This window comes from Rhodococcus sp. NPDC003383, from assembly GCF_053589115.1.
The window spans coordinates 1-57,671 of sequence record NZ_JBSFRG010000011.1 but is presented as its reverse complement, the minus strand read 5'-3'; the positions used below and the strand labels follow the sequence as shown (position 1 = coordinate 57,671).

The 57,671-nt window shown below is 69.3% G+C and carries 50 protein-coding genes, 6 tRNA genes and 1 pseudogene (1 of these 57 running past the window's edge); 38 read left to right on the top strand and 19 right to left on the bottom strand.

Annotated features, from left to right (window positions below):
* Positions 1–337, top strand: partial view of a cell division protein ZapE gene (gene zapE / locus ACWDTS_RS12215; RefSeq protein ID WP_248675144.1) — the 3' portion only. The gene continues 677 nt to the left of window position 1, outside the view; the window shows 337 of its 1,014 coding nt (coding positions 678–1,014); its start codon lies off the left edge, out of view; the stop codon is at positions 335–337.
* A gap of 35 nt (positions 338–372) precedes the next feature.
* Here zapE and ACWDTS_RS12210 read toward each other — a convergent pair whose 3' ends face one another.
* On the bottom strand, positions 373–927 hold the full coding sequence (locus tag ACWDTS_RS12210; protein WP_450109154.1) for a GNAT family N-acetyltransferase: 555 nt from the start codon (positions 925–927) through the stop codon (positions 373–375).
* Between the two features lie 358 nt (positions 928–1,285).
* Here ACWDTS_RS12210 and ACWDTS_RS12205 point away from each other — a divergent pair, with 358 nt between their 5' ends.
* A complete protein-coding gene (locus ACWDTS_RS12205) occupies positions 1,286–1,819 on the top strand; it encodes a 2-isopropylmalate synthase (RefSeq protein WP_450109155.1) in 534 nt (177 codons plus the stop codon).
* 177 nt (positions 1,820–1,996) lie between these two features.
* Here ACWDTS_RS12205 and ACWDTS_RS12200 read toward each other — a convergent pair.
* The 5 genes from ACWDTS_RS12200 to ACWDTS_RS12180 all read right to left on the bottom strand — a co-directional run bounded on the left by ACWDTS_RS12200 (position 1,997) and on the right by ACWDTS_RS12180 (position 2,457).
* Positions 1,997–2,071: transfer RNA gene (locus tag ACWDTS_RS12200), tRNA-Val, on the bottom strand.
* Positions 2,072–2,090: 19 nt separating this feature from the next.
* Positions 2,091–2,166: transfer RNA gene (locus tag ACWDTS_RS12195), tRNA-Gly, on the bottom strand.
* A 46-nt stretch (positions 2,167–2,212) separates the two neighbouring features.
* Positions 2,213–2,287, bottom strand: a tRNA-Val gene (locus tag ACWDTS_RS12190).
* 1 nt (position 2,288) lies between these two features.
* A tRNA-Cys gene (locus ACWDTS_RS12185) sits at positions 2,289–2,359 on the bottom strand.
* 25 nt (positions 2,360–2,384) lie between these two features.
* Positions 2,385–2,457, bottom strand: a tRNA-Gly gene (locus tag ACWDTS_RS12180).
* 421 nt (positions 2,458–2,878) lie between these two features.
* On the opposite strand from ACWDTS_RS12180, the gene ACWDTS_RS12175 reads away from it, so the two are divergent.
* The 21 genes from ACWDTS_RS12175 to ACWDTS_RS12075 all read left to right on the top strand — a co-directional run bounded on the left by ACWDTS_RS12175 (position 2,879) and on the right by ACWDTS_RS12075 (position 24,442).
* Positions 2,879–2,950: transfer RNA gene (locus tag ACWDTS_RS12175), tRNA-Val, on the top strand.
* A 328-nt stretch (positions 2,951–3,278) separates the two neighbouring features.
* On the top strand, positions 3,279–3,749 hold the full coding sequence (locus ACWDTS_RS12170; protein ID WP_450109157.1) for a DUF742 domain-containing protein: 471 nt from the start codon (positions 3,279–3,281) through the stop codon (positions 3,747–3,749).
* Between the two features lie 183 nt (positions 3,750–3,932).
* Entirely contained in the window at positions 3,933–5,999 is a 2,067-nt protein-coding gene (gene thrS / locus ACWDTS_RS12165) for a threonine--tRNA ligase (RefSeq protein WP_197252522.1), read from the top strand.
* Entirely contained in the window at positions 5,996–6,559 is a 564-nt protein-coding gene (locus ACWDTS_RS12160) for an HIT family protein (RefSeq protein WP_248676667.1), read from the top strand. Before thrS ends, ACWDTS_RS12160 begins: the two co-directional genes overlap by 4 nt.
* A gap of 121 nt (positions 6,560–6,680) precedes the next feature.
* On the top strand, positions 6,681–7,340 hold the full coding sequence (gene pgsA / locus ACWDTS_RS12155; protein WP_450118261.1) for a phosphatidylinositol phosphate synthase: 660 nt from the start codon (positions 6,681–6,683) through the stop codon (positions 7,338–7,340).
* Positions 7,337–8,239 carry a phosphatidylinositol mannoside acyltransferase gene (locus ACWDTS_RS12150; protein ID WP_197252519.1) on the top strand — a complete coding sequence of 301 codons (903 nt, stop codon included), beginning with the start codon at positions 7,337–7,339 and terminating at the stop codon, positions 8,237–8,239. Before pgsA ends, ACWDTS_RS12150 begins: the two co-directional genes overlap by 4 nt.
* A complete protein-coding gene (locus ACWDTS_RS12145) occupies positions 8,240–9,367 on the top strand; it encodes a glycosyltransferase family 4 protein (protein WP_248676670.1) in 1,128 nt (375 codons plus the stop codon). It abuts the gene before it with no gap.
* A complete protein-coding gene (locus ACWDTS_RS12140) occupies positions 9,364–10,383 on the top strand; it encodes an NUDIX hydrolase (RefSeq protein ID WP_450118260.1) in 1,020 nt (339 codons plus the stop codon). Before ACWDTS_RS12145 ends, ACWDTS_RS12140 begins: the two co-directional genes overlap by 4 nt.
* Before the next feature lie 168 nt (positions 10,384–10,551).
* Positions 10,552–11,454 (top strand): pyridoxal 5'-phosphate synthase lyase subunit PdxS, encoded by a 903-nt coding sequence (gene pdxS, locus ACWDTS_RS12135; RefSeq protein WP_197252517.1) that lies wholly within the window; start codon positions 10,552–10,554, stop codon positions 11,452–11,454.
* 91 nt (positions 11,455–11,545) lie between these two features.
* Positions 11,546–12,367 (top strand): acyl-CoA thioesterase, encoded by an 822-nt coding sequence (locus ACWDTS_RS12130; RefSeq protein ID WP_197252516.1) that lies wholly within the window; start codon positions 11,546–11,548, stop codon positions 12,365–12,367.
* Between the two features lie 53 nt (positions 12,368–12,420).
* Positions 12,421–13,029, top strand: a complete 609-nt coding sequence (pdxT, locus tag ACWDTS_RS12125; RefSeq protein ID WP_197252515.1) for a pyridoxal 5'-phosphate synthase glutaminase subunit PdxT — start codon at positions 12,421–12,423, stop codon at positions 13,027–13,029.
* A gap of 73 nt (positions 13,030–13,102) precedes the next feature.
* Positions 13,103–13,855, top strand: a complete 753-nt coding sequence (locus ACWDTS_RS12120; RefSeq protein ID WP_197252514.1) for a YebC/PmpR family DNA-binding transcriptional regulator — start codon at positions 13,103–13,105, stop codon at positions 13,853–13,855.
* Positions 13,856–13,957: 102 nt separating this feature from the next.
* The gene (ruvC, locus tag ACWDTS_RS12115; protein ID WP_248676529.1) at positions 13,958–14,536 is read left to right on the top strand and encodes a crossover junction endodeoxyribonuclease RuvC; all 579 of its coding nucleotides are present in this window, start codon (positions 13,958–13,960) and stop codon (positions 14,534–14,536) included.
* Positions 14,533–15,129, top strand: a complete 597-nt coding sequence (gene ruvA / locus ACWDTS_RS12110) for a Holliday junction branch migration protein RuvA (RefSeq protein WP_197252512.1) — start codon at positions 14,533–14,535, stop codon at positions 15,127–15,129. Before ruvC ends, ruvA begins: the two co-directional genes overlap by 4 nt.
* A complete protein-coding gene (ruvB, locus tag ACWDTS_RS12105) occupies positions 15,126–16,238 on the top strand; it encodes a Holliday junction branch migration DNA helicase RuvB (protein ID WP_197252511.1) in 1,113 nt (370 codons plus the stop codon). The genes ruvA and ruvB overlap by 4 nt, the downstream gene beginning before the upstream one ends.
* A 114-nt stretch (positions 16,239–16,352) precedes the next feature.
* Positions 16,353–16,700 carry a preprotein translocase subunit YajC gene (gene yajC, locus ACWDTS_RS12100; protein WP_197252510.1) on the top strand — a complete coding sequence of 116 codons (348 nt, stop codon included), beginning with the start codon at positions 16,353–16,355 and terminating at the stop codon, positions 16,698–16,700.
* A 106-nt stretch (positions 16,701–16,806) separates the two neighbouring features.
* Positions 16,807–18,555: a protein translocase subunit SecD gene (secD, locus tag ACWDTS_RS12095; RefSeq protein ID WP_197252509.1), complete on the top strand. Its 1,749-nt coding sequence runs from the start codon at positions 16,807–16,809 to the stop codon at positions 18,553–18,555.
* Between the two features lie 2 nt (positions 18,556–18,557).
* Positions 18,558–19,739 carry a protein translocase subunit SecF gene (secF, locus tag ACWDTS_RS12090; protein ID WP_248676528.1) on the top strand — a complete coding sequence of 394 codons (1,182 nt, stop codon included), beginning with the start codon at positions 18,558–18,560 and terminating at the stop codon, positions 19,737–19,739.
* Between the two features lies 1 nt (position 19,740).
* Positions 19,741–21,495, top strand: coding sequence for an ABC transporter substrate-binding protein (locus ACWDTS_RS12085; protein ID WP_450109166.1), 1,755 nt, complete (start codon positions 19,741–19,743; stop codon positions 21,493–21,495).
* Positions 21,492–22,049: an adenine phosphoribosyltransferase gene (locus ACWDTS_RS12080; RefSeq protein WP_450109167.1), complete on the top strand. Its 558-nt coding sequence runs from the start codon at positions 21,492–21,494 to the stop codon at positions 22,047–22,049. The genes ACWDTS_RS12085 and ACWDTS_RS12080 overlap by 4 nt, the downstream gene beginning before the upstream one ends.
* 86 nt (positions 22,050–22,135) lie before the next feature.
* Complete coding sequence (locus ACWDTS_RS12075) at positions 22,136–24,442, top strand: RelA/SpoT family protein (protein ID WP_450109168.1); 2,307 nt, start codon at positions 22,136–22,138, stop codon at positions 24,440–24,442.
* A gap of 21 nt (positions 24,443–24,463) precedes the next feature.
* On the opposite strand, the gene ACWDTS_RS12070 is transcribed toward ACWDTS_RS12075, so the two are convergent.
* The 4 genes from ACWDTS_RS12070 to ACWDTS_RS12055 all read right to left on the bottom strand — a co-directional run bounded on the left by ACWDTS_RS12070 (position 24,464) and on the right by ACWDTS_RS12055 (position 28,008).
* On the bottom strand, positions 24,464–25,267 hold the full coding sequence (locus tag ACWDTS_RS12070; protein ID WP_450109169.1) for a peptidylprolyl isomerase: 804 nt from the start codon (positions 25,265–25,267) through the stop codon (positions 24,464–24,466).
* Positions 25,268–25,336: 69 nt separating this feature from the next.
* A complete protein-coding gene (locus tag ACWDTS_RS12065) occupies positions 25,337–26,176 on the bottom strand; it encodes a peptidylprolyl isomerase (protein WP_450118259.1) in 840 nt (279 codons plus the stop codon).
* A 177-nt stretch (positions 26,177–26,353) separates the two neighbouring features.
* Positions 26,354–27,136 (bottom strand): peptidylprolyl isomerase, encoded by a 783-nt coding sequence (locus ACWDTS_RS12060; RefSeq protein WP_248675024.1) that lies wholly within the window; start codon positions 27,134–27,136, stop codon positions 26,354–26,356.
* Positions 27,136–28,008: a peptidylprolyl isomerase gene (locus ACWDTS_RS12055; protein WP_450109171.1), complete on the bottom strand. Its 873-nt coding sequence runs from the start codon at positions 28,006–28,008 to the stop codon at positions 27,136–27,138. The genes ACWDTS_RS12060 and ACWDTS_RS12055 overlap by 1 nt, the downstream gene beginning before the upstream one ends.
* 152 nt (positions 28,009–28,160) lie before the next feature.
* Between ACWDTS_RS12055 and ACWDTS_RS12050 the strand changes: the two genes are divergently transcribed.
* The 3 genes from ACWDTS_RS12050 to ACWDTS_RS12040 are packed head-to-tail and all read left to right on the top strand — an operon-like array spanning position 28,161 to position 30,796.
* Positions 28,161–28,844 carry an MBL fold metallo-hydrolase gene (locus ACWDTS_RS12050; protein WP_197256325.1) on the top strand — a complete coding sequence of 228 codons (684 nt, stop codon included), beginning with the start codon at positions 28,161–28,163 and terminating at the stop codon, positions 28,842–28,844.
* Positions 28,845–28,890: 46 nt separating this feature from the next.
* Positions 28,891–30,165, top strand: coding sequence for a histidine--tRNA ligase (hisS, locus tag ACWDTS_RS12045; RefSeq protein WP_450109172.1), 1,275 nt, complete (start codon positions 28,891–28,893; stop codon positions 30,163–30,165).
* Positions 30,125–30,796, top strand: a complete 672-nt coding sequence (locus ACWDTS_RS12040; RefSeq protein ID WP_248675023.1) for a hypothetical protein — start codon at positions 30,125–30,127, stop codon at positions 30,794–30,796. The genes hisS and ACWDTS_RS12040 overlap by 41 nt, the downstream gene beginning before the upstream one ends.
* A 48-nt stretch (positions 30,797–30,844) precedes the next feature.
* On the opposite strand, the gene ACWDTS_RS12035 is transcribed toward ACWDTS_RS12040, so the two are convergent.
* The 7 genes from ACWDTS_RS12035 to ACWDTS_RS12005 all read right to left on the bottom strand — a co-directional run bounded on the left by ACWDTS_RS12035 (position 30,845) and on the right by ACWDTS_RS12005 (position 40,398).
* Positions 30,845–31,975, bottom strand: coding sequence for an amidohydrolase (locus ACWDTS_RS12035; protein WP_450118258.1), 1,131 nt, complete (start codon positions 31,973–31,975; stop codon positions 30,845–30,847).
* Entirely contained in the window at positions 31,972–33,840 is a 1,869-nt protein-coding gene (locus tag ACWDTS_RS12030; RefSeq protein WP_450118257.1) for an alpha/beta hydrolase family protein, read from the bottom strand. Before ACWDTS_RS12030 ends, ACWDTS_RS12035 begins: the two co-directional genes overlap by 4 nt.
* Positions 33,841–33,846: 6 nt before the next feature.
* Entirely contained in the window at positions 33,847–35,673 is a 1,827-nt protein-coding gene (locus ACWDTS_RS12025) for an N-acetylglutaminylglutamine amidotransferase (RefSeq protein ID WP_450109176.1), read from the bottom strand.
* 1 nt (position 35,674) lies between these two features.
* The gene (locus ACWDTS_RS12020) at positions 35,675–38,287 is read right to left on the bottom strand and encodes a glutamate--cysteine ligase (protein WP_450109177.1); all 2,613 of its coding nucleotides are present in this window, start codon (positions 38,285–38,287) and stop codon (positions 35,675–35,677) included.
* A 56-nt stretch (positions 38,288–38,343) separates the two neighbouring features.
* Entirely contained in the window at positions 38,344–39,546 is a 1,203-nt protein-coding gene (locus ACWDTS_RS12015) for a hypothetical protein (RefSeq protein ID WP_450118256.1), read from the bottom strand.
* Positions 39,543–39,899 carry a type VII secretion target gene (locus tag ACWDTS_RS12010; protein ID WP_450109179.1) on the bottom strand — a complete coding sequence of 119 codons (357 nt, stop codon included), beginning with the start codon at positions 39,897–39,899 and terminating at the stop codon, positions 39,543–39,545. Before ACWDTS_RS12010 ends, ACWDTS_RS12015 begins: the two co-directional genes overlap by 4 nt.
* A 136-nt stretch (positions 39,900–40,035) precedes the next feature.
* Entirely contained in the window at positions 40,036–40,398 is a 363-nt protein-coding gene (locus tag ACWDTS_RS12005; protein ID WP_197250464.1) for a RidA family protein, read from the bottom strand.
* An 86-nt stretch (positions 40,399–40,484) separates the two neighbouring features.
* Between ACWDTS_RS12005 and ACWDTS_RS12000 the strand changes: the two genes are divergently transcribed.
* From ACWDTS_RS12000 to ACWDTS_RS11990, 3 genes are all read left to right on the top strand, one after another.
* A complete protein-coding gene (locus tag ACWDTS_RS12000) occupies positions 40,485–41,504 on the top strand; it encodes an Rv2578c family radical SAM protein (protein ID WP_197250463.1) in 1,020 nt (339 codons plus the stop codon).
* A gap of 109 nt (positions 41,505–41,613) precedes the next feature.
* Positions 41,614–41,940: a hypothetical protein gene (locus ACWDTS_RS11995; protein WP_197250462.1), complete on the top strand. Its 327-nt coding sequence runs from the start codon at positions 41,614–41,616 to the stop codon at positions 41,938–41,940.
* A 154-nt stretch (positions 41,941–42,094) separates the two neighbouring features.
* Positions 42,095–43,483, top strand: coding sequence for an oxygenase MpaB family protein (locus ACWDTS_RS11990; protein ID WP_197250461.1), 1,389 nt, complete (start codon positions 42,095–42,097; stop codon positions 43,481–43,483).
* 143 nt (positions 43,484–43,626) lie between these two features.
* Here the strand turns inward: ACWDTS_RS11990 and ACWDTS_RS11985 are convergent, their stop codons facing one another.
* Positions 43,627–44,319, bottom strand: a complete 693-nt coding sequence (locus ACWDTS_RS11985) for an SDR family NAD(P)-dependent oxidoreductase (RefSeq protein WP_197250460.1) — start codon at positions 44,317–44,319, stop codon at positions 43,627–43,629.
* 145 nt (positions 44,320–44,464) lie between these two features.
* Between ACWDTS_RS11985 and ACWDTS_RS11980 the strand changes: the two genes are divergently transcribed.
* The 8 genes from ACWDTS_RS11980 to ACWDTS_RS11945 all read left to right on the top strand — a co-directional run bounded on the left by ACWDTS_RS11980 (position 44,465) and on the right by ACWDTS_RS11945 (position 54,274).
* Positions 44,465–45,358 (top strand): LysR substrate-binding domain-containing protein, encoded by an 894-nt coding sequence (locus ACWDTS_RS11980; protein ID WP_197250459.1) that lies wholly within the window; start codon positions 44,465–44,467, stop codon positions 45,356–45,358.
* Positions 45,359–45,505: 147 nt separating this feature from the next.
* A complete protein-coding gene (locus tag ACWDTS_RS11975) occupies positions 45,506–46,870 on the top strand; it encodes an MFS transporter (RefSeq protein WP_248675017.1) in 1,365 nt (454 codons plus the stop codon).
* A gap of 47 nt (positions 46,871–46,917) precedes the next feature.
* On the top strand, positions 46,918–47,859 hold the full coding sequence (locus ACWDTS_RS11970; RefSeq protein WP_450109180.1) for a shikimate dehydrogenase: 942 nt from the start codon (positions 46,918–46,920) through the stop codon (positions 47,857–47,859).
* Complete coding sequence (locus ACWDTS_RS11965; RefSeq protein WP_248675016.1) at positions 47,856–49,805, top strand: FAD-dependent oxidoreductase; 1,950 nt, start codon at positions 47,856–47,858, stop codon at positions 49,803–49,805. Before ACWDTS_RS11970 ends, ACWDTS_RS11965 begins: the two co-directional genes overlap by 4 nt.
* Entirely contained in the window at positions 49,802–50,647 is an 846-nt protein-coding gene (locus ACWDTS_RS11960; RefSeq protein ID WP_450109181.1) for an aldo/keto reductase, read from the top strand. Before ACWDTS_RS11965 ends, ACWDTS_RS11960 begins: the two co-directional genes overlap by 4 nt.
* Positions 50,647–51,735 (top strand): Gfo/Idh/MocA family protein, encoded by a 1,089-nt coding sequence (locus ACWDTS_RS11955; RefSeq protein WP_450118255.1) that lies wholly within the window; start codon positions 50,647–50,649, stop codon positions 51,733–51,735. Before ACWDTS_RS11960 ends, ACWDTS_RS11955 begins: the two co-directional genes overlap by 1 nt.
* Positions 51,732–53,459, top strand: coding sequence for an FAD-dependent oxidoreductase (locus ACWDTS_RS11950; RefSeq protein ID WP_450118254.1), 1,728 nt, complete (start codon positions 51,732–51,734; stop codon positions 53,457–53,459). The genes ACWDTS_RS11955 and ACWDTS_RS11950 overlap by 4 nt, the downstream gene beginning before the upstream one ends.
* Complete coding sequence (locus ACWDTS_RS11945; RefSeq protein WP_450118253.1) at positions 53,456–54,274, top strand: sugar phosphate isomerase/epimerase family protein; 819 nt, start codon at positions 53,456–53,458, stop codon at positions 54,272–54,274. Before ACWDTS_RS11950 ends, ACWDTS_RS11945 begins: the two co-directional genes overlap by 4 nt.
* A gap of 186 nt (positions 54,275–54,460) precedes the next feature.
* Here ACWDTS_RS11945 and ACWDTS_RS11940 read toward each other — a convergent pair whose 3' ends face one another.
* Positions 54,461–55,720: a GAF domain-containing protein gene (locus tag ACWDTS_RS11940; protein WP_450109183.1), complete on the bottom strand. Its 1,260-nt coding sequence runs from the start codon at positions 55,718–55,720 to the stop codon at positions 54,461–54,463.
* A gap of 160 nt (positions 55,721–55,880) precedes the next feature.
* Between ACWDTS_RS11940 and ACWDTS_RS11935 the strand changes: the two are divergent.
* A pseudogene (locus ACWDTS_RS11935) lies at positions 55,881–57,575 on the top strand (NAD(P)-binding domain-containing protein); the annotation flags it as partial.
* Between the last annotated feature and the right edge of the window lie 96 nt (positions 57,576–57,671).

The window sequence follows — 57,671 nt, the reverse complement described above, 5'->3', positions numbered from 1 at the left end:
ACGCGCCGAGCAGATCCCCGGCTCCACGCTCGACGACTTCGACGAGCTGTGCGCGCACCTGAGCACGCTGCATCCGTCGCGTTACGGCAAGCTCATCGAGGGCGTGTCGGCCGTCTTCCTCAACGGGGTGCACCCGGCCGAGGACCAGTCCGTCGCACTGCGTCTGGTGGTGCTCGCCGACCGGCTGTACGACGCGAGCATCCCGGTGACCGTGGCCGGTGCCAAGCTCGACGAGATCTTCACGCCGGAGATGCTGGCCGGCGGCTACCGCAAGAAGTACCTTCGCGCGACCTCGCGTCTGCTGGCGCTGTCGCGCTTCGAGGTCGCCGCCAGCTGAGGGGTATGCCTCAGGGGGTATGCCTCAGGCGCCTCTCACAGTTCGCGCTGCATGACGTAGTCCTGGTGGGTCTGCGAACCCACCAGGAACGTGCGCGTGCCCACCGTCCGGAAGCCCTGCTTGAGGTAGAAGGCCTGGGCGCGTTCGTTCTCCTGGTTCACCCCGAGCCACAGTCCCGCACGCCCGGCCGCCGCGGCGCGCTCCACGATCGCGGCCATGAGCGCCGCCGACACGCCGGTGCCGTGACGGCCCGGCAGCACGTACAGCTTGCTGATCTCCACGGCCGGGGTCGCCGTGATCATCGCCGCGATGTCGGGGTCGGCCGGCGGTGCGTCGATCGCCATCAGGTAACCGACGATCTCGCCGCCGATGCTCGCCTTCAGCACGATCCGGGTCGGATCGGTCAGGTACTCGCCGAACCGTTCCGCCGAGAGGGTCTGGGCGATGAACTCGTCGATGTCGTCCCGGTTCGATCCGGGAGGGCACGCGAGCGGAAACGTGGTGGCGGCGACGTCGGCGAGCGTTTCGGTGTCCCAGATCCCGGCCTGTGCGACGGAGACGGCGGACTCTTCGACTGAAGGCGTGGACATAGGTTCCAGTAGACCACCCGGCCCACGCGCAGGTGGGCGGGGCATCGAGCCTGCCCCCGGAAATGGCTGAACCCCAGCCTTGGATGGGGGGTCATGGCTGGGGTTCATCTACCATCGGGGGGGATGGCACCACTGACGATACATGAGGGGTTCCTCAGGTTCCACTTTCCGCGGTCACGTTTCGATCACGTATCGACGGTGCAAAGGTTGCCTTTCGGACTTTCACCCTTTACTGTGGCCTGTCATGAAGCGCGTACTCGTAGTTCACCGCCGTAGCGGGGTCTGATTCGGACCGACCCCTCGCTGCGGGTCGTTGAGCTACCTGTCGGTCCTCCCTTCTCGTGGAAGACCTCCTCCGATGAACGCCTTCACCTCCTTCGCTCCCGATCGTCGTATCGCCGCTGCGCGTCCCTTCGCCTCCTGCACCGAGACCGATCGGCTCACCTCGCTCGACCCGTTCGCCGCCCGCTACGGCCGTGCCCTGCCGCTCGCGCTCCGCGCCGAAGCCGCCGGCATGTCCTGGACCGAATTCGCGGCGAACTACGCCCCGCAGGGCGGGCCGCTGGAACTTCGCGCCTGGAACACCACCGTGTTGACCGGGGGACTGTGCGCCTACGAGGCGACCTTCGAGCTCGACGGGACGGAGCGCAGCACCGCCTCCGTCGCGACCGGCCCGGTGTCCGCGATGACCGGCATGATCCACGAGCTCGGTTTCCGCCTCGAAATCCGTTCGTTCCACCGCCAGGACATGGGGGACACCCACGCGACGTTCCTGCTGTGCGAGTCCGACGACGAGAGCAGCTGCTGGGTGATGGGACTGGGCGGCACGGCCGCGGAGTCGACGCTGCGGGCGATGATCGCGGGAATCAACCGGCTGTACGGCACGCGCTGATCCACCGAAGCTCGATCCATCGAAGCCGGGACGGCCTCGCACGAGCGATCGTGCGAGGCCGTTCGGCGCTCGGCATCTGAATGCCGCTCCCGGGAACGGAACGACCCGACGCAGACCGACGAACGGACACAGAACGAGGAAGACCCCCTTCGGATGAAGGGGGTCTTCCTCGTATTCTGGTGCGCGATACTGGGATTGAACCAGTGACCTCTTCCGTGTCAGGGAAGCGCTCTCCCGCTGAGCTAATCGCGCCGGCTCGAAACGCCGGTTGTGGAGCGGATGACGGGATTCGAACCCGCGACCCTCACCTTGGCAAGGTGATGCGCTACCAGCTGCGCTACATCCGCATTGCACGTGATTTTCGAACCGATCGACCCACGTGCAGGTCGATCGTGGTGCGCGATACTGGGATTGAACCAGTGACCTCTTCCGTGTCAGGGAAGCGCTCTCCCGCTGAGCTAATCGCGCGAGGTGGAGACGGGAATCGAACCCGTGTGCACGGCTTTGCAGGCCGTTGCCTCACCACTCGGCCACTCCACCGTAAAAGGTCGAGTCCAACCTCTCGAGCGGATGACGGGATTCGAACCCGCGACCCTCACCTTGGCAAGGTGATGCGCTACCAGCTGCGCTACATCCGCATTCGCACCGTTCGGCGTTGTGCTCTCCGTGGTGCGGTTGAGAACATTAGCCGACCATCGACGAAACACACAAATCCGCAGGTGAACCGGCATATATGACTCGGTGAACCGGTGCCCTCGCCGCATCGGTGGACCGTCCGTCGGCGGTGGGCGGGCCGGAACGGGTCGAGACGGGCCGAGGAGCCGGGCCGGAACGGACCGCGGACGGTGTGCCGGGCGCCGGCCCTCGGTGCCCGTCGCCGGCGAAGGGGACGAGCACGCACGCGCGCACGTGTGCGGGACCGTTTCCGGGTGTCGGCCGGGCCCGGGGCTCCCATCGGGGTCGTGTCTTCCCTTCGGAATCGCGTCTGACCTGGCGATTCGTCTTCATCCGGTAGTCGTGTTAGTGTTCCATCTCGTTCGAGCCGCTGCGAAGCGGCGCGGTCCCGTGGCTCAGTGGAAGAGCGTCCCGTTCACACCGGGGAGGTCGCTGGTTCGATCCCAGCCGGGACCACAACAATCGCCCGATCACGAGAGCACCCCGATGGGGTGCTCTTTTCGTATGCGCCCCGCCCCGTGCATGCCCTCGACGGCCGTTGTCCGGACGGGTTCGATGGGAACGGCGGGGCTGTCGTGGCAGGTGTGACCTGCGCAACCTCACCAGATGGTGTGACTGATGGCAGGATCGATCTCACCGCAAGGAGGATGGGGCTGAGATGAGTGTCGCCGACAATCAATGGCCGGCCGTGGGGATGACGGGCGCCCGATTCGGCACTGCCGCGCGGCGGCGGAGGTACATTCCGAAACACGCCGCCACAACTGCCTCGGAGATGGATGACGACGTGTCATACATCGACGAGGATCCGGTAGCGGACGCCGCCGCCGGAAGGCATCCTGTGGACGCGGTGGGGGCAGTGCAGCCCAGGATGTCCGAGACTTTCGTGGGGGACAAGAACATGGATCAGGAAGCGCCGTCGTTCGTGCGCCCGTTCGTGCGCAGCCAGGGGCGCACCCGGGCCGAAGTGGATCTTCCGCTCGAAGCGCTGGTTTCGACATCCGCGATGGTGGCGACGTCCGAGAACACCGGGGTGATGCCGAGTCTCGACGAGCACCGCATCGTGCTGGGACTCTGCTCGCAGCCACGCTCGATCATGGAGGTCGCCGCGCTCGCCGGGATTCCCCTCGGTGTCGCGCGGGTGCTCGTCGGCGATCTGGCGGCCTCGGGGGAACTCACCGTGCACCGGACGGTCGACCGGGTCGGTCCCGGCGCGGAACTCCTCCGGCGGGTCCTGAGCGGACTGAACGAGCTCTGACCCGGCCGTCGCGATCGCGATCGGTCCTCGATCCGGCACAACGGGGCGGCGACGGCGCGACCGCGCCGTGCCGATAGCGGCGGGACCGGGGCGTGCCGATAGCATGGGGAGGTTGCCGACGCGCGCCTCTGCGCGGCCGGCCACCGTCCATCGTCAGGCATCGAGCCGGAGGAGTTCACCACAGTGACCACGCCCGCATCCGCGAAACCAGCCACGCTCGTCCGGGTGCCCGCGGGAACCACTGCCGGTGCCGCCGTGCGTGACGCCGGGCTGCCCGTCAAGGGACCCGAGACGATCGTCGTCGTCCGCGACCCGGAGGGTGCCCTCCGCGACCTGGCGTGGACGCCCGAGGAGGACGTCGAGGTCGAGGCGGTCGCCGCCGACACCGAGGACGGACGCAGCGTCATCCGGCACTCCGCCGCGCACGTGCTGGCCCAGGCCGTGCAGCAGGAGTTCCCCGAGGCCAAGCTCGGCATCGGCCCGCCCATCAAGGACGGCTTCTACTACGACTTCCAGGTCGAGCGCCCCTTCACCCCGGAGGACCTCGCGAAGCTCGAGAAGCGCATGAAGAAGATCGTCAAGGACGCGCAGCGCTTCTCCCGCCGGGTCGTCGAGAACCTCGAGGACGCCCGCGAGGAGCTGAAGAACGAGCCGTTCAAGCTCGAGCTGATCGACGACAAGTCGGGCATCGACGACCCCGAGATCATGGAGGTCGGCGGCAAAGAGCTGACCATCTACGACAACCTCAACCCGCGCACCGGCGAGCTCGTGTGGAAGGACCTGTGCCGCGGACCGCACGTCCCGACCACCAAGTTCATCCCCGCGTTCAAGCTGACCCGCAGCTCCGCCGCGTACTGGCGCGGTGACCAGGACAACGCCGGTCTGCAGCGTGTCTACGGCACCGCGTGGGAGTCCGCCGAGGCGCTGGACAAGCACCTCGAGCTCCTCGCCGAGGCCGAACGTCGGGACCACCGCAAGCTCGGCAACGAACTCGACCTGTTCTCGTTCCCCGACGAGCTCGGTTCCGGCCTGCCCGTGTTTCATCCCAAGGGCGGCATCATTCGTCAGGAGATGGAGAACTACTCGCGCCGGCGGCACGTCGAAGCCGGTTACGAGTTCGTGTACTCGCCGCACATCACCAAGGGCCACCTCTACGAGGTGTCCGGTCACCTCGACTGGTACCGCGACGGCATGTTCCCCGCGATGCACATCGACGAGGAACTGAACGAGGACGGGACCGTCCGCAAGCCGGGGCAGGACTACTACCTCAAGCCCATGAACTGCCCGATGCACGACCTGATCTTCCGGTCGCGCGGGCGTTCCTACCGCGAACTGCCGTTGCGCATGTTCGAGTTCGGTTCCGTCTACCGCTACGAGAAGTCCGGCGTCGTCCACGGACTGACCCGCGTGCGCGGCATGACGCAGGACGACGCGCACATCTTCTGCACCCCGGAGCAGATGCGCGACGAGCTCACCAGCGTCCTCAACTTCATCCTGGACCTGCTCAAGGACTACGGTCTCGACGACTACTACCTGGAGCTGTCCACGAAGAACCCGAAGAAGTTCGTCGGCAGCGACGAACTGTGGGAGACGGCCACCGAGACACTGCGTGAGGTCGCCGAAGCCTCCGGTCTGCATCTCGTGCCGGACCCGGGCGGCGCCGCGTTCTACGGTCCGAAGATCTCCGTCCAGGTCAACGACGCCCTCGGGCGCAACTGGCAGATGTCGACGATCCAGCTCGACTTCAACCTGCCCGAGCGGTTCGAGCTCGAGTACACAGGCCAGGACGGCGCCAAGCACCGCCCGGTGATGATCCACCGCGCGCTGTTCGGTTCGATCGAGCGGTTCTTCGGTGTGCTCACCGAGCACTACGCGGGCGCGTTCCCGGCCTGGCTGTCGCCGGTGCAGGTCGTCGGCATCCCGGTCGCCGAGAACTTCGCCGATCACCTGCTCGACGTCGCGCAGCAGCTGAAGGCCGAAGGCATCCGCGCCGAGGTCGACCTCAGCGACGACCGCATGCAGAAGAAGATCCGCAACCACACCACCCAGAAGGTCCCGTTCATGCTGCTCGCCGGCGAGCGGGACGTCGAGGCCGGTGCGGTGAGCTTCCGCTTCCGCGACGGCACCCAGGTCAACGGCGTGCCGGTGGCCGAGGCCGTGCGCATCGTCGCCGACTGGGTCCGGCGCCGCGAGAACGCCTCCCCGACCGCCGCGCTCATCGCGCCCGAGGGCGCGGAGCTCGGGTCGTGACCGGCGACCGGGGCTGCGGCCCCGCCGAGACCGAAGCCCTCGTCGACCGGGGTGTCGGCGAAGCCGACCATCTGCAGCGGTTGTGGTCGCCGCACCGCATGTCGTACATCACCGAGTCCCCGCGGGCGGAGGACGGCCCGTACGAGCCGTTCACCGACATCCCGAAGATGACGGACGAGGAGGGACTCGTCGTCGCGCGCGGAGAGTTCGTCTACGCGGTGCTCAACCTGTACCCGTACAACCCGGGCCATCTGATGGTGGTGCCGTACCGGCGGGTGGCGAACCTCGAGGACCTGACCTTCGAGGAGAGCACCGAACTGATGGCGTTCGCGCAGCGCGCGGTGAGGGTCATCAAGCGGGTGTCGCGGCCCCACGGCTTCAATGTCGGTCTCAATCTCGGTGCGGCAGCAGGAGGTTCGCTTTCGGAGCACCTGCACCTGCACGTGGTTCCGCGGTGGGGCGGCGACGCCAACTTCATCACGGTCCTGGGAGGATCGAAGGTGATGGTGCAGTTGCTGCGCGACACGCGGGCACTGCTGGCATCCGCATGGGACGAGTGACACCGTCCACTCCTGAACACGACCCGTACGGGTTCGCCGTGCGCAGCGGACGAAGGTCGGACGGTCGTGGCAGGATCGTGTCCCGAACAGGACGAATCGAGCCGGAAACGGGGGTCGCGAGATGCTGAGCTTCTTCGGGCGGGCATCGGTGTCGAAGGTCACCGCGCCGCTCGGCAGGGCATTGATCCGCACCGGCCTGACTCCCGACGCGGTGACGCTGATCGGCACGGTCGCGACGATCGCCGCCGCCCTCACGCTGTTTCCGATGGGGCAGCTGTTCTGGGGCACGATGGTCATCTGGCTGTTCGTGATGTTCGACATGCTCGACGGGGCCATGGCCCGGGCGCGTGGCGGTGGCACCCGGTTCGGCGCGGTTCTCGACGCCACCTGCGACCGAGTCGCGGACGGCGCGATCTTCGCGGGCCTGGCCTGGTGGGCGGTCTACGACGAACAGAGCCGTCCGCTGCTCGTCGCCACGCTGATCTGCCTCGTGTCGTCCCAGGTCATCTCGTATGCGAAGGCGCGGGCGGAGGCGAGCGGGCTGTCCGCCGACGGCGGCCTGATCGAGCGCCCGGACCGGTTGATCATCGTGCTCGTCGGCGCCGGCTTCACCGGTCTCGGGATCGACTGGGCCATCCACGTCGCGATGTGGCTGCTCGCGGCCGGCTCGGTGATCACCGTCTTCCAGCGGGTCATCGCCGTGCGTCGTTCGCCCGGCGCCCGGGAACTGCTGCCGATAACCCCGGCACCGGCCACCGGCACCGACGGAGAAGCCGCATGACGTCCGCCGAGCGCCTGACCGATCTCGGATACGGCGCCGGATGGCGGCTGGTGCGCGCGCTCCCTGACCGGGTCGCGCGCGTCCTGTTCGACACCGGCGCCGACATCGCCGCCCGGCGGAACGGCGGCCCGCAGCAGTTGCGCCGCAATCTCGCCCGCGTGCTCGGCGTCGCCCCGGAACACGTGCCGGACGACCTGATCCGCCGGTCGATGCGTTCCTACGCGCGGTACTGGCGCGAGGCGTTCCGGTTGCCGTCGATGGACCTCGACGCGACCGCCGCGGCCATCGACTCGTCGATCGAGGGCCGCGAGCACATCGAGGCGGCCCTGACCGCCGGGCGCGGCGCGATCCTGGCCCTGCCGCACAGCGGCAACTGGGACATGGCCGGGGTGTGGTGTGCCCGCACCTACGGGCAGTTCTCGACGGTCGCCGAGCGCTTGCGCCCGGAGTCGCTGTACCAGCGTTTCGTCGACTACCGCGAACATCTCGGGTTCGAGGTGTTCCCGCTCTCGGGTGGCGAGAGCCCGCCTTTCGTCGAATTGTCCGCACGCCTGCGTGACAATCGGATCGTGGCTCTGCTCGGGGAACGCGACCTGGCTCGCAAGGGTGTGCCGGTGACGTTCTTCGGCGAACCCACCCGGATGCCCGCCGGTCCCGCGAAGCTCGCCGTCGAGACCGGTGCCGCGCTGCTGCCGGTGCACTGCTGGTTCACCATCGACGGCTGGGGGTTCCGGGTGCACCCGGAGATCGACGTGACCGGCGGGCTGGAGGCGGCCACCCAGGCCCTCGCGGATCGGTTCGCCGCCGACATCGCCGAACACCCAGCAGACTGGCACATGCTGCAGCCGCTGTGGCTCGACGACCTGTCGGCCGAGCGGCGCGCCCGGATGGAGGCGTAGTTGAGGATCGGCATGGTCTGCCCGTATTCGTTCGACGTACCGGGCGGAGTACAGGCACACGTCGTGGATCTGGCCCAGGTGCTGATCGAACGCGGCCACAAGGTCAGCGTGCTCGCGCCGGCCTCGGAGGACACGGTGCTGCCGCCGTTCGTGGTCTCGGCCGGACGGGCCGTCGCCATCCCGTACAACGGGTCGGTGGCGCGGCTGAGCTTCGGACCGGTGTCCTACGCCCGGGTGCGGCGCTGGATCAACGACAACGACTTCGACGTCCTGCACATCCACGAACCGAACGCGCCGAGCCTGTCGATGCTGGCCCTGAAGGTGGCCGAGGGCCCGATCGTCGCGACCTTCCACACCTCCACGACGAAATCGCTGGTGCTCAGCACGTTCCAGGGTGTCCTGCAGCCGTATCTGGAGAAGATCAGCGGCCGCATCGCGGTGTCGGAACTGGCCCGCCGCTGGCAGGTGACCTCGCTCGGCGGGGATGCCGTGGAGATCCCCAACGGCGTCGACGTGCCGTTCTTCGCGCACGCCCCGCTGCTGCCCGGCTATCCCCGGGCCGGCCGGACGGTGCTGTTCCTGGGCCGCTACGACGAACCCCGCAAGGGCATGGCCGTGCTGCTCGGCGCGCTGCCGACGCTCGTCGGGAAGTATCCCGACCTCGAGGTGCTCGTTGTCGGCCGCGGCGACGAGGACAAGCTCCGCAAGGAAGCCGGACGTCTCGCGAAGCACCTGCGGCTGCTCGGGCAGGTCAGCGACGCCGAGAAGGCGTCGGCGATGCGCAGTGCCGATGTGTACTGCGCCCCGAACCTCGGCGGCGAGAGCTTCGGGATCGTGCTGGTGGAGGCGATGGCGGCCGGGACCGCGGTCGTCGCCAGTGAACTCGACGCGTTCCGCCGGGTGCTGCGCGACGGTCGTGCGGGTGTGCTGGTGCCGGTCGGGGACTCCGACGCGCTCGCCGAGGGCATCCTCGAGGTTCTCGCCGACGACGCCCGCCGCGCCGACCTGGTCGCCGAGGGATCCTCGGTGGTCGGAACCTACGACTGGCCCGTGGTGGCCGAGCAGATCCTGCGGGTCTACGAGACGGTGACGGTCGGGGCCGGACGGGTACGGGAGGTCCGCTCGTGACACTCAGTGCGGTGACGATTCTCGTCCTCTCCGTGATCGCGGCAGTGGTCGTCGGCCTGGGACTGTGGGCGTACACGACCGCGAACCGGCTCGACCGGCTGCACGTGCGGTCGGATCTGTCGTGGCAGGCGCTCGACGCGGCGCTGGCCCGCCGGGCGGTGGTGGTGCGCAGCATCGCCGCGTCGGTCCCGGCCGCGGACGGCAAACGTCTCGCCGCCCTCGCCGATCGTGCCGAACGCGCGGACCGGGAGCACCGAGAGACCGCCGAGAACGCGCTGTCGTCCATGCTCACGACGATCGACAGCGAACGGTTGCGACCCCAGCTGGTCGCCGAGCTGGCCGACGCCGAGGCCCGCGTCATGATCGCCCGGCGCTTCCACAACGACGCGGTCCGTGACACCCTCGCGCTGCGCACCCGCCGCCCGGTGCGGTGGCTGCATCTCGGTGGTACCGCACCGCTCCCGACGTTCTTCGAGATCGCCGAACGCTCCGGCGCCTCCGCCCGGACCTCCCGCATGCCGGACGAGACCCGCACCTCGGCGCGGGTCGTCCTCTTCGACGACGAGGGTCGGGTGCTGCTGCTGCGCGGAAACGATCCGACCACCCCGGACGTGCACTTCTGGTTCACCGTCGGCGGAGCCGTCGAGGTGGGGGAGTCGCTGCGCGAGGCGGCGGTGCGGGAGCTGAAGGAGGAAACGGGGCTGGTGACCGACCCGGATCGGCTCGCCGGTCCGATGTGGCGTCGGGTCGCGGTGTTCCCGTTCAACGGTGAGGTGATCCGCTCGGAGGAGTTGTTCTTCGCGTTGCAGGCACCGGTGTTCGTGGCCGGGGACGCGGGTTTCACCGACCTCGAGCGGGCGATGGGGCTCGAGCCCCGCTGGTTCACCGCCGACGAGATCCACGGACTGCAGCAGCGCGGTGAACCGGTGTACCCGCAGGACCTGGCGGATCTGCTCGGGGAGGCCCGGGACGTGGCCGTGCGGCGCACCGAACCCGAGGTGCGCGCGATCCGGTGACCGGCCCCTCGGGGACGCGGTGACCGGGAGCACAAGGCCAGGTCTCCGCGACTGGCTATCGGTGGGGCGCCGGGTGCGGTCATAGGCTCCTTCTGGCCACGGAACCCGTCCAGGACCACGGTGTTCCGGCGGCTGCCGACCGACAGACCACACGTGTAGGAGTTCGCTGTGAGCACCCCCGAATCCGCCCCCGCCACCGGCACCGCCCGCGTCAAGCGCGGCATGGCCGAGATGCTCAAGGGCGGCGTGATCATGGACGTCGTCACTCCCGAGCAGGCAAAGATCGCCGAGGACGCGGGCGCCGTCGCGGTCATGGCGCTCGAGCGGGTGCCGGCCGACATTCGTGCCCAGGGCGGCGTCTCCCGGATGAGCGACCCGGACATGATCGACGGCATCATCTCGGCCGTGTCGATCCCGGTGATGGCCAAGGCCCGCATCGGTCACTTCGTCGAGGCACAGATCCTGCAGTCCCTCGGTGTGGACTACATCGACGAGTCGGAGGTGCTGACGCCGGCCGACTACGAGAACCACATCGACAAGTTCGCCTTCACGGTGCCGTTCGTGTGTGGCGCCACGAACCTCGGGGAGGCGCTGCGCCGCATCAACGAAGGTGCGGCGATGATCCGTTCGAAGGGCGAGGCCGGTACCGGCGACGTCTCGAACGCCACCACCCACATGCGCAGGATCCGGCAGGAGATCCGCCGGCTCACGTCGCTGCCGGAGGACGAACTGTACGTCGCGGCGAAGGAACTGCAGGCCCCGTACGACCTGGTCGTCGAGGTCGCCAAGGCAGGCAAGCTGCCCGTCACGCTGTTCACCGCCGGTGGTATCGCGACTCCCGCCGATGCCGCGATGATGATGCAGCTCGGCGCCGAGGGTGTCTTCGTCGGCTCAGGCATCTTCAAGTCCGGCAACCCGGCCCAGCGCGCAGCCGCGATCGTCAAGGCCACCACCTTCTTCGACGACCCGGACGTGCTCGCGAAGGTTTCCCGCGGTCTCGGCGAGGCGATGGTCGGCATCAACGTCGACGAGATCCCGCAGCCGCACCGGCTCGCCGAGCGCGGCTGGTGATCGCCCACCCGTGAGCGCACGGTGACGGTTCCCGTCACCGTGCGGTGAGGGAGGCGATATAGCCTTGGACCGCACAGTGGAAGGGGCGGGCATGGCGAAGATCGAAGAGATCCTGGCGCTCGAACAGATCGAGAAGGACATCTTCCGGGGCATCGCGACGGAGACGTTGCTGCCGCGGACGTTCGGCGGGCAGGTCGCGGGTCAGGCGCTGGTTTCCGCGGTGCGGACCGTCGATCCCGCGTTCGAAGTGCATTCGCTGCACGGCTACTTCCTACGGCCCGGCAACCCGACGATGCAGATCGTCTATCTCGTCGATCGCATCCGCGACGGACGGTCGTTCTGCACCCGCCGGGTGACCGCGGTGCAGGACGGCAAGGCGATCTTCACGATGTCGGCGTCGTTCCACGTGGACGAGCGGGGAATCGAGCATCAGGACACCATGCCGCGGGTCCCGATGCCCGAGGATCTGCCCGACCCGGACCTGGTCGACGACCCGACGGTGCACTGGGCGCGGATCGAATGGGCCGAATGGGAGTTCCGGTTCGTTCCGCGGGAGCAGATGGACACCTCGAGCCGCTGGGCGTCCCAGCAGCAGGTGTGGTTCCGCTCCCGCGAGGCACTGCCGGACGACCCCGTCTTCCACGTGTGCACCCTCGCGTACATGAGCGACATGACGCTGCTGGGATCGGCCAGTGTCGCCCATCCCGACGAGAAGACGCAGGGCGCCTCGCTCGACCACGCGATGTGGTTCATGCGTCCGTTCCGCGCCGACGACTGGCTGCTCTACGACCAGACGTCCCCGTCCGCCGGGTTCGGGCGCGCGCTGACGCAGGGCCGGATCTTCGACCGGAACGGCAACATGGTCGCCGCGGTCGTGCAGGAAGGATTGACCCGCTACCTGCGCGAATCGTGAACACATCCCGCCGGGGAGACCCGGCGGCACAACGAACAGGCAGGTAGTTTTCCGTGGGTACGACACCGACCATCGGCGTGCTGGCGTTGCAGGGCGACGTCCGTGAACACCGGGCCGCACTCGACGCGGCCGGCGCGCACACGATCGCGTTGCGCCGCGCGAGCGAACTCGACAGCGTCGACGGCGTGGTGATCCCCGGCGGCGAATCGACGACGATGAGCCGCCTGCTGCAGGTGTTCGATCTGCTCGAGCCGTTGCGGGCGCGGCTGCGGGACGGACTGCCCGCATTCGGTTCGTGTGCGGGCATGATCCTGCTCGCCTCGGAGGTCCTCGATACCCGGCCCGACGCCGAGCATCTCGACGCGCTCGACATCACGGTGCGCCGCAACGCGTTCGGCCGCCAGGTCGACTCGTTCGAGACGGATCTCGAGGTGCTCGGTATCGACGACGGTCCGGTGCGTGCGGTGTTCATCCGCGCACCCTGGGTCGAAAAGGTCGGTGCCGGTGTGGAAGTGCTCGCGGCGGTGCCCGACGGGCCGGCGGCGGGGCGGGTCGTCGCGGTGCGGCAGGGAGTGGTGATGGCGACGTCCTTCCACCCCGAGGTCACCGGGGACCTGCGGGTGCACCGCATGTTCGTGGACGCGGTCCGGAAAGCCCGGTAGCCCCGGAGTAGAATCTCTGTTCCGACCTGTCGGTGCATGCCGACTTCACCTCGCCGGAAGGGGCTCGAAGCGAATGAGCGGCCACTCCAAATGGGCCACCACCAAGCACAAGAAGGCGGTCATCGACGCCAAGCGCGGCAAGATGTTCGCGAAGCTGATCAAGAACATCGAGGTGGCGGCCCGCACGGGTGGTAGTGACCCCGCCGGCAACCCGACGTTGTTCGACGCGATCCAGAAGGCGAAGAAGAGCTCGGTCCCCAACGACAACATCGAACGCGCCCGCAAGCGCGGCGGTGGCGAAGAGGCCGGCGGTGCCGACTGGCAGACCATCACCTACGAGGGCTACGGCCCCAACGGTGTCGCCATCCTCATCGAGTGCCTGACCGACAACCGCAACCGCGCGGCCGGTGAGGTGCGCACCGCGATGACCCGCAACGGCGGCAACATGGCGGACCCGGGTTCGGTGTCGTACCTGTTCACCCGCAAGGGCGTCGTCGTGCTGGAGAAGAACGGCCGCACCGAGGACGAGATCCTCGAGGTCGTCCTCGAAGCCGGCGCCGAGGAGATCAACGACCTGGGCGACAGCTTCGAGATCGTCTCCGAGGCCTCCGACCTGATTCCGGTGCGGACGGCGCTGGTCGAGGCCGGAATCGACTACGACTCGGCCGACCCGGACTTCCGGGCGTCGGTCGAGGTGCCCGTCGACGCCGAGGGCGCCCGCAAGGTGTTCAAGCTGGTCGACGCGCTCGAGGACTGCGACGACGTGCAGAACGTCTACACCAATGTCGACGTCTCGGACGAGGTGCTGGCCGAGCTCGACGCCTGAGCCACGGTCTTCGTCCCGCCGGGGCTGCGTGTCGCACTGCCGACGCGCAGCCCCGACGACTATGCTCTCGAACAGATGTTCGTGGCGGTGAGAGGTGGTCGGGTGCGTGTCATGGGTGTCGATCCCGGCCTGACCCGCTGCGGACTCGGCGTGGTGGACACCGGACGCGGCCGCGAGGTCCATCCGGTGGCCGTCGGGGTCGTGCGGACCCCCACCGACCTCGATCTCGCGCAGCGTCTGCTGCGGATCTCCGAATCCGCCGAGGAGTGGATGGACCGCTACCGGCCCGACGTGGTCGCCGTGGAACGGGTGTTCTCGCAGCACAACGTGCGCACCGCGATGGGAACCGCGCAAGCGGGTGGTGTCGTGGCCCTCGCCGCGGCCCGCCGGTCGATCCCCGTCATGTTCCACACCCCGAGCGAGGTCAAGGCTGCCGTGACGGGCAACGGCAGCGCCGACAAGAAGCAGGTGACCGCCATGATCACCCGCATCCTCGAGCTCGACTCGGCACCCAAACCGGCGGATGCCGCGGACGCGCTGGCGCTGGCGGTCGCGCACTGCTGGCGCGCACCGATGCTCGCGCGCCTCGCGGCGGCCGAGGCCATGGCGGCCGCTCAGAAACGACGATACGAAGAGCGGCTGCGTGAGCAGGCGGCCGCGCGGAAGGCAGGTGGCCAGTGATCGGGTCGGTGCGCGGCGAGGTACTGGACATCGCCCTCGACCATGTCGTCATCGAGGCCGGCGGCATCGGCTACCGGATCAACGCGACACCGGCGACCCTCGGCACGCTGCGCCGGGGCGACGAGACCCGGCTGGTCACCGCGATGATCGTGCGCGAGGACTCGATGACGCTCTACGGGTTCGCGAACACCGAGGCGCGCGAGCTGTTCGGGCTGCTGCAGACCGTGTCCGGGGTCGGCCCGCGGCTGGCGATGGCCACCCTCGCGGTTCTGGAACCCGACGCGTTGCGCGCCGCGCTCGCCGAGGGCAACACGACCGCCCTCACTCGTGTCCCGGGCATCGGCAAACGCGGCGCCGAACGCATGATCGTCGAACTGCGCGACAAGGTCGCGGCGTTCGCGGGTGCCGGCGAGACGACGACGGCGGCCTCGGCGTCGCCGATCCGCGACCAGATCGTCGAGGCGCTGGTGGGGCTCGGATTCACCGCGAAGCAGGCCGAACCGGCCACCGACACCGTGCTCGCGGAGGATCCGGGCGCGGAGGTGTCCACGGCGCTGCGTGCCGCGCTCAAGCTGCTCGGTAGGTCGCGATGACCGACGAATACCGCGAATTCGACCGCGCCCACTCCACCGACCGGGACGAACCGTCGCCGGTGACCGCGCGGCACCTGCCGTCCGACAGCGACATCGAGACGAGCCTGCGGCCGAAGAGCCTCGACGACTTCATCGGCCAGCCGCGGGTGCGGGAACAGCTGCAGCTCGTGCTGCGGGCGGCCAAGCTTCGGGGCGGAACCCCCGACCACATCCTGCTGTCGGGACCGCCCGGCCTCGGCAAGACCTCCATGGCGATGATCATCGCCGCCGAGCTCGGCACGTCGCTGCGGCTCACGTCCGGCCCGGCGCTCGAACGTGCGGGCGACCTCGCTGCGATGCTCTCCAACCTCGCGGAGGGCGACGTGCTGTTCATCGACGAGATCCACCGCATCGCCCGGCCCGCCGAGGAGATGCTGTACCTCGCGATGGAGGACTTCCGGGTCGACGTCGTCGTCGGCAAGGGACCCGGAGCCACGTCGATCCCGCTCGAGGTCGCCCCCTTCACGCTGGTCGGCGCGACCACCCGTTCCGGTTCGCTGACCGGCCCCCTGCGCGACCGCTTCGGGTTCACCGCGCACATGGACTTCTACGAACCCGCCGAACTGCAGCAGATCCTGCATCGTTCGGCCCGGCTGCTGGGCATCGACCTGCGCGAGGATGCCGGTGCCGAGATCGCCGGCCGGTCCCGCGGCACTCCCCGTATCGCGAACCGGTTGCTGCGGCGCGTCCGGGACTACGCCGACGTGCGTTCCGACGGGGTCGTCACCCGCGAGATCGCCCAGGCGGCGCTGGCGGTCTACGACGTCGATCCGATCGGCCTGGACCGGCTGGACCGCGCCGTGCTCGGAGCCCTGGTGCGCAGCTTCGGCGGGGGACCGGTCGGGGTGTCCACCCTCGCGGTCGCGGTCGGTGAGGAACCGGCCACGGTCGAGGAGGTGTGCGAACCGTTCCTGGTGCGCGCGGGGATGATCGCCCGCACGCCGCGCGGGCGGGTCGCGACGCAGGCCGCATGGCTGCAGCTCGGTCTGACACCTCCGCCCGAGGCCGCAACCGGCGGCATCGAGGTGCGTGCGCGCGAACCGCAACTCGACCTGTTCGACGGGGACTGACCGCGCGGCCCGGGTGACGGGCCCACCATCCGCTCGGCGGGTGATGGCACACTGGTCTATTGCGTCGGCACGCGGAGGCCGCTCGTCAATCGATACCGAGGACTGACTTCAACGATGGAACTGCTCTTCCCGCTCTTGATCCTTGCACTGCTGGTGCCCACGTTCCTCGGAATCCGGCGTCAGAAGAAGGAAATGCAGAAGGTCACGGAGCTGCAGGATTCGCTGCGCATCGGTGACCGGGTGGCGACGACGGCGGGCCTGCACGCGACGGTCGTGGCGCTGTCCGACACCACCGTCGATCTCGAGATCGCGCCCGGCGTCGTCACCACGTGGGCACGCATGGTGGTCCGGGAGAAGCTCGAGGACACCACCGGTACCACCGGTAACACCGATACCGGTACGGTCTCGTTCGGCAAGGACGACGACACCGATCCGCCGGCGGGTCGTCCCACCGAATACTGATCTTCATCGGGCGGCGGCACCGGAGTGGTCTCGGGTGGCGTCGCGCAGCGGTCACTGCGACCGCCACCACCGAACCACTCACTCGTTACGAGGAGACTGACTGACCGTGGCACCTTCCAACGGATCGGTGCATCCAGCGCGTTCCCTCGCCCTGTTCGGGGCGATCCTGGTGGCGCTGTATGCACTGGTCTTCTTCACCGGGGACAAGTCGCCGACACCGAAACTCGGTATCGACCTCCAGGGCGGCACCCGCGTCACGCTCACCGCCCGCACACCGGACGGCAGCAGCCCGAGCCAGGACAGCCTCCGGCAGGCGCAGCAGATCATCGAGACCCGCGTCAACGGCCTCGGCGTGTCCGGGTCCGAGGTCGTCGTCGACGGCGACAACCTGGTCATCACGGTGCCCGGCGACGACAGCGCGCAGGCCAAGACCCTCGGCCAGACCGCGCGGCTCTACATCCGGCCGGTCCTCGGTGGCCCGATCGCCAGCGCGAACACCAGGGGGGAGAACCCCGAGGCGCAGAACCCGGAGACCCAGAACCCGACCCAGTCCCCGGCGGAGCCGGCCCCGGTCGAGCCCGCACCGGAGAATCAGGCGCCCGAGAATCCGGCACCGGAGAACCCCGAGCCGCAGGGCCGGCCGTTCCCGGCCCAGGAGCCGACCGACACGCCGGTCGCACCGGAACCCACCGCCACCCCCGCACCCGCTCCGGAGGCACCGGCCGGCGGTGAGCTCGACCCGCAGGCGCAGGCCGCCGCGGACATCGCCGCCGCGAAGGCGCTGCGGCAGAGCGAGGATCCCGCGACCCAGCAGCAGGCCGCGATGTCCCTGGACTGCTCGGTCGCCGATCCGCTCGCCGGCAACGACGATCCGGCCCTGCCGCTCGTCGCGTGCTCGACCGACGGCACCTCCGTCTACCTGCTCGGCCCCAGCATCATCGACGGTCAGCAGATCACCGACGCCACGGCCGGTTTCAACAGCCAGCAGTCCCGCTACGAGGTCAGCCTGACCTTCGACAGCGAGGGCAGCAACACGTGGGCGCAGTTCACCGCCGCGAACATCGGCCAGCAGGCCGCGTTCACGCTCGACTCGAAGGTCGTCAGCGCACCCGTCATCCAGGGCGCGACGCCCGCCGGCAGCGCCACGTCGATCACCGGCAACTTCACCAACACCCAGGCCACCGAACTGGCGAACACCCTCAAGTACGGTTCGCTGCCGCTCTCGTTCGTGGCCTCCGAAGCCGAAACCGTCTCCGCGACGCTCGGATTCGCGTCGTTGCAGGCCGGCCTGATCGCCGGTGCGGTCGGTCTCGTGCTGGTGCTGCTGTACTGCCTCGCGTACTACCGCATGCTCGGACTGCTCACCGCGCTGTCGCTGGTGCTCTCCGGCCTGGCCGTGTACGCGATCATGGTGCTGCTCGGCCGCTACATCGGCTACACGCTCGACCTGGCCGGTATCGCCGGCCTCATCATCGGTATCGGCATGACGGCCGACTCGTTTGTGGTGTTCTTCGAACGCATCAAGGACGAGATCCGCGAGGGCCGCAGCTTCCGATCCGCGGTACCGCGCGGTTGGGCGCGTGCCCGCCGGACGATCCTGTCCGGAAACGCGGTCAGCTTCATCGCCGCGGCGGTGCTGTACTTCCTCGCCGTCGGGCAGGTGCGCGGGTTCGCCTTCACTCTCGGCCTGACCACCATCCTCGACGTGGTCGTCGTGTTCCTGGTGACCTGGCCCCTGGTGCATCTGGCATCGACCTCGAAGTTCTGGTCCAAGCCGAGTGTCAACGGACTCGGCGCCATCCAGCAGGTGGCGCGTGAGCGTCAGCTCGCAGCGGCCTCGGCGAAGGAGGCGTGACGATGACCGACACGACGACGGCACCGCACCACAGTGGACTGTCCCGCCTCTACACCGGCACCGGTGGTTTCGACATCGTCGGACGCCGCAAGTTCTACTACGTGCTCACCGGCGCGATCGTGCTCGTCGCGCTGCTGAGCATGCTCATCCGAGGCTTCTCCTGGGGTATCGACTTCGAGGGCGGCACGCGAATCCAGATGCCCGCGGTCGAGGGCGTGACCACCGAACAGGTCGAGACGGTCTACAGCGACACGCTCGGCACGGAGCCGGTGGCGGTGCAGACCGTCGGTTCGGGTGCCGGCGCGACCATCCAGATCCGCTCCGAGGCGCTCGATCTCGTGCAGGTCAACGCCCTGCAGTCGGCATTGTTCGAGGAGTTCCAGCCGACCGACAGCGACGGCGTCCCCTCCCGCAACACCATCAGCGTCGCCGACGTGAGCGAGACGTGGGGCGGGCAGATCACCAAGAAGGCGCTGATCGCGCTCGTGGTGTTCCTCGTGATCGTCAGCGTCTACATCGCCGTGCGCTACGAGCGGGACATGGCGATCGCGGCGATCGCGGCGTTGTTCTTCGACATGATCGTCACCGCGGGCATCTATTCGCTGGTCGGCTTCGAGGTCTCGCCCGCGACCGTCATCGGTCTGCTCACCATCCTCGGTTTCTCGCTGTACGACTCGGTCGTCGTGTTCGACAAGGTCGAGGAGAACACCCGCGGCATCCTGCACCTGCATCGGCGCACCTATGCCGAACAGGCGAACCTGGCCGTCAACCAGACGCTGATGCGGTCGATCAACACCACGATCATCTCGGTGCTGCCGGTGATCGCGCTGATGGTGATCGCGGTGTGGCTCCTCGGCGTCGGCACGCTCAAGGACCTGGCGCTCGTGCAGCTGGTCGGCATCGTCGTCGGTGCCTACTCGTCGATCTTCTTCGCGACGCCGCTGCTGGTGACGCTGAAGGAGTGGCGCGGCCCGATCGCTGCGCACACCAGGAAGGTGCTCGCCAAGCGGGAGGCCGCCGCCGGCCGGGCCGCGACCGCGGCCGCTGTGGTCGACGCCGAGCCGGTATCGGTTCCGGATCGCTCCGGCGCGCACGCGGTGCACCGGCAGCCGACCGCGCCGGCGCAGCGTGCGCCGAGACCCGGCGCGCGGCCGACGGGGAAGCGCGGCAAGAGAAGGCCCTGACATGGCGGCAACCGAACGGACCCAGCGCACCCGACGACTACGACGGTCGCTCCGGACCGTGGTCACCGCTGCGGCGGTGACCGCGGTCGCGGCCGGAGCCGTGGCCTGCGGCTCCTCCGACGAACCGCTGCACTCGATCGGCTACGCGATCGACGGGACCGTCACCACCTACAACGCCAACACCGTCGACGGTGCCGCGTCGGGTGCGCGGCAGGCGCTCGCGCGCGTGCAGCCCGGCTTCGGCTATGTGGGGCCGGCCGGCCGCGTCGTCGCCGACACCGACCTCGGTACCGCCACCGTCATGCCCGCCGATCGGCTCACCGTCCAGTACCGGCTCGCCGCGGATTCGGTGTACTCCGACGGGGTGCCGATGAGCTGCGACGACCTCGTGCTGGCGTGGGCTGCGGCGTCCGGCCGTTTCACCGCCCCGGACGAAACCGGTGCCGTGGTGAACGTGTTCGACTCGGCGCAGCGCGGCGGATACGCCGACATCGAGCGGGTCGACTGCCAGCCCGGTTCGAAGGACGCGACCGTCGTCTTCCGTGCGGACCGCTCCGACACGGACTGGAAGTCGCTGTTCGGGGCCACCGAGCTGCTGCCCTCGCACGTGGTGGCCCGGGTGTCCGGGGTCGCCGACCCGGTCGCGGCGATCAACGGCGGTGACCTCGACGCGGTGCGTCGGATGGCGGACTTCTGGAACACCGGCTGGAACCTGACCCCCGGAGCGCTCGACCTCTCGCTGCTGCCGTCGGCCGGGCCGTATCGCATCGAGTCCTACACGGCCGAGGACGGTCTCGTCCTCGTCGCGAACGAACGCTGGTGGGGCAACCGCCCAGCCACGGACACGATCGTGGTGTGGCCGCGTGGCACCGCCGCATCGACCGCGTCCGAGGACGGCCGGATCCACGTCGTCGACAGCGCCGACGGTGCCCTCGAGGGCATCGGCGCCGGGGACGGGGCCACCGTGTCGACGGTGCCCTCGCGCAACGTCGAGCAGCTGACACTCGCCACCAAGGGCGTGTTCGCGAACCCGGCGGCGCGGCGCGCGTTCGCGTTGTGCATTCCCCGCGGGGAACTGTTCGACCAGCTCGGAACGGTCGCCGACGCGCCGGACGCGGGGCTCGGTGCCGGACCGGTCGATTCCCGGATCCTCTCGGCGGATTCCCCGCTGTATCCCGGCGTGGCCGGAACCGCTTCCCGGTACGCCCAGGTCGACCGGGAGGCGGCGAAGCGCGAACTCGCCGCCGACGGCCAGGAGCGGATCACCGTCCGGGTCGGCTATCTCGGGCCCGACCCGCGTCGCGCCCGGACCGTGGAACTGATCGCCGAGTCGTGCCGCGACGCCGGTATCGAGGTCGTCGACGCCGGATCCGAGACGTTCACGCCGTCACAACTGACGGCGGGACAGCTCGATGCCGTCCTCGCCGGCACGGCCGCGGTCGCCGGGGCCGGCGGTACCGCCGACATGGCCGACGCCCGCGGCGCCCTGCACTCCGGGACCGGCGGCAACGTCGGTGGTTTCGCAAACCGCCGCGTCGACGAGATCCTCGACGCGCTGCTCGTCACCTCGGACAATGCCGCGGTGGCCGCCCTGGCCGGTGAAGCCGAGACGATCCTGTGGAACGAGATGCCGACGGTGCCGCTGTTCGCGCAGCCCCGCACCACCACGCTTGCGTCCGGGATGCACGTCGCCGTCGCGAATCCGACGACCGCGGGTGCGGGCTGGAACATGGACCGGTGGATACTGACCAGGTGAGCATCCACGGAACCGTCGACCCTGTCCTCCTCGAACGCGCCGCGACCGCGGTGACCGAACGGACCCGGTGGGTCGACGACTTTCCGACGCCCGGTGTGCGCTTCGCGGACCTCACCCCGGTGTTCGCGGACGGTCCGGCCTTCGGTGCGGTGATCGCCGCGCTGGCGGCCGTCGCGGAGGGCGCGGAACTGGTGGCCGGCGTCGACGCGCGGGGCTTCCTCCTCGGCGGCGGCATCGCCCGCGAACTCGGGGTCGGGGTCCTGGCGGTGCGCAAGGCCGGCAAGCTTCCGCCGCCGGTGCGCACCTGCGAGTACTCCCTCGAGTACGGCTCCGCATCCATCGAGATTCCGGGCGATTCGATTGCCCTCGAGGGTCGCCGGGTATTCGTCGTCGACGACGTCCTGGCCACCGGCGGCACCCTCGCCGCGACCGTGCAGTTGCTCGAGGAAGCGGGTGCGGACGTGGTCGCGGTGTCGGTCGTGACCGAGATCGAGGCGCTGGCCGGACGCGCACGGCTCGCGAAGCACCCGCTGACGTCGATCGTGCGGATCTGAGGACTACAGTTGGCGCAGGTACCCGGGCCGGACGGCCCCGGCGGGCCGAGCACGACGGTCCGGGCAATGCGGCGGGAGGAGTGGGTATGACCCAGAATCTTGATCGGTCGTCGAACTCCGGCCCCACCCCGACACCGGCATCGACGTCCGCGTCGCGCCGGGTGCGGGCGCGGCTGGCCCGGCGCATCACCGGACAGCGCGGAACCACGCTCAAGCCGGTGCTCGAGCCGCTGGTCACGATCCACCGCGAGCTGTATCCGAAGGCCGATCTGTCGCAGCTGCAGCGCGCCTACGACGTCGCCGAGGAACGCCACGCCACGCAGAAGCGCAAGTCCGGCGACCCGTACATCACCCATCCGCTCGCGGTCGCGACGATCCTCGCCGAGCTCGGGATGGACACCACGACGCTCGTCGCGGCACTGCTGCACGACACGGTCGAGGACACCGGTTACAGCCTCGAACAGCTCACCGCCGAGTTCGGTGAGGAGGTCGCGCACCTCGTCGACGGGGTCACCAAGCTCGACAAGGTCGTCCTCGGCAATGCCGCCGAGGCCGAGACCATCCGCAAGATGATCATCGCGATGGCGCGGGACCCGCGGGTCCTGGTCATCAAGGTCGCCGACCGGCTGCACAACATGCGCACGATGCGTTTCCTGCCGCCCGAGAAGCAGGCGCGCAAGGCCCGCGAGACCCTCGAGGTGATCGCGCCGCTCGCGCATCGTCTCGGCATGGCGACGGTCAAGTGGGAGCTCGAGGACCTGTCGTTCGCGATCCTGCATCCGAAGAAGTACGAGGAGATCGTCCGCCTCGTCGCGACCCGCGCGCCGTCCCGCGACACCTACCTGGCGAAGGTGCGCGCCGAGATCAACGCGACGCTGGCGGCGTCGCGGATCGACGCGACCGTCGAGGGCCGGCCCAAGCACTACTGGTCGATCTACCAGAAGATGATCGTGAAGGGCCGCGACTTCGACGACATCCACGACCTGGTCGGGGTGCGCATCCTCTGCAACGAGATCCGCGACTGCTACGCCGCGGTCGGTGTGGTGCATTCGCTGTGGCAGCCGATGGCGGGCCGCTTCAAGGACTACATCGCCCAGCCGCGCTACGGCGTGTACCAGTCCCTGCACACCACCGTCATCGGTCCGGAGGGCAAGCCGCTCGAGGTGCAGATCCGCACCCGTGAGATGCACCGGACCGCCGAGTTCGGGATCGCCGCGCACTGGCGCTACAAGGAAACCAAGGGCAAGCACTCGGGCGACGCCAACGAGCTCGACGACATGGCGTGGATGCGTCAGCTGCTCGACTGGCAGCGTGAGGCCGCGGATCCGGGGGAGTTCCTCGAGTCGCTGCGCTACGACCTGGCGGTCAAGGAGATCTTCGTGTTCACGCCGAAGGGCGATGTGATCACGTTGCCGTCGGGGTCGACGCCGGTGGACTTCGCGTACGCGGTGCACACCGAGGTCGGGCACCGGTGCATCGGTGCCCGCGTCAACGGCCGGCTCGTCGCGCTCGAACGCAAACTCGAGAACGGCGAGGTCGTCGAGGTGTTCACCTCGAAGGACCCGAACGCGGGGCCGAGCCGCGACTGGCAGTCGTTCGTGGGATCCCCGCGCGCCAAGGCGAAGATCCGCCAGTGGTTCGCGAAGGAACGCCGCGAGGAGGCTCTCGAGGCGGGCAAGGACGCCATCGCGAAGGAGGTGCGGCGCGTCGGGCTGCCCCTGCAGCGGTTGATGAACGCCGACATGATGCTCGCGGCCGCCAAGGAACTGCGCTACAGCGACGTGTCCGCGCTGTACACGGCTGTGGGGGAGCACCACGTCTCCGCGCAGCACGTCGTGCAGCGCCTGGTGACGATGCTCGGCGGTGTCGGCGGTGTCGAAGAGGAACTCGCCGAACGGGCGACGCCGTCGACGACGCCGACCCGGTCGCGGCAGAGCGGTGATTCGGGAGTCGAGGTTCCCGGGGCGCCGGGCACCGTCTCGAAGCTCGCCAAGTGCTGCACCCCGGTCCCGGGCGACGAGATCATGGGCTTCGTGACCCGCACCGGTTCGGTCAGCGTGCACCGCACCGACTGCACCAACGCCGGATCGCTGAAGGAGCAGTCGGAGCGGATCATCGAGGTGAAGTGGGCGCCGTCCCCGTCGTCGGTGTTCCTCGTCGCGATCCAGATCGAGGCGCTGGACCGGCACCGGCTGTTGTCGGACGTCACCAAGGCACTCGCCGACGAGCGTGTAAACATCCTGTCGGCGTCGGTGACCACGTCGGGAGACCGGGTCGCGGTCAGCCGGTTCACGTTCGAGATGGGTGATCCCAAGCATCTCGGGCACGTGCTGAACGTCGTCCGCAACGTGGAGGGCGTCTACGACGTCTACCGCGTGACGTCGGCGGCCTGACCCGGCGAGATTCGGGACCGGTCAGCGGACGCCGGTGATCACCACCGGCGTCGTCGGGGTGCCACCGCCGAGGCGGCTGCTGCCGTCGTGCCCGGCCGCCGCGGCCGCGTCGAGCAGCGGCAGGCCCGCCTCCCCGACGGTGCCCAGGACCGTGTACTCCGGATACAGCACCGAATCCCCGATGACCAGGAAGAACTGGCTGCCGTTGGTGTCGGGCCGGCCGGTGTTGGCCATCGCGACCGTGCCCCGCGGGTAGAGCGTCGGGGGTGCCTGGTAGCCGTCGGAGCCGTGCGACACGGTCACCGGCCACTCGTCCGCGAACGTGTAGCCGGGACCGCCGGTTCCGGTGCCCGACGGATCCCCGCACTGGTACAGGCGGGCACCCTCGTCGGTGGACAGACGATGGCAGGCGACGTCGTCGTAGAAACCCTGCCGGGCCAGCGAGACCAGGCTGTTCACCGCACACGGCGCGTCGGCGCGATCGAGCTCGAGCGGTACCGCACCGATGCTGGTGTCGAGGGTGAGCTCCACGGTTCCGCTCGTGGGCACCGGTGTCGCGGCCGGGGCCGTCGCGGGACGTGCCGCGCTGCCGCCTGGGACGTACGAACACGACACGGTCGGCGCGTCGGGAACCGGTGGTGGGGGCAGCGGAGCTCCGGCGGGCATCGTCAGGGCCGGAGCAGGGGCCGGTGCCGGGATCGGCGGGGTGTCGGCGGTGGTGGCGTCGCCGGTGCTGCACGCTGTCACGACGACCGCGACGACCCCGAGCGTGCAGACGCGGGACCGGCGGACGATCCCCTGCATCGCGGATGAAACGGCTCTCACAGATCCGGACCGTAACCGAACCGGGCATTTCCGGACAGACCCTGCCGTCGTGACGGGCCCGTTTCACCCTCAGATCACCCTGTTGATCACCACCGGTGTGAGGGGGCGGCCACCGATGGAATCGGGGCCGCCGTCGTGTCCTGCCGCCGCCGCGGCATCGAGCACCGACAGTCCGGATTCGCCGATGGTTCCGAAGACGGTGTACTGCGCCGGCAGCACGCTGTCGCCGAAGAACAGCAGGAAACGGCTGCCGTTGTTGTCGGCGTGTCCGTCCGAGGCCATCGCCAGCGTGCCGCGCGGGTGCAGCACCGGCGTCAGGAACCAGTTCGTCTGGGAGGTCACCGTGACCGGGTATTCGTCGGCGAATCGGTAGCCGGGTCCGCCGGTGCCGGTTCCCGTGGGGTCGCCGCACGTGAAGACCCGCGTTCCGGGCTCGTCGACCAGCCGCTCGCAGGCACTGCCGTTGTAGAAGCCCTGCCGGGCCAGATTGATGAAGCTGTTGACCGCGCACGGCGCCTTCGCTCGCTCGAGCACGACGGGAATCGAGCCGGCCGTGGTGACGAGGGTGATCTTGACGGTCCCGGCTGTCGAGACCGTGGCCACCTGCGAGAACCGGGCCCGGGGCGTCGCGGGACCTCCCTCGGTGTACCGGCACTCGACGGTTGCGCCCGGCGGTGCGGGAACCGGTGGCAGGGCGGGAAGGGCCGACGCGTCGAACTCGTCCGGCGCCGAAGTCGACGTCACTGTGGGGGACGAGGTGAGCGCGGTCGTCGACGGGGTGCCCGCGGCGTCGCTGTCGGCCGCGCATCCCGCGGCGAGAATCGCGGTGGCGAGCAGCACGCTGCCCCGGCGCGCGCGGCGGCGGGGTGTCCGATCGCGGGTGGGCACCGTCGAGGGATGTGGGGTCACAGCAACGGCACGATATCCGATTCGCCGGGGTTAGGACAGGAAGCGGGAGTTGTCCCGCACCCGGACCGGGCGTGCGGTGACCGGGGCCACAGAGGAAGCCGGCCGGGGAGCCGGACGGGACGGTGCCTTCCGTTCGGAAGGTACCGTCCCGCCACCGCACTCGGAATGCCACTGCACTCAGGACGCGACGGTCACCGTCTCGATCTGCACCGGCAGGTTCGGGGCACCGCCACCGACGCTGCCCATCGAGCCGTCGTCGCCCGCGGCCGCGACCTTCTCGATGGTCGCGAGTCCGGCCTCGTCGATCGTGCCGAAGATCGTGTACGCCGGCGGAAGCTGCGAATCCTCGTAGACCAGGAAGAACTGGCTTCCGTTGCTGCCGGGCTGCCCGGTGTTCGCCATCGCGACGGTGCCCCGCGGGTACACCACGGGCTGGGAGAGCGCGGGATCGGTCGGTGCGAACGCGGTCTCCGGGTATTCGGTGTCGAATCCGTAGCCCGGGCCGCCCCGGCCGGTGCCGGACGGGTCGCCGCACTGCAGCACCTGCAGGCCGGGTGAGGTCACGAGACGATGGCAGGGTGTGTCGTCGAAATAGCCCTGCTCGGCCAGCGACACGAAGCTGTTGACCGTGCACGGTGCGGCGGCGGGATCCAGCGTCAGCCCGATCGGGCCCGCGCTGGTGGTCATCGTCACCGTCGGCGATCCCGCGGTGCTCACCCCGCTTCCCTGCGGCGGCGTCACGTCCTTCGCGGCCTCGCCGTCCGGCATGTAGCTGCAGTCGACGGGGTCGCCCGCGGCGGGACGTTCGGGCAGCGCGCCCGTGTACGTCGGCGCAGCCTGGGTGGCCGTCGCCGTACGGGTGGTGGTCGTGGCGGTGTCGGTGCCGTCGTCGGAACAACCGGCCAGCAGGAGTGCTGCGCCGGCGGCGACGACCGCGAGACGAGTTCGGGTGCGGGCCATCAGTCCATCCTCACGCTGGTCAGGGACGTCGCCAGGGCCGGCTTGCCGTCCGCGCCGCCGCCGGCGACACCTTCTGCGGCGATCTTGTCGAGTGTCGCCAGTCCGGTCTCGTCGACCGTACCGAACACCGTGTACTGCGGCGGCAGTATCGAATCCCCGTAGACCAGGAAGAACTGGCTGCCGTTGGTGCCCGGGCCGGCGTTGGCCATCGCCAGGGTGCCGCGCGGGTAGGTCATCGGCTCCTGCGAGGCCGGGTCGTCGGCCGCGAACTGGTCGGTGGGGAACTCGTTGGCGAACTCGTAACCCGGCCCGCCGCTGCCGGTTCCGGTCGGGTCACCGCACTGCAGCACCTGCAGCGACGGCGACGTCGTCAACCGGTGGCACTCGGTGTTGTCGAAGTATCCCTGCGAGGCGAGGGACAGGAAGCTGTTGACCGTGCACGGCGAATCCGAGTTGTGCAGGATCAACCCGATGTTCCCCTGCGTCGTCTCGACGCTGACGCTGATGTCGGTGTTGGCCTCGCCGCTGGTGAGGATGCCCTCGGTGCGCGGTGGCTCCACCGGCCGCGAGGGCTCGCGCCCGTCGGCCGGGTATGCGCAGTTCACGGATTCGGGCAGCGGTTCGGCGCGACCGGTGGGCATCGCTGCGAACTCGGAGCTCTGCTCGGTCTCGCCGGTGGCGGTGGTGGCGCTCTCGTCGTCGCCGCGGTTGACCGCCCACAGCGTGACGCCCACACCGATCGCGACGATCACCCCGAGCGCCGTCAGGCCGATGTTCCGTTGGCGGCGTTTGCGCTCACGCTCCGCACGGCGCGCGAGCTGCCGTTCGAGTTTGCGTTTCGCGGCCTGGCGCCGCTGTGCGTTGCTCGGCACTGCTGTAGTCCTCCCGTAACCCGTCGGTCGTGGCTGAGCTGTGAAGTCAGGCCGGATCGAGTTTGCCACCCGAACCTGGAAGCGGGCGGACCGGGCGTTGCACCTAGGCTGTAGGGGCCCCCAGAACTGCCCTCACCGTAGGAGCGATGCTCGTGCTCGTTACCGGATTCCCCGCCGGGATGTTCCAGACCAACTGCTACATCCTCGCGCAGGACAACTCGAAGGAGTGCGTCGTCGTCGATCCCGGTCAGGACGCCGCCGAACCGTTGAACGAGTTCCTCACCGGATCCGACCTGAGTCCGCGCGCGGTACTGCTCACCCATGGGCATCTCGACCACATCTGGTCGGCGCAGGTGGTCGCGGACCGGTACGACATCCCCACCTACATCCACCCCGGCGACCGGCACATGCTCACCGATCCGGGAGTCGGACTCGGTTCGAGCCTGGCACCGTTCCTGCAGGGCGCCACCTTCACCGAACCGCACGAGGTGATCGAGTTCGCCGACGGCGACGAGATCGAGCACGCCGGGATCCGCTTCGTCGTCGACCACACCCCCGGCCACACCCAGGGATCGGTGGTGTTGCGCACCGTCGCAACCACCCCCGACGGCACCGAGGTTCCGGTCGCCCTGACCGGCGACACCCTGTTCGAGGGGTCCATCGGCCGCACCGACCTGCCCGGCGGCAACCACGAGCAGCTGCTCGAGTCGCTCGCCGCGAAACTGCTGGTGCTCGACGACGCCACGAACATCCTTCCGGGGCACGGACGGTCCAGCACGATCGGTCGGGAGCGGGTGTCGAACCCCTTCCTGACGGGCCTGGCCGGCACCCGCTGATCCGGCCCCACACGCACATCGTTCCGACGAGAGAAAGCAGCGACAGGTGAGCAAGGTCTCCACGTTCTCGGCCCCGAAGGGTGTCCCGGATTACGTTCCGCCGCAGTCCGCGGAGTTCGTGGCCGTGCGCGACGGTTTGACGCGGGCCGCGCGTCTGGCCGGGTACGGGCACATCGAGCTGCCGATCTTCGAGGACACCGGGCTGTTCGCGCGCGGTGTCGGCGAATCCACCGACGTCGTCACCAAGGAGATGTACACGTTCGCCGATCGTGGCGACCGGTCCGTCACGCTGCGCCCCGAGGGCACCGCCGGTGTGATGCGCGCGGTCATCGAGCACGGTCTCGACCGCGGCCAGCTGCCCGTCAAGCTCAGCTACTCGGGCCCGTTCTTCCGGTACGAGCGGCCCCAGGCCGGCCGGTACCGGCAGCTGCAGCAGGTCGGCGTGGAGGCGATCGGCGTCGACGATCCCGCGCTCGACGCCGAGGTCATCGCCGTCGCCGACGCCGGTTTCCGCAGCCTGGGACTCGAAGGCTTCCGCCTCGAGATCACCTCGCTCGGCGACGAGACCTGCCGGCCGCAGTACCGGGAGTTGCTGCAGCAGTTCCTGTTCGGGTTGCCGCTCGACGAGGAGACTCGCCGCCGCGCCGAGATCAACCCGCTGCGTGTGCTCGACGACAAGCGCCCCCAGGTGCGGGAGATGACCGCCGACGCGCCGCTCATGCTCGACCATCTGTCCGACAGCGCCAAGGCCCACTTCGACGAGGTGCTGAGCCACCTCGACGCACTCGGGGTGCCCTACGTCGTCAACCCGCGCATGGTCCGCGGCCTCGACTACTACACCAAGACCACCTTCGAGTTCGTGCACGACGGCCTCGGTGCCCAGTCCGGCATCGGCGGCGGCGGCCGCTACGACGGCCTGATGGAGCAGCTCGGCGGACAGCCGCTGTCGGGTATCGGGTTCGGTCTCGGTGTGGACCGCACGATCCTCGCGCTCGCCGCCGAAGGCAAGAGCGCCGCCACCCCGGCCCGCTGCGAGGTGTACGGCGTGCCGATGGGCGACGCCGCCAAGTCCGCACTGGTTCCGCTCGCCCACAAGCTCCGCGGCGCGGGCATCCGCGTCGACCTCGCCTACGGAGGACGCGGACTCAAGGGCGCGATGAAGGCCGCCGACAAGTCCGGGGCCGTCGTCGCCCTGGTCCTCGGCGATCGTGAACTCGAGGCCGGCGAGATCGTCGTGAAGGACCTGCGTACCGGCGAGCAGCAGACCGTGCCGCTCGCCGATGCAGTCGCGCGCGTGGGTGAGGTCGTTGCCGGGAACTGACGGGCCTGCGCCCGAATCCGTGTCCCTCGACCTGCTGCCGCCGCACCTCCTGCTGCCGCGTGCCCGCCGCGTCGCGCTCGCATCGGTGCTCCTCGGCATCGTGCTCGCCGGGGTGGCGTGGCTGTTCGTGCCGACGTCGATCGCCATCGCGCTCGGGCTGCTGTTCGGGCTGCCTCCTGCCGTCGGCGCATTCGTCGTGACCCGCCGGCATCTGCGCCTCGACGGCACGGTGCTCGTGGCGTCGGGACCGGTTCGTTCGCGCAGCGTGGACCTGCGGCACCTGGCCGGTGTCGAGTTGCTCGTGCGTGTCGCGCGAGTGAGTCAGGTGATCCTCCGCGTCAACGACGGCGAGCACGGGCTCGTGTCGGTGCCGCTGGCGTTGTACGCGGACGGCGGCGGACGCGAACTCGACGTGCTCGCGCTGCGTCGGCTCGCCGATGCCCTCGCCACCGCCGAGGTGGCGCCGGCCGCCGCGGTGTCGTCGGTCCTCGTCGAACAGTTGCGGGCCGAGGCGCGCAGCGCGGCGGTGGGGGAGCGGCCGCTGTACCGGGCGGTCGAACTGGCCCGCAACGCGGGCCGGGTGCCGCAGACGACCCTGACCGATCACGAGGTTGCCTCGCTCGTCGACTGAGCGGGGCCGACCGCGCCGACGCTGTCGGGGTCATGCCCGTCGGCCGCGTCACCCCTTCCGGGCCAGCGCGACGAAGGTGCGCATCCCGTGCACGAGGGCGCGTTCGTCGAGGGTGAACTCGGGGCGGTGCAGATCGCAGCGCGGCCCGACCCCGTCCCAGACGCCGAGCCGCGCCATCGCGCCGGGGATCTTTTCGAGGTACCACGCGAAATCCTCACCGCCGCTGGACTGCTGGGCCTCGGCGAGGTTGTCCAGCCCGACGACCGTCTCGATCGCTTCGAGCAGGTCCGAGGCACAATCCGGGTCGTTGACGACCGGAGGAACGCCCTGCACGTACTCGAGTTCGTGCCCGACCCCGTACGGCGCGAGCAGTTCGCCGACGGTGCGCCGCACCAGGGGTTCGAGACTCGCCCAGGTCGCGTGGGACGCGCTGCGCAGGGTCCCGACCAGCTCCCCGGACTCGGGAATCGCGTTGCCCACGTGACCCGCCGAGATCCTGCCCCATGTCAGGACCGTGGCGCTGCGCGCGTCGACCCGCCGGTCGAGCACCGACGCCAGGCCGGTGATCAGCACCGCCGCGGCGTGGATCAGGTCGCCGGTCAGATAGGGCCGCGCCGAATGCCCGCCGGCGGACGACAAGCGCACCGTCACCGCATCGCTCGACGAGGTGATCGGTCCGGCCCGGGTCGCGAGCATGCCGACCCGGAACTGCGGGGCACAGTGCAACGCGAAGATCTTCGACACGCCCTCGAGCACCCCGGCCGCGACGACCTCGATCGCACCACCCGGCGTCGCCTCCTCCGCCGGTTGGAAGATCAACCGGACCCGGTGGGGCGGAGGGTCTTCGGCGAGCTCGGCGGCCGCTCCCATGAGGATCGCGGTGTGCGCGTCGTGTCCGCACGCGTGGCACACCCCGGGCACCGTCGACGCGAACGGCAGACCCGTGGCCTCGGTCAGCGGCAGCGCGTCGAGGTCCGCCCGCAAGGCGATGCAGTGCGCGCTCGGCGGACCCACGTCGCACCACAGTCCTGTCCCGCGCGGCAGGGTCACCGGCTCGAGGCCCAGTGAGCGCAGATGGTCGCGGACCACCGCGGTCGTGCGGTGCTCGGCGAACCCCAGTTCGGGGTGTGCGTGCAGGTCGCGCCGCCACGCCACGAGCTGTTCGAACGAGACGCTCATCGTGCGGCCTCCTCGACCCGGCTCACACCCAGGTGTGTGGTGAGCCAGTCGACCATCGCCGAGGCCAGGGCACGGCGGTTCTCCCGCTTGACGATCTCGTGGCCCTCGTCGTCGAACAGGAGGAAATCCGCGACGCCGCCGCGGGCGTGCACGGCCGCGACGATCTGCTCGGACTCGCCGACCGGCACGTTGGTGTCGTGCGCGCCGTGCACCACCAGCAGCGGGGCCTTCAGGTCGTCGATCCGGTGGATCGGGGAGAGCTCCTGCAGCAGTTCCCGGTCGTGGACCGGGTGCCCGTACTTCGGGTAGGCCGCGGCCGCGATCCACGGCTCGGTGTTGGCGTAGAAGCTCTCGAGGTCGCTCATGCCACAGATCGCGACGCCCGCGGCGAACAGCGGGGCATGGAAGGTCAAGGACGCCAACGTGAGATACCCGCCGTAGGAGCGGCCGGCACACGCGATCCGCGCCGGGTCGGCGATGCCTCGCTCGACGAGGAACTGCACGCAGTCCGCGACGTCGTCGATGCCGGCGAAACGCCCGTACCGGTCGTCGGCGTGCATGAACGTCCGCCCGAATCCACCCGATCCCCGGACGTTCGGTGCGAACACGGTGATCCCGGCGTCCACCAGGGCGGGGAAGTAGTCGCTGTACCCGGGCCGTTCCTGTGCCTCCGGGCCGCCGTGGAAGTACAGCATCACCGGTCCCGGCTCGCTCCCGCCGCGATAGTGCCAGCCGGACAACGGCATTCCGTCCCGGGCCTCGAATTCGAGCAGCTCCGGTGCCACCGCCGGGTCGATGCGGGTGCGTGCATGCTCGACCGGAACCCAGTCGCCGGAACGGGGATTGACCAGTTCGACCGACGGCGGCATCCCCGGGCCCGCCACCGTCACCGCGAGCAGCGCGCCGGTCGCGCTGAGCGAGAGCTCCGACGCGATGAGCCCGGGCAACAGGATCGGCGGCGCCAGCGAGCCGTCCCTCAGGTCGAGCATCTGTAATTCGCTCAGCCCCTTGATGTTCCACAGCAAGGCCACGGTCGTGTGGTCCTCGCTGACGGCGAACTCGTCGAGGTCCGCGTCGGGCCGCTCGGCGAGGACCCGGTACGACACGCCCTCGTCGGACACGGCGACGCCCAGCAGTCGCGCGAACTCGCTACCGTGATCGCTGCGCACCACGGCCCGCACGTAGCGGGCCGGTTCACCGTCGCTGGACGCCCACGGGGACCCGTACCGGTCCAGCCCTCCGAGCAGGCGGTGGTCGTCGAGGATGACCCCGGCATCGGTGGTCGATCCGAAATCGGTGGGCAGCAACGGTGTCCGTGTTCCGTCGGCGCGCAGCAGCAACAGCTCGCGATGTCCGCGTGGCCCGACGCGCAGCAGTGCCGAACCGTCCCACGAATCCACAAGATGTCCACCGACCCGGCGATCGAGCACGACCGACTCCAGCGTCTGCGGATCGATCAGCCGGGATTCGGCGACGCCCTCCTCGTCGGTCGCGGTGACCGCGACGAGCGGACCGTCCCAGCACACCAGTTCCGTCGAGCCGTCATCGGCGGTGTCGAGCCGCCGCGCGCTGCGGTCGTCCGGATCGGTCTGCACCACCCACACCTGGGTGCGGGTGCCGGCGTCGGGAGCGACCTCGAGCGCGAGCCACCGGCCGTCCTCCGAGTGCTGGATCCGCGTGACCGGACCACTGACGGGCAGGTCCACGCGACGGGAGGGCCCGGCCGACCGGCCGGTCAGGAAGCGCTGCACCGCCCACGGATAGCCGCCGTCGTCGACGATGTGCGCGAACCCGGTCGCATCGGGCGACATCGACGCACCCGACGTGAAACGCACATGCGTAGGGCCCTCCGGTACCGCATCCATCCCGGCTCACTCCTTCTGCACCCGCGCAGGCTGCGCGGTTCTCGTCCCGGTCTGCTCGTCCATCGACTGCAACCACAACTCGAGCAGCGCGACCTGCCAGAGCGCGTTCGCGCCGAGCGTGGTGCGGGTGTCGTTCGGTGCGGCCAGCAGTGCGTCGATCGTGCGCGGCCGGTACAGGCCGCGTTCGCGCGCGGCGCGGCTGTGCAGGGCGTCGCGCACCAGGGTCAGCAGTTCCCCGTCGAGATTCCGGATTCCCGGAACCGGGAAGTATCCCTTGGTGCGGTCGATGATCCGGTTCGGCAGGAGCGCCCGGCTCGCGTCCTTGAGGACGCCCTTGCCGCCGGACGCGAGTTTGAGTTCGGGCGGGCAGGTCGCGGCGAGTTCGACGAACTCGTGATCGAGGAACGGGACCCGCGCCTCGAGGCCCCACGCCATCGTCATCGTGTCGACCCGTTTGACCGGGTCCTCGACGAGCATGACCGTCGTGTCGAGACGCAACGCCGCATCGACCGCGGTGTGAGCGCCGGGTTCGGCATGCTGCGCGGCCAGGAACTCGCTGCTCGCGTCGTGGTCGAGATGGTAGTCGGGGCACAGCAGCGCGCCGATGTCGTCGTGGGAACGGTCGACGAACACGCGGGCGTAGGTCTCGGCGGACCGGTCGCGCGCGACGCCGAGCATCGGGGGATACCAGTCGTATCCGGCGAGGATCTCGTCGGCACCCTGACCCGACTGGACCACCTTCACCGATCGGCGTACCTCCTCCGACAGCAGGTAGAACGCGACACAGTCGTGACTGACCATCGGCTCGCTCATCGCCGCGATCGTCGCGGGCACGGCCGGCAGCAGACGTGAGGAATCGATGTGGATCTTGTGGTGGGCGGTGCCGAACGTCTCGGCGACCAGATCCGAGTACTCGTACTCGTCCCCGGATTCTCCTGCAGCCGAATCGAATCCGATGCTGAATGTCTCGAGGCCGTGCTGGCCCTGCTCGGCGAGCAGCGCGACCACCAGGCTCGAGTCGATGCCGCCGGACAGCAGAACCCCGACGGGCACGTCGGCGACCATCCGTCGCGACACCGCGGTGCGCAGGGCGTCGAGCAGGGCGTGCTGCCAATCGGGTTCGGTCCACGAGGCGCGGTCCGGGTCCGGTCCGAACACCGGTTGCCAGTACCGGATGTCGTCACTGCGGCCGTCGGGGCGGATCACCCGCACGGTCGCCGCAGGCAGCTTCCGGATACCCCGGAAGATGGTGCGCGGGGCCGGCACCACCGAATGGAAGCTCAGATAGTGGTGCAGCGCCACCCGGTCGAGGTCGGTGTCGACGTCACCGGCGTGCAGCAGCGCCGGAACCGTCGACGCGAACCGCAGCCGGCCCGGGGACTCGGCCAGATACAGCGGTTTGATCCCGAGCCGGTCGCGCGCGAGGGTGACCACCCCGGTGTCGGTGTCGGCGATCGCGAACGCGAACATCCCGGCGAAGCGGCGCACACAGTCCGTGCCCCACCGATCGAATGCCTTGAGCACCACCTCGCTGTCCGCGGTGGAGAAGAACCGGTAGCCGGCCGCCTCCAGCTCGGCGCGCAACTGCCGGTAGTTGTAGATGCACCCGTTGAACACGAGCGCGAGCCCGAGGTCGCTGTCGATCATGGGCTGGCGGCCGCGCGGGGACAGATCGATGATGCTCAGCCGACGGTGTCCCAGGGCGATCGACTCCTGCACGTACATCCCGCCGGAGTCGGGGCCGCGCGGTGCCATCGACGCGGTCATCCGGGACACGGCACCGGTGTCGGCGGGCTTGCCGTCGAACCGGATCTCGCCGCACACCCCGCACACGTCAGCGCTCCCTCCGGCCGGTAGGCGGCCCGCCCGCCGACCGAAGGATCCAGGTGTCCTTGCCGCCGCCGCCCTGGGAAGAATTGACGATCATGCTTCCGGCGGGTGCCACGCGGGTCAGCGCCACCGGTGCGACATGCGCGGTGACCCCCTCGCCGTCGGCGCGCACGTGCACGAACACACGCAGGTCGACGTGGTGCGGATAGAACCCGGTGCCGTCGAACGTCGGGTGCGTGGACAACGGCACCACCTCCTGCGCGACGAATCGCTCCGGCTGCCTCAGCAGATCGTGGCGGCGCCTCGCCAGTTCGGCCGGTGTCGCCTCCGGGCCGATCGTGATCCCGTTGCCGCCGAATCCGTCGATGGGCTTGACCACGAGCTCGGAGAGCCGGTCCAGCACGTGGTCGCGCTGCTCGCGTTCGGCGCACACCCACGTCGGGACCTGGTCGAGCAACGGCCGCTCACCCAGGTAGTACTCGATCAGCGCTGGCACATAAGTGTAGACGGCCTTGTCGTCGCCCACCCCGTTACCGAGGGCGTTGACCACGGTCACGGTCCCCGCACGCAGCGCGCCGAGCAGACCCGGCCGCAGCGGCTGCCCGTCGTAGCCGGCGGAGGACAGCAGCATGTCCTCGTCGACACGGGCGTAGAGGACATCGACGCGCGACTTCGTCGTCCCCCGATGGACGTACACGACGTCGTCGCGGACCGACAGGTCCTGCGTCTGGGCGAGCGGCAGACCCGTGCGCTCCGCGAGCATGGTGTGTTCGAACCACGCGGAATCCTGCGGGCCCGCGCTCAGCACAACGGCGGCCACACGGTCGCCGCGGGCCCGGGGCGGAGCGGCGGCCAGCAGCGTTTTCACCATCAGGTCCGTGGTGTCCTCGACATCGAGGACATCGGAGCCCTCGAGGAGTTCGCCGAGGAAGGTGCGGGTCATCGCGCGGTGGGCCAGGGCGTAGCCGACGCCCGACGGCACCCGGAGATTGTCCTCGAGCACCACGAACCGGCCGGGATCGGTCCGGACCAGGTCGATGCCGCAGATGTGTGCGCGCACCCGGTGCAGGTGGGCCGCGGCGCCGCTCCGGCGGAACCCGGGCGCACGGTCGAGCACCTCCGCCGGCATCACACCGTCCCGGATCACCGCGGCGTCCCCGTACACGTCGACGAGGAACGCGTTGAGTGCCTGCGCGCGCTGTTCCAGCCCGGGAACCAGGTGTTCCCACTGGTCGGCCGTGATGATCCGGGGCACCACATCCATCGGGAAGACCCGTGCCCGGGCCTCGCCGCTGACCCGGAACACCACCCCGTCGAGGCCCTGCTCGCGGTCGATGTCGTCCTGCGCCGTCCGCAGCGTATCGGCTCCGAGCCGCGCCAGCGTGGTGAGCACGTGTTCGTACTCCGGGCGCGGCCGGCCGCGCGCGTCGACGGCCTCGTCGTATCCGTCGGTGGCGTCGTCCGCGCGGAGCGGCGCGTACCCGTGCAGCAGCGTCCCGTGGGGGTCGGCGACCTCCGGAACCTCGTGGACCCGGCCGGCGGTCTCGGCGAGCAGCAGGTCCACGACGTCGGTGAGCTTGCCGCGCCGGCGCAGCACCCGTCGCTGCCGCGCCGCGGAACTGCCGATGCGGGCGGCTGCCGCGGCCAGTTCGGAGACGGTGTCCCAGTCGCCGAACTGCTCGAGTTCCGGTCGCAGCAACGAGGTGAGCCGGTCGATCATCTCCACGGCCGGTCGCGGTACCGCGGCCTCGACGTCCACCAGGTCGCCCTCGAGCCCGGAGCGGGCGGCCCGCCACATCGCGGCGCGGATCAGGGTGGGGTTCGCCCGGATGGGAGGTACCCCCTCACGCAGTGCCGTGCACTCGTGTTCGACGAGCGCGCGGAACAGACCGGCGACCAGGGTGATCGTGTCGACCGACGGGCAACTGTCGCACACCCGCAGTTCGAGGGTGGGTTGATGCGCGGACGGCCGCAGGTCGAAGTACACCATGCCCGGGTCGGTGATGACCCCGCTCGACACGAGATCGGCGATCAGCCGGTCGTACTCGGCGGCGGACGACACCGGCGCCGCGGGCCCGGTGCTCGGCCACCGGATCCACACGAGGCTGCGCACGCTCGCATAACCGGTGTCGGTGCCGTCGGCCCAGAACGGTGAGCTCGCGCTGAGCGCCAGGAAGACCGGCAGGTGCGGGGCGATCCGGTTCGCGACCTGCACCGCTTCGTCCCGGTCAGGAACATCGACGTGAACCTGGGTGCCGCAGATCAGCTGCTCCCGCGCGAGCAGTTGATAGTCGGCGAGCATCCGGCGATAGCGTGGTGTCTCGCTCACCTGGAGTTCCTCCGGGACCGCGAGCGGGACGGCACCGGCCGCGGCGACCCCCAGGCCCAGTTCGGCGGCGGCCGCCACCAGCTGCGAGCGACGAAGGACGAGATCCGCGCGGAGTTTCGACAGCTCCCGGTGGACCTCGCTGTTGACCTCGACAACGCAGCGTTGCAGTTCGTCGACGTAGGTGTCCTGCGGGAGCCGGGCGAGCAGTTCCGGGGCCCGGGGAACGAGCCGGCGCGTTTTCGCATCGATCAGCTGGAATTCCTCTTCGACGCCCAGCTGTCGAACCATTCCCGCACGACCCATCTACCTCAGATACCCGCTCGGGTCACAGCGTAATCCGGTGCCTACCGGTCGTCGATGCCCCCGATCACCGCCGGTACGACCTTCGGCATTTCCCCGACCACCTCGGTCGAGTTCGCGGCGGACACCAGGAAGCCCGGTGTGCCACGGGGATCGGTCCGGTCGTCTCCGCGGTGGGTACCGGCCGACGGGACGCCGCCGTACATGCCGGGGCGTCCGGCCGCGGTGGGGACCGGACCGGCGGTGCCCGAGCCCACGGGTGCCGCCGGTCCCGGGAACACACCGGGGACCGATGAGGCGGGGACCGCGCCGGTTCCCGCTCCGAGACCGGACCCGGTGAGCCCGGCGCCGCCGAAGCCCGACGGTGCGGACATGGAGCCGCCGGCCGACGGCATCGTCGGCGTCAGGGACGCGGCCCGGGTCGGGGCGGACCCGTCGCCGAATCCGCCGAACATCGATCCGGCCGCGGACGCAGCTTCGGAGGCGAGGGACTTCACCGCGTCGGACGCGACCGCCGCCACCTGCCCGGGGCCGGGCAGGCCCTCCGGTGCGATCGGCGGCGGAACCGGGATCGGGGCGGTGAGGGTGTTCATCGCCGCGGTGTGCACGCTCAGTTCACCGCGGCTGCGGCTCACCACGGCCAGTGCCGCCTGCAGATGCTCGACGGCGGCCGAGACCAGCAGTGCCTGACCCGGCGGCGTCAGCGCGACCGGCGCGGTGGCGGACGCGACGGCCAGGAACGATTGGGCGATCCCGGTCAATTCGACGTTCCCGCGTTCGACGGTCGCGGTCGCGGCGCGGGTCAGTTCACCGATCCGGTCGCCGCGTTCGCTCAATGCGACCGCGCTGGTGTGCGCCTGGCGGCCGTGCTCGATCGCGGCGTCGGCCGGTGCACCCTCCCACGAATCGGGGAGCAGGTCGACTGCGCTGCGTCCGATCGAGGCGGCGGTGTCGAGGAACCGGGACGACTGCTGGAGGATCGCGGCCGGGTCGAGCCCGTCCAGGATGCCGGTGCCGAACAGGCCGCCGAGATCGGTCAGGGGTGCGAGTAGCTGATCCACCCCGGGCAGCTGCGGAACCGGAATCGACTGCAGCAGTTCGACGATCGGGTTCGTCCCGGGATCGGGCGGCGGGATGGGGACGACGGGCGCCGGTGACAGCGGCATGTCGAGCACCGGTCCGATCGGGGAGGCCCGCAGCGCGTCGAGGACGGTCGGGGTCGCCGCGGGTGTGCCCTGCCCGGTCACCGCGCGGGCCCGGGTACGATGCCGGCGGCCGCGGTCGCCAACGCCGCGGCCTGCTCGGCCACGACGGTTTCGTAACCCGTCGCGGTGGCGTGCGCGGCGGCACCGCTCGAGGCGTAGACGAGCGACAACTGCGCGACCGCGCGGGTGTGCTCGCTCTGGGCGGCGGCGAACGCCGCCAGGAAGTCGCCGCCGATCAGCCCCAGCGCCGGGCTCAGCGCCGAGACGTTCTCCTGCAGATCCACCGCGCCCGCGCGTGCCACCCGATCGGCGGCCTCGAGTGTCGTGTTCCCGAAGGCGCGGACGCCGTCGGGCGCAACCCTGACCGAATTGCCGACGGCGGCATGATCCCCCATGATGATCCCCCCAGATCAGAAGTTCGTGTGCAGCACTCTAGCTCGAGCCGGGGCGCTGTGCGCTCGTGAGCCGGGGGCTGCGCGCTCGCGTGCCTTTCGGGCCCCTCCGGGCGCCCGAAAGGCACACGATCCCACGCTATTCGACGACCGCGTCGGCTTCGATCTCGATGAGCAGATCGGCGTCGACGAGGCGGCTGACCTCGAGAATCGTGCTGGCGGGCCGGATCTCGCCGAACACCTCACCGTGCGCGGCGGCCGCTTCCTCCCACCGGGACATGTCGGTCAGGTACATGCGGGTGCGGATCACGTCGGTCAGCTTCGCGCCGGCCTCGGCCAGCGCGGCCTCGATCGTGCGCAGGGCGCCGCGGGTCTGTTCCTCGAGGGTCGCGCCGGGGGAGGTGGTGCCGGAGACCGCGACCTGGTTGCCGATGCGCACCGCGCGGGAGTAGCCGATCTTCGGTTCCCATTCGGAACCGGACGAGATGTTCTGACGAGTCATGGCCGGAATTCTGTCAGGTGGAGGGTCGTCGAACGAAATTTCGACGACCGGTTGACAGAATGTCGCACAGGTGTTCGACTGAGCGCATGAGGTGGGCGGCACAGACACTGGACGCCGACGACGGCGCGTTGCCCGGATTCGATCGGGCCGGACTCGTCCGCAGCGTGCAGACGCCGGACTTCGAGGGCATCACGTTCCACGAGGTGCTGTGCAAGAGCGCCCTCAACAAGACGCCGGAGGCGTCGAATCTGCCGTTCCGCTACACCGTCAACACCTTCCGTGGATGCAGTCACGCGTGCCGTTACTGTTTCGCCCGGCCCACCCACGAATATCTCGACCTCGATCCCGGCCACGACTTCGACACCCAGCTCGTCGTGAAGACCAACGTCGCGGCGGTGCTGCGACGGGAACTGTCCCGGAAATCCTGGAAGCGCGAACACGTCGCGCTCGGCACCAACACCGATCCGTATCAGCGCGCGGAGGGCCGATATCGCTTGATGCCCGGCGTCATACGTGCGCTCGCCGAGTCCGGCACCCCGTTCTCGATCCTCACCAAGGGCACCCTGCTGCGGCGCGATCTGCCGTTGCTCACGCTCGCGGCCCGGCAGGTCGACGTCGGGGTCGCGGTGTCCCTGGCAGTCGGCGACCACGACCTGCAGCGCCAGCTCGAACCGGGCACCCCGTCGCCGCAGGCCCGGCTCGATCTGATCCGCGCCGTGACCGACGCGGGACTGTCCTGTCATGTGATGGTGGCCCCGGTCATCCCGTATCTCACCGACTCGACCCGGCACCTCGACGAGCTGTTCGCCGCCATCGCACAGGCCGGCGCCTCGGGCGCGACCGTGATCCCGATGCACCTCCGCGGCGCCACCCGCGGATGGTTCCTGTCCTGGCTCGCCGCCGAGCATCCCGCGTTGGTGCGGCGGTACCGGCAGCTCTACGGCCGCAGCGCGTACGTCACGCCCGAGTACAAGCGCTGGCTCAAGGCTCGCGTCGTACCGCTCGTGGAGCGCTACGGACTCGCCGGCGCCGAAGCCGCACACCGGGACGTGCCGTCGCCGGTCTCCGAGCGCCGTTCCGCGGATCCGGCACTCACGCTGTTCTGACCCCTACTGCCGGTCCGCGCGGCGATCCGGGATCCCGGCGCAGCCCACTCGGCCCGGTCGGGCAAGATCGTCTCCTGTCGTGCCGTCGAGGAGATGCGAGGGGTTGTCTGTGAGAAGTCGTGTGGTGGCCGCGGGGTTCGTTCCCGGGGTGGTCGTTCTCGGTGCGATCGTGGCGGGCTGCGGTGGCACGGCCACGGGCGCGACGTGCGACGACTTCGCCGCTCAGGACGACGCCGCGCGCGGCGAAACCGTCCTCTCCCTGCTCGAACCCCACGGCATCTCGTCCCGCGACCTGGAGAGCTATCGCGTCGTCGTCGGCAAGGTCAACGAATACTGCGGTCTGCGCGCCGGGGTGGCCCGCGAGAGCGGGGAGGCCACGCAGAACAACACGCAGCCGATCGACGCTGCCGTCGACTGGGACAGCTTCACGCACTGACGGTTCCGGCCGTGACGGGGCTCGTCCGGAAGTGAGCGCGTCGACCACTGCAGATCGCATCGGAAGAAACACGCAACGAAACTGACATCACCTGTTTTCAAATGGTGATGCCGTGTGCGACACTGCCTGAAAGTGCTACGTGGGGGTGGTTTTCATGACTACGACCAACGAGCGCTCAGAGATCCTCCTCGAAGATGTCGACTTCAACCGGCGAGATTGTCCCGATCGGCCGTTACGGCCCATCCCACCCGGTCGGGACCACTTCGCCGATCAGTGGCGTCACATGCGCGAAATCATGTTCGGCGACTGGATAGACATCGACCGGGAAGTCGAACCCAACGACCTCACGCGCCTGCGTGACGACTATTTCTGGCAACGCGACGAGCACATGATCGGCGTGGTCGAGGCGTTCGAGCGACTCGGTCATGAGCAGGGCCGCGCGCTGTTCGAGCAGGCTCTCACCCAGGGCATCGAAACGCTCGAAAATCCCCCGCACGAGTTCGTCGAGCTCTTCGAGCATCTCGATCAGCTGCCTGCCCAATTCGATCTCGTCGCTGCCGAACGGGGACGGATGCTGGCGATGGCGGCTACCTGGAGTGCCACGTCGATCATCAAAGGGTGGGCACTGTACGAAACAGCAATGACCGGTGACATTTCCGCTGCCACCGGTGCCACGGGACGATTCGCGGACGACGGTCCGCGCCGCTTCATCGAAACAGCCCGGGTATTTGCCGAGTTCAGGCTGCCGGAAATTTTCGATCGCCGTTCCGAGGCATTCCAGGACGTGGTGCGCGTGCGGTTGATGCACGCACTGGCCAGTCGTGGGCTACGCAGAAAATGGGGTGACGACGTCTATCTCAAATTCGGAGAACCGATTCCTGCGACATCGTTGCTCGGATTCGGCAGCGGCATGTTGCTCGGACGGCTCGTCGACCACGCGTTCGGGCGCAGGTTGACCGCGCAACAACTCGAGGATCTCGCCGAATATTCCTCCTACTCCGCGCGTTTGTGGGGAGCTCCCGAACTGCTCCACTCCGCGAACGGTGTGGAACTCATCAAATCGCTGAATTATGTTCTCGCAAGGGGCGGTAACCCTTCGCCCTGGCGTGCTGAACTCGTCGATGCCATTGCCGGTCCCGCACACGTGGAGACCCTGACGGACACGCTTCCCGGTGTGGTCAAGAAATGGGTGTCCCGGTACGCCGATCAGATCATCGCCACCATCGCTCTCGCGCCGGCAGGAGTGGTGTTCGGGTACAAGCAGATCGAAGCCATGGTGGAGGGCACGCACTTCGAGCCGCTCGGATACAACTTCGAACGCCGAGTGCGCTGGTTCGCGCATCTCACCGGATTGAACGTAGCTCTCGCCAGGCTGGCCGACAGCGTTCCCTGGTCCAACCCCATCCGCGAGCGCAGGAACAGAAGCGGGGCAGCCGCGCGCGAACGGGTGGCCATGTTGAACAAGGTCGCCCGCGGTCGGCATATCGCGATGACCTTCACGCAGCACGACCGTTCGACGGCGGGTGAGGGTTTCAGCGGGTAGCCCGGCCGATATCACGTTCTTCGACGAGTTAATGCGTGCGACGGTAGCCGGCGGTCCCGGATGCGCGGGGCCCGCCGCTCGCCAGTGGGATGTGCGAACGCCGGAGATCCCTGGCGACGGCGGAGTCGGTTCGGGATGGCCGGTCAGTACGACGCGCGCCCGCCGCTGGCGTCGTACACGGCACCGGTGGAGAAACTCAGCGCCTCCGACGACAACCACGCGACCAGTTCGGCGATCTCCTCGGGCCGTCCCATCCGCCCCATCGGGGTGAGGCTCTGCGATCGGGCGATGATCGCGGGATCGGTGTCGGCGTTCATCGGGGTCTCCACCGCAGCGGGGGCGACGGCGTTGGCGAGCACGCCGGACGTCGCGACCTCCTTGCCCAGTGACTTGGTCAGGGCGATCACGGCGGCCTTCGAAGCCGAATAGGCGCTCTGGTAGGGGTTTCCGTCCTTGGCTGCGATGCTTGCAAGGTTCACGACGCGGCCCCAGCCGGCGTCGATCATCCCGGGCACGAACGCGCGGCACATCAGGAACGTGCCGTCGACGTTGACGCGGAAGGTGCGGTGCCAGCCGGCGAGGTCGGTGTCGACGAGTAGCGCCGACGGGCCGACGATCCCGGCGCTGTTGACGAGGATGTCGACGCGGCCCACGCGCGACCGTAACCGGTCGACCGCCTCCGGATCGGTGACGTCGAGGTGCTCGTCGGCGCCGGGCGCGAGGTCGGCGGTGACGACGCGAACGCCTGCGTCGGCCAGGCGTTTTGCGCACGCCGCGCCGATGCCGCCGGCGCCGCCCGTGACGAGGGCGATGGCGCCCGATGGGTATGTGGACATGGATATCTCCTCGGGTATCTGGGGATCGGGTATGTGGGGAGTAGTCTCAATCTATGTGCGATATCGAAACAATAAGGTTCGCACTGTATTCAAGATGAATATACGGCTGCGGCGTGGCCGTCAACCCGCCGAAGGAGAGGGTCCCGTGGAGATCCGTTGGGTGCAGGCATTCGTTGCCGTCGCCGAAGAGTTGCATTTCGGGCGGGCCGCCGCGCGGTTGCAGATGGCGCAGTCCCCGCTGAGCCAGACCGTGCGCAAGCTCGAGAAGGACATCGGCGTACCGCTGTTCGAACGCAACACCCGCAGTGTGGCGCTCACGGCGGGTGGTCATGCGTTCCTGCCGCACGCGTACCACATTCTCGAGAGCGTCGAGACCGCACGCCAGGCCACCCGCGCGTCCGCGGGAGGCGTGTACGGGCGCATCAAGATCGGATTCACGGGTGTGCTCAACCACCTGTCGCTCCCGCCGCTGACCCGGGCGCTGCGGCAGCGATATCCCGACATCGAACTCACCCTGGTCGGCCGCATCATGACCCGCGATGCAGTCGCGCAACTGGAAAGTGGCGCACTGGATCTCGCGTTCGTCGGCATGCCCGTGCAATCGGCGGGTGTCAGTGCCCGGCTGATCCGGCGCGAGCCGTTCGGTGCGGTGCTGCCGGTCGACCACCCGCTGGCGGGCGAGACCGCGATCGAGCTGCGCGATCTCGCCGAGGACGGGTTCATCACCACGCCGATCTCGGCGGGATCGTCGCTGCAGGAGGTCACGATGCGGGCGTGCCTCGACGCCGGATTCCGTCCGCGGGTGGTCCAGGAGATCACCGATCCGTACATGATCCTGCTGCTCGTCTCGACCGGCGTCGGCGTCGCGCTCATGACCTCGGGCATGGCGCCGATCGCCCCACCGGGCACGGTGTTCGTGCCCCTGACGGGCGAGCCGGTCTACATGCTGCACGGTCTCGGGTGGTCGCCCAAGCGGGTGTCGCCCGCGCTCGAGGTCGCGCTCCGGCTTGCCGAGGAGATCCTCCCGACCCCCGATTAAGATGCAAATGGTCTTTTTCAAAGACTTTTTCGGTGTTGGACGCCACATAGTCTTGCGTGACAGTCTCGGTTCGTCCCGGCGAGTGTGAGGGCCGTCTCAGCGGATCGGCCCTCCGTGTTCGTCGGATTCTGGGACGAAAGGAAACCCATGACGAACAGTCACACATCGGATCGCGACGGGCACCGCGCTGCCAACGCCCGCAGGGCCGCCATCTCCGGCTTCCTGGGCAGCACCCTCGAGTACTACGACTTCTTCATCTACGGCTCCGCCGCGGCCCTGGTCTTCGGGCACATCTTCTTCCCCGGCGGCGGCGCGACCGCAACCCTGCTGTCGATCAGCACCCTCGGCGTCGCCTACGTCGCCCGCCCCCTCGGCGCGGTGCTGTGGGGACACTGGGGCGACAAGTTCGGCCGCCGAAACGCCCTCCTGGCGTGCCTGCTCACGATGGGCATCTCGACCTTCGTCATCGGCTGTCTGCCCACCTACGACCAGATCGGCATGGCCGCACCCGTGATCCTGGTGCTGCTCCGGTTGCTCCAGGGCCTGTCCGCCGGCGGTGAATCACCGGGGTCGTCGTCGCTCACCCTCGAACACGCCCCCGCGCGTCGCCGGGCATTCTTCACCTCGTTCACGATGAGCGGCATCATGTTCGGCATCGTCATCTCGAGCCTCGTCTTCATCCCCGTGGCCTCGCTGCCCGACGACGCCCTCTACTCGTGGGGCTGGCGGGTACCGTTCTGGCTCAGCATCGTCGTCACCGTCGTGGCAATGTGGTTGCGCCGCAAGCTCGACGAACCCGAAGTCTTCGAGGAGATTCAGGAGAGCGGGGACACGGCGGCGTTGCCGGTCGTGGAAACGTTCCGCTCCCACTGGCGCGCGGTGATCCGTATCGCCCTCAGCGCCACGTTCGCGATGATCAACACCATCGTCAACGTCTTCGCCCTCGCCTACGCCGTGGGCGTCCAGGACATGGAACGCTCGACGATCCTGTGGGCGATCGCCGCTGCCAACTTCGTCGCCGTACTCACCCAGCCGCTCTTCGGCATCCTCGCCGACCGCATCGGCCGCAAGCCGGTATTCGTGTTCGGTGCCCTCGGTTCGGGCGCCATGGTCTTCGCCTTCTTCCACGCGATCGGAACCGGAAGCACGGCAATGGTGTTCGCCAGCGGAATCGTTCTCATCGGCTTCTTCTACGCGATGCCCAACGGCATCTACCCCGCGTACTTCCCCGAGCAGTTCCCGGCCAGGGTCCGCTACACGGGCATGGCGGTGAGCCTCATGCTCGGACTGCTCGTAGCGGGCTTCACCCCGGCCGTCGCCCAGATCCTGTCGGCCGGCGACGCCGCGAACTGGGTCCCGGTCGCGTCGATGTGCATGGGCTTCGCGGTGCTCGCCGCGGCCGCGGCACTGACCGGACCCGAGACGTATCGCACGCCCACCGAGGAACTCGGAGAACCGAAGCGCCCGGTACCGGCGGTCGCGGCAAACAGCCTCGTTCGCACCGACGCCTGACCGACCGATCCGCCTCGGTGCTCGATCCGGGCACCGAGGCACACCCCATGGAGGAGCACATCGTGTCCACCACTGCTGCGCACCGCATCGGACTCGTCGGTGCCGGTATCGCCTCATCGCTCTCACCCGCACTCCACGAACGCGAAGCCGCCGAACTCGGGCTCACCGGCTACCGTTACGACCTGCTCGACCTCGACACGCGGACCGTGCCGGTCGCGCACACCGCCGAGTTCGTCCGCGCCGCCGTGCGCAAGGGTTACACCGGGCTGAACATCACCCACCCGTGCAAGCAGCTCGTCATCCCGGCCCTCGACGAACTGTCCGACACCGCCCGGCTGCTCGGCGCCGTCAACACCGTCGTCGTCCGCGACGGCCGGCTGATCGGACACAACACCGACCACAGCGGGTTCCTTGCGGCCCTGCAGCGGGGACTTCCCGGTGCCGCGCTGGACTCGGTGCTCCTCGTGGGGGCGGGCGGGGCCGGCTCCGCCGTCGCATACGCGCTCGGCGCAGCGGGCGTGAACGAACTGAGCATCTCGGACGTCGACCCGGCCCGCGCCGCAGATGTCTGCATCCGGGTCGCCGCGGCGTTCCCGGCGGCGTCGGTCACGCCGGTCGCGGCCGCGGACGTCGCCACGGCGCTGCAGACGTGCCATGGGGTGGTGAACGCGACGCCGATCGGTATGACCGGACACCCCGGAACGCCCTTCGACACCGCCGCACTGCGGTCCGGCCAGTGGGTCGTCGACATCGTCTACCGGCCCCTGCGCACCGAACTCGTCTCCGCTGCAACAGCTCTCGGGTGCGAGGTGCTCGACGGCGGGCAGATGCTCGTGGCGCAGGCCGCCGACACGTTCGCGCTGCTCACCGGAGTCACCCCCGACGCAGGCCGTATGCGCCGCCACCTCGGCGCCCTGATCGAACAACGAGACCTCGCCGCCGCCTCGGCCGGTTCGGCCGCAACCCCGACGACCGAGGAGATGCGATGACCACCCCCGCCTTCGCCCGGCCCCTCGACCTCGGGCCGGTCCGGCTACGCAACCGCTTCGTGTCGGCACCGATGGAACGCAACTACTGCGCCCCCGACGGCACCATGACCGACGACTACATCGCCTACCTCGAACGCCGCGCCGCCGGGGGAGCGGCACTGGTTTTCACCGAAGCCAGCTACGTGCGCGCCGACGGCAAGGGACGCATCCGGCAGATGGGTGTCGACGAGGACGACCGCATCCCCGGCATCGCACGGATGGCCGACGCCCTGCACGCCCACGGTGCACTCGCCGGGGTCGAACTCAACCACGGCGGCCGCACCGCACAGGGCGCGGTCAGCGGATTCGTGCCCGTCGCGCCGACGCCGATCCCGTGCACGGTGGTGGGCGGCGAGATGCCCGAACAACTCGACGACGCCGACATCGAGCACATCATCGAATGCTTCGGTGAAGCCGCGGCGCGGTGCGAAAAGGCCGGTGTCGACGTGATTTCGCTGCACGGTGGACACGGCTATCTCATCCACCAGTTCCTCTCGCCCGCCTACAACAAGAGGAACGACAAGTGGGCCGAGCCCACCTTGTTCGTCAACCGCGTCATCGACGCCGTGCGGGCGATGGCTCCGGGGGTGGCCCTGGGGCTGCGCTTCTCCGCATTCGAAGGCGTCGACGGCGGCCTCGACGCGCGGTCCACCCGCGAGCGCATCGACGCGATCGACACCCACCGCCTCGACTTCCTCGACGTGTCGGCGGGCAATTACGAAGCGGGCCAGTGGATCATCCAGCCGGGCGAATGGCCTCGCGGCCTCCTGGCGCCCCACGCCGCGCCGTACACGCGCGATTTCGACATCCCGGTCGGCGTCGCCGGCCGCATCAGCACCCCCGAGGCCGCAGAACACATCATCGCCTCGGGTCAGGCCGATTTCGTGAGCATGGCCCGCACCCTGCACGCCGACCCCGAGTTCCCGAACCGTGCACTCGCCGGCAGCCGGTACCGACCGTGCATCGCCTGCAACTACTGCATCGACAGCCTGGCCGCCGGGCCCGTACCGTGCTCGGTCAACCCGTGGGTGGGTCGTGAACTCGAGCAGCCCACCGAAGCCGCCGGCATCCCGGTCCGGGTTGCGGTGATCGGAGGTGGACCCGCGGGCCTGTCGGCGGCCCGGGAACTCGCGACCGCCGGACACCGCGTGGATCTCTACGACGAACGTGACACGCTCGGAGGCGATTTCGCGCTGGCCTCGGCCCTGCACGAGTACCCGGAGTACCGCCGCATCGTCGACTGGTATCTCGCCGAGCTCGCCGATCTGGACGTAACGTGCCACACCGGTGTCCGCGTCGAGGCGGACACCCTGGCCGCCGAGGACTTCGACGCGATCGTCCTCGCGACCGGCGGCCGCGGTCCCGCGCTGGACGTGCCCGGTCTGGAGACCCGTCGCGTGCGGGATGTGCGCGACTATCTCGCCTCCGGAGATCCGGCACCGGCGTCGATCACCATCTTCGGTGCCGACCGCGAAGCCGCGGCGGTGGCCGACGACCTGCTGCAGAAGGGCACGCAGGTCGTCATGATCGGCCCGCAGGAAACCATCGCCCACGATGTCGGCCGGCGCGCCAAGATCGTGCTGCTGCCGAGGCTGGCCGCGGCCGCGAACTTCACCGCCCACCTGTCGTCGATCGTCACCCGCGTCGAGGCGGACCACGTGGTGATCTCCACGAACGGCACCGAATCCACGGTGTCCGCCCCGGGTGAGCTGCTCGTTTCCCAGGGCATCGAACCCCGCACCGACCTGCTCACCGCGCTGCGCCGGCTCGCCCCGCGCCTCGGCGTCCACAGTGTGGGCGACGCGAGCGGTGACGGCGGATCCATCCACGCCGCCATCGTCACCGCCGCCGACGTCACCGCCCGTATCACCGCATCCGCACGTACCCGAGTCGAGGCCCTCGCATGAAACCCGAAATCGGCACAGCCGCAAAGATCTACGGCACCGACGTGCGCGATGCACTGCCACCGGTCGGCCTGGGTACCTGGCCGCTGGTCGGGCCGGATGCGACCGCCGCCGTGCTCGCCGGCATCGAAGCCGGCTACCGACTGATCGACACCGCCACGATCTACGACAACGAGGACGCCGTCGGTACGGCCCTCACCACGTGCGGTGTGGCCCGTGACGAGCTGTTCGTCACCACGAAACTACGTGGCAGTGACCATGTTTCGGGCGACATCCGCGGCGCCGTCGAACGCAGCCTCGAGCGGTTGGGTCTCGACTACCTCGACCTGTTCCTCATCCACTGGCCGTTGCCGCGCCTCGACCGCTATGTTGCCGCCTTCGAAGGGATCCTCGAGTGCCGCGACGCGGGTCTCGTCCGGTACGCGGGCGTGTCCAACTTCCTCGAACACCACCTGCGCCGGGTCGTTTCCGAAACCGGTGAAGCGCCCGCGGTCAATCAGATTCAAATGGACCCGACACTCGCCCGGGTTCCGGTGCGCCGCGCCGACAACGAACTCGGCGTGTTCACCCAGTCGTGGAGCCCACTCGGGCGGGGTGAGACGCTGCGCTCGCCGGTCGTCACCGCGATCGCCGACCGCCTCGGCATCACGGCAGCCCAGGTGATCCTCGCGTGGCACCGCGCGCACGACGTGGTTCCCATCGCCCGCTCGGCGAACCCGCAGCGACAGGCGGAGAACCTCGCCGCAGCCCACGTGCGGCTCGAACCCGCCGACGTCGCGGCGCTCGACGACCTCGATCGCGGCGAGAGCGCCGCACGCGATGTCGAACGAGAGGAGCACTTCTGATGTCGCTGCGTACAGGCATCGTCGGATGCGGACGTATCGCCGGTAACCATGCCCGGGCCCTGCAGCAGAGTCCCGGCGTCGAGGTGGTGGGTTGCGCCGACGCCGACCCGGATCGGGCCACCGCGTTCGCGCGGCGGCACGGCATCGCCCACGCCGTCGGCTCGGTGGAGAAGTTGTTCGCGCTCGGCCTCGACGCCTGCACCGTATGCACCCCGCATCCCGTGCACGAGCAGATCGTCGTCGCCGCGGCCGAGGCCGGCATCCATGTGCTGTGCGAGAAGCCGATCGCGGTGGACGTGGCCGCTGCGGACCGCATGATCGCCGCCGCGGACCGCGCCGGCATCACGTTCGCGGTATTGTTCCAACGGCGCTTCTGGCCCGCGGCCCGGCGTATCAAGGCCGCGATCGACGACGGCCGGCTCGGCGTCCCGGTGCTCGGAGAGGTGTCGGTGCTGCTGCACCGTCCGTCGAGCTACTACTCGGCCGATGCCTGGCGGGGCCGTTGGGACACCGACGGCGGTGGCGTGCTCATGACGCAGGCCGTGCACCAGATCGACATGCTGCAGTGGTTCATGGGCGAACCCGTCTCGGTGACCGGTGGTATCGGCACCCGTTTCCACGGCGACCACATCGAAACCGAGGACACCGCCTCGGCGGTGGTCACGTTCGCGTCCGGGGGCACCGCGACGATCACCGCCACCACCGGCGTCAACCACAACCTCGGCAACCGGGTCACCGTCATCGGGGCGACCGGAGCCGTCGCGAGCGTGCTCGAATTCCCCGAGGGTCGCGAAGGCGTGAACGAATTGTGGACGCTGCCCGGCGAACTCGCGCTGAACACCCCCTACGACAGCGCCACCCACGCCAACCTCGACGTCGAGGACGTCAACGCAGGCCTCACCGACTTCCACACCCTGCAGGTGCAGGACTTCGCCGACGCCGTCCGCACCGGCCGCCCACCCGCCGTCACCGGCCGCGACGCCCGCACATCGCTCGCCGTGATCGAAGCCGTCTACGAATCCGCCCGCACCGGTCGGCCGGTCGCGCCGGCCCCTGCACTCGTGTCCACAACCGAGGAGAACCGATGACCCCCGCATCTTTCACCGACGGGAACACCTTCGACGTAGTGGTCGTCGGGTCCGGCGCCGGCGGGCTGTCCACCGCCGTCACGGCCGCGCACGGCGGCGCGTCGGTCCTGGTGGTGGAGAAGGCCGCCGTGTGCGGCGGCGCCACCGCATGGTCCGGCGGCTGGATGTGGACCCCGCGCAACCTGTTCGCGCATGCCGACGGCGTCCACGAGGACCGTGCCCTGCCGCGCACCTATCTCGAACACCGGCTGCGCGACAACTTCGACCCCGCCAAGGTCGACGCGCTGCTCGACGGCGCCCCGGCGATGGTCGAGTTCTTCGAGACGCGCACGGCCCTGCAGTTCGTGGCCGGCGCCGGCATCGCCGACATCCACGGCGACACCCCCGGTGCCGGCACCGGGCATCGTTCCGTCGCGCCGAAACCGGTGAGCCTGCGCACACTCGGCCCCGACGTCGCGGCGCTGCTGCGCCGGCAGCTGTACGAGACCTCGTTCCTCGGCATGGGGATCATGGCCGGCCCCGACCTGCAGGCCTTCCTGCACTCGACGCGTTCGGCGAAGGCATTCGCATACTGCGCGCGTCGTGTCACCACGCACATGTTCGACCTCGTCACCAAGCGTCGCGGTCAGCAACTGGTCAACGGCACCGCGCTCGTCGGTCGCCTGTTGCGCTCGGCGCTCGACGCCGGGGTCGAGTTCCGGGTGTCCACCGCGGCCACCGCGCTCACCACCGACGACGGCCGGGTGACCGGAGTCCGCCTCACCGGTCCCGGCGGGCAGTACACCGTCACGGCCCGTCGGGGTGTCGTCCTCGCGACCGGCGGATTCACCCACGACCTCGATCGGCGCAGGGAACTGTTCCCGCGCACACCCACCGGACGCGAGCACTGGACCCTCACCCCGCCGACCACCACCGGTGACGGGATCTCACTGGGTGAATCGGTCGGTGGGCGCCTGGACCGAACGCTCGCGTCGCCCGTCGCGTACTGCCCCGTCTCCCTGGTCCGATACCGCAACGGTAAGCAGGGTGTCTTCCCGCACATCATGGACCGCGCCAAGCCGGGCGCCATCGGTGTGCTGGCCGACGGCCGCCGGTTCGTCAACGAGGCGCTCGGGTACCACGACTACACGCTCGCCATGATCGAACAGGTCCCGGACGGTGACGAGGTGTGCTCATGGCTGATCGCCGACGCGCGATACATGAAGTACTACCCGCTGGGGATGGCCAAGCCGTTCCCGATCCCCACCTGGCCGTACCTGCGGTCCGGGTACCTCACCCGCGCCGCCACCCTCCGGGAACTCGCCGCGAAGATCGGTGTCGACCCGGACGGACTCGACAAGACCGTCGCCGTGTTCAACGAGAACGCCCGGGCCGGGACAGATCCCGAGTTCGGCCGCGGATCGACCCCGTTCAACGTCCGGTCGGGGGATGTCGGCAACCCGTGGCCCAATCCATCGCTCGCGCCGCTCGAGAAGGGCCCGTTCTACGCGGTGAAGGTGGTCCCCGGCAGCTTCGGCACGTTTGCCGGGCTCGTCACCGACGCGCAGTCCCGCGTGCTCGACTCCGGCGACGCGCCGATCGACGGTCTCTTCGCCGTGGGGGTGGACCAGGCGAGCGTGATGGGCGGTCACTATCCCTCCGGCGGAATCAACCTCGGCCCCGCCATGACCTTCGGCTACCTCACCGGACGCCGACTCGCCTCGACCACAGGAGTCTCCCGATGACCGCCCTGCTCGGACTCGCCGCCCTCACCGTCCTGGACATCCCGCCGCTGCAGCATGTCGATCTCGCCGAACGACACGGCTTCGACACCGTCGGTTTGCGGCTGCTGCCCGCCGCGCCCGGTACCACCGCGTACCCACTGCACGAGAATCCCACCGAACTCGATGCTCTCGTACGCCGACTCGCGGATTCGCCCATCGAGGTCTTCGACCTCGAGATCATCCGCATCGCAGAGGGTTTCGACACTTCTGCCTACCGGCCCCTGCTCGAGGCAGGCGCGCGGCTCGGGGCGCGGGCCGTACTGGTCGGCGGCGACGACCCCGACCGTGCACGGTTGGCCGACTCGTACGCGCGGCTGGCGCAGGTGTGCGCCGAATACGGCATCGTCGCAAGTCTCGAATTCATGCCTTGGACAGCGGTTCCCGACGCCGAAGCTGCAGTCGACATCGTCTCGCAGGCCGACGGACCCGCACGTAGTGTGCTCGTCGACGCCCTGCACACGGACCGGTCGAGCACGACCCTCGACGATCTCGCAGCGATTCCTCGGGAATGGTTGCACTATGTGCAGATATGCGACGGGTCCCTGCCGGCTCCGACAGACGACGTTGAACTGATCCGGCAGGCTCGTGAAGAACGGCTCGTGCCCGGAACAGGCGGGATCGACTTGCGCGGAATCTGTTCTGCGCTACCTGAAGGACTCCCTGTGAGCATCGAGCTACCCAACGAGCCGTTGCGCCGGGCGCTGGGGGACGATGCGTGGCTCGACAAGATCATTTCTGCGACGAGGAGGACCATCGCGCCGATCCAGGCTGTGTAATGCCGAGTGCCGACTTCGAGAGAGAGGGACCTCGCGATTCCCTCACTATCGGTCCTCGTGATCGACACGGGTGCACATCGGGGCCGGCGTGCTGAGCGCCGGCGCGAAGGTGGCGTCATCCATGTGGTCGGCCATTCGGAAAGACCCCATTCTTGTCGGGTCCTCGTGGTCCGATGCAATGGACATTCACGTGGCCAGTGCCCGCACCCCGGGGCTCGTCGACCGGCGCACGAACGCACATTCGGAGAGGCGCTCCGCGCCGGGCGTTTCGACGACGAGATCGACGGACTCCGTCAGCCGGTAGGGCCGGCTGTCCACCACGGTGCCGAGCGCGCGGCGCAACCGCGACACCTCCGCGCGCACCGCGACGGCATGATCGGCGTCGCCGAACAATGCGTGACCGAGATCGGTGACCGTCATTCCCGCGGGGCCGTGGCGGTGCAGCAGTAGCAGGATCTCGGCGTGCCGCACCGTCACGGAACTGTGCCACGAGGAGTCCGCGCCGGTCACCTCCACCGAGGGAGTCGACGAAAGGCGAAGTGTCATCGAGATTCTCGACGTCCGCTCGGCAGGGCGGATCAGCCACCCGTGGGAGAGCTGCTCCGGCATGCACAGCCCGAGGCCGGGGACGGTGATCGGCCGGTCGCCCCGCGGGGCGGCGACTCGTCCGGTGGTCGCGACTCCCGAGGCGTGCGCGACCCATCCGTGGTCGTCGACGAGTAGTAACGGTCCACTGACCGACGCGAGCACCGGCGCCGCACGGGTGCGCAGATGGTCGAGGCGTTGCTCGTGCCGCCGCCACAGCTGGGATTCGGCCAGCCGCACCGCGGTGTCGACCAGCGCGCTGATCGCCGGATGCAGCGTCAGCGCCGGGCCGCTGACGTCGACGATGCCGAGCAGCTCACCGCTGATCGGGTCGTGGACGGGTGCCGCCGTGCAGTACCAGGGATGTTGGCTCTGCTCGAAGTGCTCACCCGAAAACAGTTGGACCGGAGCGGCTTCGGCAAGTGCCGTTCCGATCGCGTTGGTGCCCACGGCGGATTCGGTCCACACGGATCCCTCACGGAACCCGAGAGCGTCGGCGCGAGCCCGGATCCGCGCGGAACCGTTGCGCCACAGGATCACTCCGTCGGCGTCTGTCACCACCAGAAGCAGCTGCGACGCATCAGCCACCGGCGCGACGATCTGCGTGAGGTCGCCGATCACGGTGGACAGCGGCGACTGCCGGCGGCGGCGTTCGACCTCCTCGACCGGAAAGGGGATGCGGACGTTGCCGCCGGACGGGTCGAGTCCGGTCTCAAAGACCCGCGACCACGAGCGGGCGACGACCGCGCGGGGACGCATCGCGGGTTTGCCCCCGCCGATCACCGCGTCGTGCATCCGGACGAGGTCGCGTGCGTGACGCGGCAGATCGGTGCCGGGTGCGATCGCGCTGAAACTGCTCACGGTTCCTCTCCGGTCTCCGGGTATCCCCCGGAGCATAGGCGCCGCGCTGTGGTCTGCGCCACAAGCGCGCGTCCGCGCCGTGCAACGTGATGCAACGATTGCAGCAACCCCGTGCTCGGCTGTGTGCTGGATCACAACAACGACCGGAAGGGGATCCGCCATGACCGACATCCTCGAGCAGCCCACCGACCAGGGCCTCGACCCGCAGCGACGCGTCGACCAGTGGCTGCACGATTTCGAGGCCGCGCTCGCCTCCCGCGACGTCGACGCCGCAGCGGGCATGTTCGCCACCGACAGCTTCTGGCGCGACCTGGTCGCCTTCACCTGGAACCTCAAGACGGTCGAGGGCCGCGACGGTGTCGCGAACATGCTGCACGAGCGGCTCGACGACACCGACCCACGCGGCTTCCGCACCACCGAGCCACCCACCGAGGAGGACGGTGTCGTCAGCGCGTGGATCGCGTTCGAGACCGCGACCGGACGCGGGGAAGGGCACCTGCGCCTCGTCGAGGAGGGCGCGTGGACGCTGCTCACGACGCTGCAGGAGCTGACCGGACACGAGGAGGGCAAGGGCGTGCGGCGCCCGCGCGGCACCACCCACGGTGCCGACCGGAACCGGGTGACCTGGTCCGAGCAGCGCGAGGCGGAGGAACGCGAACTCGGGTACACCCGCCAGCCGTACGTCGTGATCGTCGGCGGTGGTCAGGGCGGAATTGCGCTCGGCGCGCGCATGCGGCAGCTCGGTGTGCCCACCCTGGTGCTGGACAAGCACGACCGGCCCGGCGACCAGTGGCGCGGCCGGTACAAGTCGCTGTGCCTGCACGATCCGGTCTGGTACGACCACCTGCCGTACCTGCCGTTCCCCGACAACTGGCCGGTGTTCGCGCCGAAGGACAAGATCGGCGACTGGCTCGAGATGTACACCCGGGTCATGGAGGTGCCGTACTGGTCGAAGACGACGTGCACGTCGGCGTCCTACGACGAGGCGGCGGGGGAGTGGACCGTCCACATCGAACGCGACGGGCAGCCGCTGGTGTTGCGCCCGAAGCAGCTCGTGATCGCCACCGGGATGTCCGGCAAGCCCAACATTCCGTCGTTCCCGGGCATGGACCGGTTCCAGGGCGAACAGCACCATTCGAGCCGACACCCGGGACCCGACGCCTACGCGGGCAAGAAGGCCGTGGTGATCGGCGCGAACAACTCCGCGCACGACATCTGCGGTGCGTTGTGGGAGGTCGGGGCGGACGTGACGATGGTGCAGCGGTCGTCCACGCACATCGTCAAGTCCGAATCGCTCATGGAGCTCGGCCTCGGCGACCTCTACTCGGAGCGGGCGCTCGCGGCCGGCGTAACCACCCACAAGGCCGACCTGGCGTTCGCGTCGCTGCCGTACCGGATCATGCACGAGTTCCAGATCCCCGTCTACGACAAGATCCGGGAACGCGACGCCGACTTCTACGACCGGCTCGAAAAGGCCGGGTTCCGGCACGACTGGGGCGACGACGGCTCCGGCCTGTTCATGAAGTACCTGCGCCGGGCATCGGGCTACTACATCGACGTCGGTGCATCCGAACTCGTCGCGAACGGCGACATCAAACTCGCCCACGGCAACGTGCGGGAGCTGACCGAACACAGCGTGATCCTCGAGGACGGCACCGAACTCGAAGCCGACCTCGTCGTCTACGCCACCGGTTACGGGTCCATGAACGGCTGGGTCGCCGATCTGATCGGTCAGGACGTCGCGGACAAGGTCGGCAAGTGCTGGGGTCTCGGCTCGGACACCACCAAGGATCCGGGACCGTGGGAAGGCGAGCAGCGCAACATGTGGAAGCCGACCCAGCAGGAGGGGCTGTGGTGCCGTGAACTCGATCCCGTGCCCGACCGATGCGCTGCATCGCGGGCGTGTCGCTAGAACCGGAGAACGCATGAAATCGATCAAGCATACGGCCGT

Bases quoted from the DNA above. Each gene is read 5' to 3' on its own strand.
- ACWDTS_RS11965 (WP_248675016.1), top strand. From the start codon at position 47,856: ATGACCACCCCCGCCTTCGCCCGGCCCCTCGACCTCGGGCCGGTCCGG.
- ACWDTS_RS12020 (WP_450109177.1), bottom strand. From the start codon at position 38,287: ATGGTTCGACAGCTGGGCGTCGAAGAGGAATTCCAGCTGATCGATGCG.
- ACWDTS_RS12005 (WP_197250464.1), bottom strand. From the start codon at position 40,398: ATGACTCGTCAGAACATCTCGTCCGGTTCCGAATGGGAACCGAAGATC.
- ACWDTS_RS12030 (WP_450118257.1), bottom strand. From the start codon at position 33,840: ATGGATGCGGTACCGGAGGGCCCTACGCATGTGCGTTTCACGTCGGGT.
- secF (WP_248676528.1), top strand. From the start codon at position 18,558: ATGACCGACACGACGACGGCACCGCACCACAGTGGACTGTCCCGCCTC.
- ACWDTS_RS12130 (WP_197252516.1), top strand. From the start codon at position 11,546: ATGGCGAAGATCGAAGAGATCCTGGCGCTCGAACAGATCGAGAAGGAC.
- yajC (WP_197252510.1), top strand. From the start codon at position 16,353: ATGGAACTGCTCTTCCCGCTCTTGATCCTTGCACTGCTGGTGCCCACG.
- ACWDTS_RS12085 (WP_450109166.1), top strand. From the start codon at position 19,741: ATGGCGGCAACCGAACGGACCCAGCGCACCCGACGACTACGACGGTCG.
- ACWDTS_RS12060 (WP_248675024.1), bottom strand. From the start codon at position 27,136: ATGGCCCGCACCCGAACTCGTCTCGCGGTCGTCGCCGCCGGCGCAGCA.
- ACWDTS_RS11985 (WP_197250460.1), bottom strand. From the start codon at position 44,319: ATGTCCACATACCCATCGGGCGCCATCGCCCTCGTCACGGGCGGCGCC.
- ruvB (WP_197252511.1), top strand. From the start codon at position 15,126: ATGACCGACGAATACCGCGAATTCGACCGCGCCCACTCCACCGACCGG.
- ACWDTS_RS12010 (WP_450109179.1), bottom strand. From the start codon at position 39,899: ATGGGGGATCATGCCGCCGTCGGCAATTCGGTCAGGGTTGCGCCCGAC.
- ACWDTS_RS11990 (WP_197250461.1), top strand. From the start codon at position 42,095: ATGACTACGACCAACGAGCGCTCAGAGATCCTCCTCGAAGATGTCGAC.
- ACWDTS_RS12120 (WP_197252514.1), top strand. From the start codon at position 13,103: ATGAGCGGCCACTCCAAATGGGCCACCACCAAGCACAAGAAGGCGGTC.
- ACWDTS_RS11970 (WP_450109180.1), top strand. From the start codon at position 46,918: ATGGAGGAGCACATCGTGTCCACCACTGCTGCGCACCGCATCGGACTC.
- ACWDTS_RS11950 (WP_450118254.1), top strand. From the start codon at position 51,732: ATGACCCCCGCATCTTTCACCGACGGGAACACCTTCGACGTAGTGGTC.
- ACWDTS_RS11960 (WP_450109181.1), top strand. From the start codon at position 49,802: ATGAAACCCGAAATCGGCACAGCCGCAAAGATCTACGGCACCGACGTG.
- ACWDTS_RS12075 (WP_450109168.1), top strand. From the start codon at position 22,136: ATGACCCAGAATCTTGATCGGTCGTCGAACTCCGGCCCCACCCCGACA.
- ACWDTS_RS11945 (WP_450118253.1), top strand. From the start codon at position 53,456: ATGACCGCCCTGCTCGGACTCGCCGCCCTCACCGTCCTGGACATCCCG.
- ACWDTS_RS12210 (WP_450109154.1), bottom strand. From the start codon at position 927: ATGTCCACGCCTTCAGTCGAAGAGTCCGCCGTCTCCGTCGCACAGGCC.
- pgsA (WP_450118261.1), top strand. From the start codon at position 6,681: ATGCTGAGCTTCTTCGGGCGGGCATCGGTGTCGAAGGTCACCGCGCCG.
- ACWDTS_RS12040 (WP_248675023.1), top strand. From the start codon at position 30,125: ATGCAGTCGCGCGCGTGGGTGAGGTCGTTGCCGGGAACTGACGGGCCT.
- ACWDTS_RS12205 (WP_450109155.1), top strand. From the start codon at position 1,286: ATGAACGCCTTCACCTCCTTCGCTCCCGATCGTCGTATCGCCGCTGCG.
- ACWDTS_RS12150 (WP_197252519.1), top strand. From the start codon at position 7,337: ATGACGTCCGCCGAGCGCCTGACCGATCTCGGATACGGCGCCGGATGG.
- ACWDTS_RS12000 (WP_197250463.1), top strand. From the start codon at position 40,485: ATGAGGTGGGCGGCACAGACACTGGACGCCGACGACGGCGCGTTGCCC.
- ACWDTS_RS11975 (WP_248675017.1), top strand. From the start codon at position 45,506: ATGACGAACAGTCACACATCGGATCGCGACGGGCACCGCGCTGCCAAC.
- ACWDTS_RS11955 (WP_450118255.1), top strand. From the start codon at position 50,647: ATGTCGCTGCGTACAGGCATCGTCGGATGCGGACGTATCGCCGGTAAC.
- ACWDTS_RS12035 (WP_450118258.1), bottom strand. From the start codon at position 31,975: ATGAGCGTCTCGTTCGAACAGCTCGTGGCGTGGCGGCGCGACCTGCAC.